The sequence below is a fragment of the Thermolongibacillus altinsuensis genome, from assembly GCF_004341205.1.
In the GTDB taxonomy this organism is placed as follows: domain Bacteria; phylum Bacillota; class Bacilli; order Bacillales; family Anoxybacillaceae; genus Thermolongibacillus; species Thermolongibacillus altinsuensis.
In genome coordinates this window covers 115,344-171,393 of the sequence record NZ_SLUL01000001.1, presented here as the reverse complement: position 1 = coordinate 171,393, position 56,050 = coordinate 115,344, and the positions used below count along the sequence as shown (strand labels likewise).

The 56,050-nt window shown below is 45.0% G+C and carries 66 protein-coding genes (2 of these 66 only partly in view); 11 read left to right on the top strand and 55 right to left on the bottom strand.

All coding sequences use genetic code 11. The features are described 5' to 3' along the window. The 34 genes from EDD69_RS00950 to EDD69_RS00785 form a co-directional block, all read right to left on the bottom strand. Positions 1-189 carry the 5' portion of a Rieske (2Fe-2S) protein gene (locus tag EDD69_RS00950; RefSeq protein ID WP_132947095.1) on the bottom strand. Its footprint begins 321 nt before the window's first position, so 189 of the gene's 510 nt are visible here — the first part of the coding sequence; it begins with the start codon at positions 187-189; the stop codon falls past the left edge of the window. A gap of 127 nt (positions 190-316) precedes the next feature. Then, a complete protein-coding gene (locus EDD69_RS00945) occupies positions 317-760 on the bottom strand; it encodes a YpiF family protein (RefSeq protein ID WP_132947094.1) in 444 nt (147 codons plus the stop codon). Positions 761-927: 167 nt separating this feature from the next. Then, on the bottom strand, positions 928-1,674 hold the full coding sequence (locus EDD69_RS00940; protein ID WP_132947220.1) for an SDR family NAD(P)-dependent oxidoreductase: 747 nt from the start codon (positions 1,672-1,674) through the stop codon (positions 928-930). Between the two features lie 122 nt (positions 1,675-1,796). Then, a complete protein-coding gene (locus EDD69_RS00935) occupies positions 1,797-2,981 on the bottom strand; it encodes an MFS transporter (RefSeq protein WP_207893228.1) in 1,185 nt (394 codons plus the stop codon). A 116-nt stretch (positions 2,982-3,097) separates the two neighbouring features. Beyond that, positions 3,098-3,631: a ReoY family proteolytic degradation factor gene (locus EDD69_RS00930; protein ID WP_424565315.1), complete on the bottom strand. Its 534-nt coding sequence runs from the start codon at positions 3,629-3,631 to the stop codon at positions 3,098-3,100. Between the two features lie 55 nt (positions 3,632-3,686). Next, positions 3,687-4,943: a tetratricopeptide repeat protein gene (locus EDD69_RS00925; protein ID WP_132947091.1), complete on the bottom strand. Its 1,257-nt coding sequence runs from the start codon at positions 4,941-4,943 to the stop codon at positions 3,687-3,689. Between the two features lie 93 nt (positions 4,944-5,036). After that, positions 5,037-6,326, bottom strand: coding sequence for a 3-phosphoshikimate 1-carboxyvinyltransferase (gene aroA, locus EDD69_RS00920; protein ID WP_132947090.1), 1,290 nt, complete (start codon positions 6,324-6,326; stop codon positions 5,037-5,039). Positions 6,327-6,339: 13 nt separating this feature from the next. Then, the gene (locus EDD69_RS00915; RefSeq protein WP_132947089.1) at positions 6,340-7,443 is read right to left on the bottom strand and encodes a prephenate dehydrogenase; all 1,104 of its coding nucleotides are present in this window, start codon (positions 7,441-7,443) and stop codon (positions 6,340-6,342) included. After that, complete coding sequence (gene hisC, locus EDD69_RS00910; RefSeq protein WP_132947088.1) at positions 7,425-8,540, bottom strand: histidinol-phosphate transaminase; 1,116 nt, start codon at positions 8,538-8,540, stop codon at positions 7,425-7,427. The genes EDD69_RS00915 and hisC overlap by 19 nt, the downstream gene beginning before the upstream one ends. Next, complete coding sequence (gene trpA / locus EDD69_RS00905; RefSeq protein ID WP_132947087.1) at positions 8,482-9,321, bottom strand: tryptophan synthase subunit alpha; 840 nt, start codon at positions 9,319-9,321, stop codon at positions 8,482-8,484. Before trpA ends, hisC begins: the two co-directional genes overlap by 59 nt. After that, positions 9,318-10,514, bottom strand: coding sequence for a tryptophan synthase subunit beta (gene trpB / locus EDD69_RS00900; RefSeq protein ID WP_132947086.1), 1,197 nt, complete (start codon positions 10,512-10,514; stop codon positions 9,318-9,320). Before trpB ends, trpA begins: the two co-directional genes overlap by 4 nt. Next, positions 10,508-11,143: a phosphoribosylanthranilate isomerase gene (locus EDD69_RS00895; RefSeq protein WP_132947085.1), complete on the bottom strand. Its 636-nt coding sequence runs from the start codon at positions 11,141-11,143 to the stop codon at positions 10,508-10,510. Before EDD69_RS00895 ends, trpB begins: the two co-directional genes overlap by 7 nt. A 4-nt stretch (positions 11,144-11,147) precedes the next feature. Then, complete coding sequence (trpC, locus tag EDD69_RS00890; protein WP_132947084.1) at positions 11,148-11,906, bottom strand: indole-3-glycerol phosphate synthase TrpC; 759 nt, start codon at positions 11,904-11,906, stop codon at positions 11,148-11,150. After that, positions 11,888-12,910 (bottom strand): anthranilate phosphoribosyltransferase, encoded by a 1,023-nt coding sequence (gene trpD / locus EDD69_RS00885; protein ID WP_132947083.1) that lies wholly within the window; start codon positions 12,908-12,910, stop codon positions 11,888-11,890. Before trpD ends, trpC begins: the two co-directional genes overlap by 19 nt. Continuing rightward, the gene (gene trpE / locus EDD69_RS00880) at positions 12,903-14,408 is read right to left on the bottom strand and encodes an anthranilate synthase component I (protein WP_132947082.1); all 1,506 of its coding nucleotides are present in this window, start codon (positions 14,406-14,408) and stop codon (positions 12,903-12,905) included. Before trpE ends, trpD begins: the two co-directional genes overlap by 8 nt. Before the next feature lie 180 nt (positions 14,409-14,588). Then, entirely contained in the window at positions 14,589-14,969 is a 381-nt protein-coding gene (aroH, locus tag EDD69_RS00875; RefSeq protein WP_132947081.1) for a chorismate mutase, read from the bottom strand. After that, entirely contained in the window at positions 14,929-16,065 is a 1,137-nt protein-coding gene (aroB, locus tag EDD69_RS00870) for a 3-dehydroquinate synthase (RefSeq protein WP_165871693.1), read from the bottom strand. The genes aroH and aroB overlap by 41 nt, the downstream gene beginning before the upstream one ends. Positions 16,066-16,067: 2 nt before the next feature. After that, the gene (gene aroC, locus EDD69_RS00865; protein ID WP_132947079.1) at positions 16,068-17,237 is read right to left on the bottom strand and encodes a chorismate synthase; all 1,170 of its coding nucleotides are present in this window, start codon (positions 17,235-17,237) and stop codon (positions 16,068-16,070) included. A 152-nt stretch (positions 17,238-17,389) separates the two neighbouring features. After that, the gene (locus EDD69_RS00860; RefSeq protein ID WP_132947078.1) at positions 17,390-18,160 is read right to left on the bottom strand and encodes a CheR family methyltransferase; all 771 of its coding nucleotides are present in this window, start codon (positions 18,158-18,160) and stop codon (positions 17,390-17,392) included. Between the two features lie 105 nt (positions 18,161-18,265). After that, positions 18,266-18,712 carry a nucleoside-diphosphate kinase gene (ndk, locus tag EDD69_RS00855; RefSeq protein WP_132947077.1) on the bottom strand — a complete coding sequence of 149 codons (447 nt, stop codon included), beginning with the start codon at positions 18,710-18,712 and terminating at the stop codon, positions 18,266-18,268. Positions 18,713-18,798: 86 nt separating this feature from the next. After that, complete coding sequence (gene hepT, locus EDD69_RS00850; protein ID WP_132947076.1) at positions 18,799-19,761, bottom strand: heptaprenyl diphosphate synthase component II; 963 nt, start codon at positions 19,759-19,761, stop codon at positions 18,799-18,801. An 11-nt stretch (positions 19,762-19,772) separates the two neighbouring features. Continuing rightward, positions 19,773-20,486: a demethylmenaquinone methyltransferase gene (locus EDD69_RS00845; protein WP_132947075.1), complete on the bottom strand. Its 714-nt coding sequence runs from the start codon at positions 20,484-20,486 to the stop codon at positions 19,773-19,775. Between the two features lie 21 nt (positions 20,487-20,507). Continuing rightward, positions 20,508-21,179, bottom strand: coding sequence for a heptaprenyl diphosphate synthase component 1 (locus tag EDD69_RS00840; RefSeq protein ID WP_132947074.1), 672 nt, complete (start codon positions 21,177-21,179; stop codon positions 20,508-20,510). Between the two features lie 62 nt (positions 21,180-21,241). After that, positions 21,242-21,472 (bottom strand): trp RNA-binding attenuation protein MtrB, encoded by a 231-nt coding sequence (gene mtrB, locus EDD69_RS00835; protein WP_132947073.1) that lies wholly within the window; start codon positions 21,470-21,472, stop codon positions 21,242-21,244. A 15-nt stretch (positions 21,473-21,487) separates the two neighbouring features. Then, a complete protein-coding gene (folE, locus tag EDD69_RS00830) occupies positions 21,488-22,051 on the bottom strand; it encodes a GTP cyclohydrolase I FolE (protein ID WP_132947072.1) in 564 nt (187 codons plus the stop codon). Between the two features lie 119 nt (positions 22,052-22,170). Beyond that, positions 22,171-22,443, bottom strand: coding sequence for an HU family DNA-binding protein (locus EDD69_RS00825; RefSeq protein WP_165871692.1), 273 nt, complete (start codon positions 22,441-22,443; stop codon positions 22,171-22,173). A gap of 369 nt (positions 22,444-22,812) precedes the next feature. Next, positions 22,813-24,291, bottom strand: coding sequence for a stage IV sporulation protein A (spoIVA, locus tag EDD69_RS00820; protein WP_132947070.1), 1,479 nt, complete (start codon positions 24,289-24,291; stop codon positions 22,813-22,815). Positions 24,292-24,416: 125 nt separating this feature from the next. Continuing rightward, positions 24,417-25,139 carry a hypothetical protein gene (locus EDD69_RS00815; protein WP_132947219.1) on the bottom strand — a complete coding sequence of 241 codons (723 nt, stop codon included), beginning with the start codon at positions 25,137-25,139 and terminating at the stop codon, positions 24,417-24,419. Positions 25,140-25,156: 17 nt separating this feature from the next. Then, positions 25,157-25,360: a DUF2768 domain-containing protein gene (locus EDD69_RS00810; RefSeq protein ID WP_132947069.1), complete on the bottom strand. Its 204-nt coding sequence runs from the start codon at positions 25,358-25,360 to the stop codon at positions 25,157-25,159. 316 nt (positions 25,361-25,676) lie between these two features. Beyond that, positions 25,677-26,705 carry an NAD(P)H-dependent glycerol-3-phosphate dehydrogenase gene (locus EDD69_RS00805; RefSeq protein WP_132947068.1) on the bottom strand — a complete coding sequence of 343 codons (1,029 nt, stop codon included), beginning with the start codon at positions 26,703-26,705 and terminating at the stop codon, positions 25,677-25,679. 18 nt (positions 26,706-26,723) lie between these two features. Continuing rightward, the gene (der, locus tag EDD69_RS00800) at positions 26,724-28,034 is read right to left on the bottom strand and encodes a ribosome biogenesis GTPase Der (protein WP_132947067.1); all 1,311 of its coding nucleotides are present in this window, start codon (positions 28,032-28,034) and stop codon (positions 26,724-26,726) included. A gap of 94 nt (positions 28,035-28,128) precedes the next feature. After that, positions 28,129-28,314, bottom strand: coding sequence for a capping complex subunit for YIEGIA (locus EDD69_RS00795; RefSeq protein ID WP_132947066.1), 186 nt, complete (start codon positions 28,312-28,314; stop codon positions 28,129-28,131). After that, on the bottom strand, positions 28,311-29,207 hold the full coding sequence (locus tag EDD69_RS00790) for a YIEGIA family protein (RefSeq protein ID WP_132947065.1): 897 nt from the start codon (positions 29,205-29,207) through the stop codon (positions 28,311-28,313). The genes EDD69_RS00795 and EDD69_RS00790 overlap by 4 nt, the downstream gene beginning before the upstream one ends. Next, on the bottom strand, positions 29,204-29,803 hold the full coding sequence (locus EDD69_RS00785; RefSeq protein WP_132947064.1) for a YphA family membrane protein: 600 nt from the start codon (positions 29,801-29,803) through the stop codon (positions 29,204-29,206). Before EDD69_RS00785 ends, EDD69_RS00790 begins: the two co-directional genes overlap by 4 nt. A 102-nt stretch (positions 29,804-29,905) precedes the next feature. On the opposite strand from EDD69_RS00785, the gene EDD69_RS00780 reads away from it, so the two are divergent. Continuing rightward, complete coding sequence (locus tag EDD69_RS00780) at positions 29,906-30,010, top strand: YpzI family protein (protein ID WP_132947063.1); 105 nt, start codon at positions 29,906-29,908, stop codon at positions 30,008-30,010. 23 nt (positions 30,011-30,033) lie between these two features. Here EDD69_RS00780 and fni read toward each other — a convergent pair whose 3' ends face one another. From fni to EDD69_RS00745, 7 genes are all read right to left on the bottom strand, one after another. Next, a complete protein-coding gene (gene fni, locus EDD69_RS00775; protein ID WP_132947062.1) occupies positions 30,034-31,083 on the bottom strand; it encodes a type 2 isopentenyl-diphosphate Delta-isomerase in 1,050 nt (349 codons plus the stop codon). A gap of 13 nt (positions 31,084-31,096) precedes the next feature. Beyond that, positions 31,097-32,236, bottom strand: a complete 1,140-nt coding sequence (rpsA, locus tag EDD69_RS00770; RefSeq protein WP_132947061.1) for a 30S ribosomal protein S1 — start codon at positions 32,234-32,236, stop codon at positions 31,097-31,099. A gap of 151 nt (positions 32,237-32,387) precedes the next feature. Next, complete coding sequence (locus tag EDD69_RS00765) at positions 32,388-32,969, bottom strand: lysophospholipid acyltransferase family protein (RefSeq protein WP_132947060.1); 582 nt, start codon at positions 32,967-32,969, stop codon at positions 32,388-32,390. Further along, positions 32,966-33,646, bottom strand: coding sequence for a (d)CMP kinase (cmk, locus tag EDD69_RS00760; protein WP_132947059.1), 681 nt, complete (start codon positions 33,644-33,646; stop codon positions 32,966-32,968). Before cmk ends, EDD69_RS00765 begins: the two co-directional genes overlap by 4 nt. A gap of 76 nt (positions 33,647-33,722) precedes the next feature. Then, entirely contained in the window at positions 33,723-33,902 is a 180-nt protein-coding gene (locus EDD69_RS00755; RefSeq protein WP_132947058.1) for a YpfB family protein, read from the bottom strand. Between the two features lie 55 nt (positions 33,903-33,957). Then, positions 33,958-34,620 carry a flagellar brake protein gene (locus EDD69_RS00750; protein ID WP_132947057.1) on the bottom strand — a complete coding sequence of 221 codons (663 nt, stop codon included), beginning with the start codon at positions 34,618-34,620 and terminating at the stop codon, positions 33,958-33,960. Between the two features lie 50 nt (positions 34,621-34,670). Beyond that, complete coding sequence (locus tag EDD69_RS00745) at positions 34,671-35,639, bottom strand: asparaginase (protein ID WP_132947056.1); 969 nt, start codon at positions 35,637-35,639, stop codon at positions 34,671-34,673. A 98-nt stretch (positions 35,640-35,737) separates the two neighbouring features. Here EDD69_RS00745 and prsW point away from each other — a divergent pair, with 98 nt between their 5' ends. The 3 genes from prsW to ypeB all read left to right on the top strand — a co-directional run bounded on the left by prsW (position 35,738) and on the right by ypeB (position 38,654). Continuing rightward, entirely contained in the window at positions 35,738-36,421 is a 684-nt protein-coding gene (gene prsW / locus EDD69_RS00740) for a glutamic-type intramembrane protease PrsW (RefSeq protein WP_132947055.1), read from the top strand. An 88-nt stretch (positions 36,422-36,509) separates the two neighbouring features. Further along, complete coding sequence (gene sleB, locus EDD69_RS00735) at positions 36,510-37,301, top strand: spore cortex-lytic enzyme (protein WP_132947054.1); 792 nt, start codon at positions 36,510-36,512, stop codon at positions 37,299-37,301. A gap of 12 nt (positions 37,302-37,313) precedes the next feature. Next, positions 37,314-38,654 (top strand): germination protein YpeB, encoded by a 1,341-nt coding sequence (gene ypeB / locus EDD69_RS00730; protein WP_132947053.1) that lies wholly within the window; start codon positions 37,314-37,316, stop codon positions 38,652-38,654. A 45-nt stretch (positions 38,655-38,699) separates the two neighbouring features. Here ypeB and bioA read toward each other — a convergent pair whose 3' ends face one another. From bioA to EDD69_RS00710, 4 genes are all read right to left on the bottom strand, one after another. After that, a complete protein-coding gene (gene bioA, locus EDD69_RS00725) occupies positions 38,700-40,061 on the bottom strand; it encodes an adenosylmethionine--8-amino-7-oxononanoate transaminase (protein ID WP_132947052.1) in 1,362 nt (453 codons plus the stop codon). Continuing rightward, positions 40,037-40,711 (bottom strand): dethiobiotin synthase, encoded by a 675-nt coding sequence (bioD, locus tag EDD69_RS00720; RefSeq protein WP_132947051.1) that lies wholly within the window; start codon positions 40,709-40,711, stop codon positions 40,037-40,039. Before bioD ends, bioA begins: the two co-directional genes overlap by 25 nt. A gap of 78 nt (positions 40,712-40,789) precedes the next feature. Further along, positions 40,790-41,770, bottom strand: coding sequence for a YpdA family putative bacillithiol disulfide reductase (locus EDD69_RS00715; protein ID WP_132947050.1), 981 nt, complete (start codon positions 41,768-41,770; stop codon positions 40,790-40,792). Between the two features lie 70 nt (positions 41,771-41,840). Next, positions 41,841-43,118, bottom strand: a complete 1,278-nt coding sequence (locus EDD69_RS00710) for a Glu/Leu/Phe/Val family dehydrogenase (protein ID WP_132947049.1) — start codon at positions 43,116-43,118, stop codon at positions 41,841-41,843. Positions 43,119-43,300: 182 nt separating this feature from the next. Between EDD69_RS00710 and EDD69_RS00705 the strand changes: the two genes are divergently transcribed. Further along, positions 43,301-43,999: a PIG-L deacetylase family protein gene (locus tag EDD69_RS00705; protein ID WP_132947048.1), complete on the top strand. Its 699-nt coding sequence runs from the start codon at positions 43,301-43,303 to the stop codon at positions 43,997-43,999. Positions 44,000-44,120: 121 nt separating this feature from the next. Here EDD69_RS00705 and EDD69_RS00700 read toward each other — a convergent pair whose 3' ends face one another. From EDD69_RS00700 to EDD69_RS00690, 3 genes are all read right to left on the bottom strand, one after another. Then, complete coding sequence (locus tag EDD69_RS00700) at positions 44,121-44,711, bottom strand: genetic competence negative regulator (RefSeq protein WP_132947047.1); 591 nt, start codon at positions 44,709-44,711, stop codon at positions 44,121-44,123. 218 nt (positions 44,712-44,929) lie between these two features. Next, positions 44,930-45,691: a metallophosphoesterase gene (locus EDD69_RS00695; RefSeq protein WP_132947046.1), complete on the bottom strand. Its 762-nt coding sequence runs from the start codon at positions 45,689-45,691 to the stop codon at positions 44,930-44,932. An 8-nt stretch (positions 45,692-45,699) separates the two neighbouring features. Next, positions 45,700-46,083 carry a hypothetical protein gene (locus EDD69_RS00690; RefSeq protein ID WP_132947045.1) on the bottom strand — a complete coding sequence of 128 codons (384 nt, stop codon included), beginning with the start codon at positions 46,081-46,083 and terminating at the stop codon, positions 45,700-45,702. A 120-nt stretch (positions 46,084-46,203) separates the two neighbouring features. On the opposite strand from EDD69_RS00690, the gene EDD69_RS00685 reads away from it, so the two are divergent. The 3 genes from EDD69_RS00685 to EDD69_RS00675 are packed head-to-tail and all read left to right on the top strand — an operon-like array spanning position 46,204 to position 47,281. After that, positions 46,204-46,434 (top strand): spore coat associated protein CotJA, encoded by a 231-nt coding sequence (locus tag EDD69_RS00685; protein WP_132947044.1) that lies wholly within the window; start codon positions 46,204-46,206, stop codon positions 46,432-46,434. Next, entirely contained in the window at positions 46,431-46,691 is a 261-nt protein-coding gene (locus EDD69_RS00680; protein ID WP_132947043.1) for a spore coat protein CotJB, read from the top strand. The genes EDD69_RS00685 and EDD69_RS00680 overlap by 4 nt, the downstream gene beginning before the upstream one ends. A gap of 20 nt (positions 46,692-46,711) precedes the next feature. Next, the gene (locus tag EDD69_RS00675; RefSeq protein ID WP_132947042.1) at positions 46,712-47,281 is read left to right on the top strand and encodes a manganese catalase family protein; all 570 of its coding nucleotides are present in this window, start codon (positions 46,712-46,714) and stop codon (positions 47,279-47,281) included. A gap of 1 nt (position 47,282) precedes the next feature. On the opposite strand, the gene EDD69_RS00670 is transcribed toward EDD69_RS00675, so the two are convergent. From EDD69_RS00670 to EDD69_RS00650, 5 genes are all read right to left on the bottom strand, one after another. Beyond that, positions 47,283-47,732 (bottom strand): YpbF family protein, encoded by a 450-nt coding sequence (locus tag EDD69_RS00670; protein WP_243643002.1) that lies wholly within the window; start codon positions 47,730-47,732, stop codon positions 47,283-47,285. Positions 47,733-47,812: 80 nt separating this feature from the next. After that, positions 47,813-48,391: a LysM peptidoglycan-binding domain-containing protein gene (locus EDD69_RS00665; protein WP_132947041.1), complete on the bottom strand. Its 579-nt coding sequence runs from the start codon at positions 48,389-48,391 to the stop codon at positions 47,813-47,815. Next, positions 48,378-48,983, bottom strand: coding sequence for a CPBP family intramembrane glutamic endopeptidase (locus EDD69_RS00660; RefSeq protein WP_132947040.1), 606 nt, complete (start codon positions 48,981-48,983; stop codon positions 48,378-48,380). The genes EDD69_RS00665 and EDD69_RS00660 overlap by 14 nt, the downstream gene beginning before the upstream one ends. Continuing rightward, entirely contained in the window at positions 48,980-50,437 is a 1,458-nt protein-coding gene (locus EDD69_RS00655) for a RecQ family ATP-dependent DNA helicase (RefSeq protein ID WP_132947039.1), read from the bottom strand. The genes EDD69_RS00660 and EDD69_RS00655 overlap by 4 nt, the downstream gene beginning before the upstream one ends. Beyond that, positions 50,424-51,470: a YpbB family protein gene (locus EDD69_RS00650; protein ID WP_132947038.1), complete on the bottom strand. Its 1,047-nt coding sequence runs from the start codon at positions 51,468-51,470 to the stop codon at positions 50,424-50,426. Before EDD69_RS00650 ends, EDD69_RS00655 begins: the two co-directional genes overlap by 14 nt. 217 nt (positions 51,471-51,687) lie before the next feature. On the opposite strand from EDD69_RS00650, the gene EDD69_RS00645 reads away from it, so the two are divergent. The 3 genes from EDD69_RS00645 to serA all read left to right on the top strand — a co-directional run bounded on the left by EDD69_RS00645 (position 51,688) and on the right by serA (position 54,305). Beyond that, entirely contained in the window at positions 51,688-51,936 is a 249-nt protein-coding gene (locus EDD69_RS00645; protein WP_003394452.1) for a ferredoxin, read from the top strand. A gap of 119 nt (positions 51,937-52,055) precedes the next feature. Further along, the gene (locus tag EDD69_RS00640; RefSeq protein ID WP_132947037.1) at positions 52,056-52,556 is read left to right on the top strand and encodes an inorganic diphosphatase; all 501 of its coding nucleotides are present in this window, start codon (positions 52,056-52,058) and stop codon (positions 52,554-52,556) included. A gap of 174 nt (positions 52,557-52,730) precedes the next feature. Continuing rightward, complete coding sequence (gene serA, locus EDD69_RS00635; RefSeq protein WP_132947036.1) at positions 52,731-54,305, top strand: phosphoglycerate dehydrogenase; 1,575 nt, start codon at positions 52,731-52,733, stop codon at positions 54,303-54,305. An 89-nt stretch (positions 54,306-54,394) separates the two neighbouring features. Here serA and EDD69_RS00630 read toward each other — a convergent pair whose 3' ends face one another. Together EDD69_RS00630 and EDD69_RS00625 are read right to left on the bottom strand one after the other, a co-directional pair. After that, positions 54,395-55,207, bottom strand: a complete 813-nt coding sequence (locus EDD69_RS00630; protein ID WP_132947035.1) for a histidinol-phosphatase — start codon at positions 55,205-55,207, stop codon at positions 54,395-54,397. Positions 55,208-55,427: 220 nt separating this feature from the next. Beyond that, positions 55,428-56,050 carry the 3' portion of an AIR synthase related protein gene (locus EDD69_RS00625; RefSeq protein ID WP_132947034.1) on the bottom strand. Its footprint extends 79 nt past the window's final position, so 623 of the gene's 702 nt are visible here — the last part of the coding sequence; its start codon lies off the right edge, out of view — the gene reads right to left on this strand; its stop codon occupies positions 55,428-55,430.

Sequence of the window (56,050 nt, the reverse complement as noted above, 5' to 3'; positions counted from 1 at the left end):
CGGCTCGTTCGTGATATCTTTCACTTGGGCGACCGCCACCATTTCTTGTCCCGTTTCATCCTTTAAGATCGGGTCTAAAGCGAAGCGCACCATCGGCGATAAAATGCCTGCTGCCATAAATCCGCCCACACCTGTTAACGTGTAGTTTAAAAACTGCCGTCTTGATACCCGATGTTTCTTCTCGCTCATCATTTTCCCCCCTCTATACGAAGTTAAGTCCATCCGGACGAATTGTTATAACACATATAAAACTAGGACAACCTAATGATATATCATGTTTCCACTAAGGTCAATATAATCATAGTGTAAACGCTATCTAATTTTTCTCAGTCCATTTGCTAATGAACGTTTCCATTGCTTGTTCGACTTGCTTGCTTACAAGCTTTTGTTTGTAATGATCATCGACATGTTCAAGCGGAAGCGGCGGCAAATAAACAAACCCATCTTCCGTCCAGTCAGCGTGAGCCGTTAAACAAAAAATGTGGCGAAATCCGTTTTGTCCCAACTTTTCCTTCCAACGATGAAGCCGCTCCCTAAGCGCATTTTTTTCTTCGTCTACCCAATACGTAAACGGCGGAATCAACATCACCCTCCCTTTAAATTGACGCTCGATTTCGTTTGCGATGAGCAACACATGCTCGCCCATTTCGGCAAACGCTTTCACATTCGCACACGCAAGCGGCACGAGCGGCACGAGCGCCGTATCAACATATTCCTTTGCTTGCATATACGCATCGACATCTTTCACTGTCCATTTCATGCAAATCTCTCCTCACATTTCCATCTTACACGAAAATCACCAATTATTTTTTGAACATTTTGTGACGGTGACATCTTATCACATTTCATCAGAACGCGCCAACGTTTCTAATTGCGGTCAAGTAGAAGAGGGGGAACCCCCCCTCTTTCTTTCAACCCCTGATTCTTTCATTCTTCATAAATCATCTTTCTCGTCATGCCGCCATCAACGACTAAATGGATGCCCGTGACAAAATCATTTTTTGGATCCGTAAGATATAAACAAGCTCTTGCGATATCTTCCGGCTTTCCGACCCTTCCTGAAGGGTGTTGCAGATGATCCTCGGGCCGAAGTTGACTGTAGTCCCCTGTTTCAATCCAGCCAGGACAAATGGCATTAACGGTGATTCGGTCTGGCCCTAATGAAACAGCAAGCGCATGAGTGAGTGAAAGAATTCCTCCTTTTGAAGCGGCGTAAGCTTCTGAATGAGGCTCGGACATAAGAGCGCGCGTCGAAGAAATATTCACAATCGCTCCTCCGCCATGGGTTCTCATGATTTTTGCCGCTTCTCTTGAACAAAGGAACGTCGCTCGCAAATTCGTGTTGATGACATAATCCCATTCTTCTACGGTTAAATCATAAGGAGATTTAAATATTCCAAGCCCCGCATTATTAATCAAAATATCGATTCGCCCGAGCGTTTCTCCCACTTCCTTCATCACGTTCTCAATCTCTGTTGGATTGGTTAAGTCAAAAACGTATGAGTACGCGTCATACCCAGCCGATTGCAAACGTTCACGAGTTTTTTGCAACCCATTTTCATCTTTATCCATGATGACCACTTTCGCTCCTTGTTCAGCATAAGCCATCGCAAGAGTTCGTCCAATCCCGCCTCCTGCTCCTGTTATAACGGCAACTTTTCCTTTATACGTCAACATGATGTATCCTCCTTTTTATCCTTTTTATGTACCACTCAACAACGATATTGCTCGATTATACCATGTTCGTATCGATTTTTTGCAGAAATCATGACAGTGCTTTAAGAATTTTTAATTGTTTAGCTGATTCTCTTTTTTTGGGGGAATAAAACCAGTAAATATCCAAAGATTAATAGAAAAAAGATTAACGAAATAACGCCAATCCAATGAAAGTGCGACCAGAAATAACCGCCAAACGATCCGACAAAGCTTGAACCAAGATAATAAAAAAGCAGGTAAAGAGAAGAAGCCTGTACTTTATAATTTTCTGCACATTCTCCAACCCAAGCACTAGCAATGGAGTGGCTGGCAAAGAAGCCAAATGTGAAGATAGCGATCCCTATGATTTTTCCGATTAGTGAAGGAATCAGCGTTAGGAATGCCCCGCTCATCATGATTCCAATTGAAATTTTTAAAATGAAGGAATACCCATATTGGTCTGCCTTGTTTCCCATATAGATGGAGCTAAACGTCCCAAATATATACACGATAAAAATAAATCCAATGATCGTTTGGCTTAACTCATAAGGCGGTTCTACTAGAAGAAAGCCTATATAATTATAAAGTGTAACAAAACTTCCCATTAGCAAAAATGAAAGCATTACCAGAGCCATCAAATTTTTATTAACGATATGTACTTTATAAGCTCCCCATGCAGATCTCCAGTCTAACGCCTTTTTCACTGAGTTACGAGGGACGGGTAGAGTAAGCGAAAACACGATACTCAAAATCAGTGCTAACATTCCGATCGTGATTAAAGCTATTCTCCAATTAAACAAGTCTGTAAGTACACTCGTTATGATTCTTCCGGCCATTCCTCCTATGCTTGTCCCGCTTATATACAGTCCCATAACCTTTCCGAGCCCATCTGGATGGAATTCTTCCGCAACATAAGCCATGGCAATCGAAGGGACTCCTGCAATAAAAAATCCTAATAAGAACCTAACGATGACAAGAGTAATAAAATTTGGACTGAGTGCCGTAATCAAACTAAGAGCAGCCGTGAAAAACATTGAAATAACCATGATCTGTTTTTTTCCCACCTTATCAGATAAAGCAGCCGCAAATAACATAAAAAACGCCAATACTCCTGTAGATACAGATAAACTTAAACTGGCTGCCGTGGCTGATACATGAAATTCTTTAGAAAAAATCGGCATCAATGGTTGTGTTGTATAAAGGATCGCAAACGTCAAAAAACCTCCGAGAAATAATGAAAAGCTTGCCTGTCGATATTCTTTCGTCCCTTTTTGAATGAAAGCCACAATCTCCCCCCTTTTTCTTTCACAACCATTATAGCGAATATTCATTTTGAATGTTTACCGTCTATCGGACATAAACAACAAATGAGGGCTCAGAGCTATCGTCTGAACCCTCTTGCTTAACGCAAAGCTTTTAGCTGTTCCGTCAGCCGACGAAATGTTTCTTCATCTTGCCGATCTAACGCTTCATCGATTAAACGCAGCAATTTCTCTTTTTGAAAATGATGAAGCGCTTCATTTAACACACGTTCTGCCATCTGTTCATCTTGCTCGTTCGCTTTTTTCGGCATGTATGGATTTTCTTCTAATACCGCAACATATTGAGGCGAATGGAAGGCGCCGCGGAAATTAAGTTGAATATAAATGTCTTCATCGCGATTGAGGCGAATATCATGAAACGACTTTTCTGCATCCGTTGTTACAACATTTTCTTTATAAAAGCGAAAAGGTACATCATCCACACAGTGAGTTGACATCATCATTCCGCGCGGACAATACTCCGCATGCTCAACGAAATGAACCTTTTCCATTAATGAATCATGACTGAGCAAATAATTTAAAATCCAAACACATTCGCGCCTCTTTAATTGATAATGATTTAAAAACCAACGAATAAACTCTTTTTTCTCACGGACGGATACGTTTGTCGCCACTCGCTTCCCCCCTTTATCGCTTGTATAACTGATGCGTATGCTTGTCATAAGCATACTATTCTTCAAACTGCAATAAAAGATCGGCAATTTCATCATTTGTCGGATCAAGGCGCAACAGTTGCTCAAACTGCGCCTTTGCTTCCTCTCTTTTTCCTTCTTCTAACAAGAAATAACCGTAATCGTACAAAAAGTCTGGATCATTCTTAAAGAAAGTATATGCCTCTTCATAATGATTTAATGCCTCATCATATTTTTCTAGCTTTTGTTTTGCTTTCGCTAAATCCCACTCAAGCTGCGGATCATATTCACCGCTGTTCATCGCTTGCGTAATCCATTCCACCACTTCTTCGTAGCGCTCTTCATGCAACAGCCATTTTGTCAATGTCAACAGCGCTTCTAAATAGCCCGGATCGATCTCCACCGCTTTTTTCAAATACGTCTCCGCCTCGTCCGTTTTCCCTAGCTTTAACGCCATTTTGCCCGCATATAAAAGCAATTCCTTATTTAAATCATCGATTGTTAATCCTTCTTTTGCCGTATCATAGCTTTTAGCAAGATCGCCTTCTTGTTCGTATGCTTTCGCTAAATATAAATAAAGCGGAACATATTCGCGGTCAAGCACTTTTAACTCGTTCAATTTTTCAATCGCCGTTTTGTACGCTCCCGCTTGATACGCCGTAAAGCCGTAACGGAAAAGCGTATGAACATCAAGGCGGTCGTTCAACGCTTCTTCATAATACGGCAACGCTTGCTCAAACTCGCCGAGCAAGCTGAGCGCTTCCGCTAATCGCTCCTTAATGGCCACGCCAGCAATCGTCTTTTCTTTTTGCAGCACTTGTTCATAAAAACGCACGCTTTTTTGATATTCGCCGCGCGTAAAATAAAATTCAGCCAACGCAAATTGCACAATCGGCTCATCTGGCAGTTGTTCATACGCACGGAGCAATTTTTGTTCGCTCACTTCATCAAGCCCTTGCATTTGATAAAGATCCGCTGCTAATAAACAAGCGCGGACGTAGTACGGATCATTTTCATCAATTTCCGTTAAAATGTCTAGCGCTTCCTCTTCTTTTTCAAGTTCTGTATACACTTCCGCCAGAAAAAGGCGAATATCTCCATCATCGGGATAGCGCTCCATCAGTTGTTTCAACAACGCTTCGGCTTCTTCTAACCATCCCCATGAAAAAAAGTGTTCCGCTAATATGTATTTTTCTTCATCGCTTCCTTCGCGTTTCAATTGTTCGGCAAGCTCCATTCCTTTTTCGACTTCACCGTTTTCAACCAATTGAACAATTTGATCGATTCGATTCATAGCCTTCACCCTTTTTGTTGGATTCATTCGAACAAGTTTTATCATAACAGCAACTTTCATCGCTTGCAAAAAAGAAGGTTGATCCCATTGGAATCAACCTTGTTGAAGTGCGTGTAAATGCGCAAAAAATGATGGATACGAAACGGCGATCGCTTCAGGGCGTTGAAGCGTCACTTCCCCTTCGGTCACACAAGCGGCAATGGCCAACATCATGCCGATGCGATGATCGCCGAAGCTGTCAACCACCGCGTGGTTCGCGCGCAATTTCGTTTTGCCGCGAATGATCATGCCGTCATCGGTCGCTTCAATATCGGCGCCAAGCTTGCGCAATTCAGAAACGACTGTCGCGATGCGATCCGTTTCTTTCACTTTCAATTCGCTTGCATCTTTAATGATCGTCGTTCCTTCCGCCTGCGTCGCTAACAGCGCGATAATTGGAATTTCATCAATCAAGCGCGGAATGAGTTCTCCGCCGATTTCGGTCGCTTTTAATTCCGATGTGCGCACGGTTATATCGGCAAGCGGTTCGCTTTCTTCGTTGCGAATGTTTTCGATCGAGACGTTTGCCCCCATCTGCGCAAGTACATCCAGAATGCCTGTACGCGTCGGGTTTACCCCAACGTTTTTCAGCGTAATTTCGCTGTTTGGAACGATCGCGCCTGCAACGAGGAAAAACGCCGCCGAGGAAATATCGCCGGGAACATAAATGTCTGCCGCATGCAACCGTTGTTTTCCAGTGACAGAAACGGTTAAGCCATCGACGTGAACGTCGGCGCCAAACGCTTTTAACATTCGCTCCGTATGATCGCGCGATTTATGCGGTTCAGTGACCGTGGTCGTTCCGTCTGCATGCAACCCTGCCAGCAAAAGCGCGGATTTCACTTGCGCGCTGGCCACAGGAGAAACATACTCAATCGGCTGCAATGCCCCGCCGCGAATCGCAAGCGGCGTATAGCGGCCGTTCATGCGCCCGTCAATATGCGCTCCCATTTGGCGAAGCGGTTTTGTCACTCGATCCATCGGCCGCTTCGCAATCGAATCATCGCCTATTAAACAAGCATGAAACGGGCACGCCGCTAAAATCCCAAGCAAAAGGCGCGTTGTCGTACCGGAATTGCCGACGTTTAATACTTCTGTCGGCTCGCTTAATCCGGCTATTCCCTTTCCTTCAACGATGACTTCCGTATCGTTTTGTTCAATGCGCACGCCCATTTTGCGAAAGCAATCAATCGTGCTTAAACAATCTTCCCCCGTTAAAAAGTTCGTAATGTGCGTCGTTCCTTCAGCGATCGCACCAAACATGACGGCGCGATGGGAAATCGATTTATCGCCAGGAACGTAAATTTCCCCTTTTAATGAATTCACATTCGTTCGTAATTGCAACGTTCACACCTCTTTATCCAACATGCGTTTCATAGTTCGTATGCGTCTCAATGCATCGTTTCGCCCGCTGGCGATCTTCTTCCGTTTGGAAGCTAAGGCGAAGCACGCCGTAAATATCTTCACGCGTTTCGATAATGCGAATGTTTGTAATGCTGATGCGCTCTTTCGCTAAATAGCCCGTAATTTCCGAAATGACGCCCGGATAGTCAGGAACATCGACATACAGATCGTAAAACGACGGAATCGCTCCTTTCGTGCGAACAGGGAGCCCATCGCGAAATTGTTTTGCTTCTTGAAAATAACGATAAATTTGTTCGCTATCTCCCGCCGCCACATACGCGCGAATTTTTTCCATTTCCGCTAGCCACCGATCAAACAGCTGCAACAATTCTTCTTTATTATGTATGAAAATATCGCGCCACATTTCTGGATTGCTCGAAGCGATGCGCGTAATATCGCGAAATCCACCCGCGGCAAGCCGACTGACAAGCTCATCCTCGCGCTCGTATTGCTGTGCCTGATGAACGAGGCTGGCAGCAATAATGTGCGGAAAATGGCTAATGACCCCTACAATCCGATCATGTTCTTTCGGCGTAAGTGTAACGAAATGCGCTTTTGTTCCTTCCAGCCACCGCTTGAGTGAGGAGACCGTTTCAGGTGAAACGTGCTCCGTCGGGGTTAAAATATAAAACGCATTTTCGAATAAATGTGCCCTTGCTGCCGCAACGCCGCTTTTATGTGAACCAGCCATCGGATGTCCGCCAATAAACGCCACCCCTTTTTCTAAAAGTGGCCGCGCTTTCGCCACAATCCGTTCCTTCGTGCTGCCGACATCGGTCACAATGACGTGCTCTTTTAGAGGCACGCTTTCAAGCTCGCATAAAAGCTTTTCCGTCTGGACAACAGGTGCAGCAAGGACGATGAGGTCCGCTGTCTCCGCCGCTTCAGCAAGCGATGAAGCGATCTCATCAATGACGCCAAGCGAACGAGCAAGGCGAAGCTGCTCGTTCGCAACGTCATAGCCAATGATCCATGCTTCTGGATGCGCCCGCTTAATCGCGAGCGCAATCGATCCGCCGATCAAACCGAGACCAGCGATTAAGACGTTTCCTTGCAACGATGTCCCCTTCTTTCTTTCAGCATTTCCGTTAACGCATGGATGATTGCTTCATTTTGTTGTTGAGAACCGACGGTAATACGCACCGCGGTTGGAAAGCCGAGCGCACAGCCTGAACGGACGATGATGCCGCGTTTGAGCAAATATTGAAACACTTCATCGCCGCTGAAACCGAAGTCTATTAAAATGAAATTTCCTTCCGAACGGTAATAGGCGAGCTGCTGCTCCTCGCAAAAGCGATAAAATTGCTCAAGACCTTGCTTGTTCCGCTCCGCGCAGTCGCGAATGAACACTTGGTCGGAAAGGGCAGCAAGCGCGGCTGCTTGCGCAAGGCGCGACGTATTAAACGGTTCGCGCGCCGGCTCGATCGAGCGAATGATGTTCTCATGTGCGATGCCATAACCGATGCGAAGCGCAGCAAGACCGTACGCTTTCGAAAACGTGCGCAAAATCATGATGTTTTCGTATTCGTTTAAAAACGAAACGGTTTCTGGATAGTCGTCCGCTTGCACATATTCATAATACGCCTCATCGATGACGACGAGCACATGTTTCGGCACGCGCGCTAAAAATGAACGGAGCGCGGTTTCGTTTACGTATGTGCCAGTCGGGTTGTTCGGGCTGCAAATCCAAACGACGCGCGTCGCTTCATCGATTGCGGCAAGCATCGCTTCTAAATCGTGATGCCCGTTAACAAGCGGAACTTCGCGAATTTCCGCTCCCTCGATGACCGCATTATGGCGATATTGCGGAAACGTCGGCGCCGCCATAACGGTGTTCGTTCCTTTTTCAAGAAACGCGCGGCAAATGATTTGCACCACTTCATCCGAACCGTTGCCGAAAATCAGTTGCTCTTCTTTTACGTTTAAATGAGCCGCAAGCGCCTCGCGCAAGGCGCGGGCATATCCATCCGGGTAAATGGCCAATTGTCCCAATTCTTCAGCGATCGCCTTTTTCGCCTTTTCAGAACAGCCGTACGGATTTTCGTTTGATGCAAGCTTAATGACCGTTTCAAGTCCGTATTCCCGTTTGACTTCTTCAATCGGCTTGCCTGGTTGATATGGTTTTAGATGTTGCAATTGCACCTTCACTTTCATTTCGATCCACCTTCTTTAATGGTTCAATGAGCGAAGCAGCGTACTCCTCAAACTCCTCGATCGCTTCTTCTCGCATCCGTTCATTCAATAAACGCTCGCCTAATTGCTCAATTTTTAAAACGAGCGCACTGCCGATCACCACGCCGTCACAAACCTCTTTTAACCTATCAACTTGTGCGGCAGTGGAAATGCCGAAGCCGACGACGACAGGAACGCGGCTATGTTGCTTGACTTGATGTAAAAATTGATGCAAATCGGCCGGAAGCGAATCGCGCATCCCCGTCACTCCTAAAGAGGAAACGCAATATAAAAACGACTGTGCGGAAGAAGCAATTTTGGCTATTCGTTCATTGGATGTCGGCGCGACGAGCGAAATGTACGCCATGCCATGCGCCTCGCTTAACGCGCGCATTTGTCCGCTTTCTTCCAATGGCAAATCAGGAATCAACACGCCGCTTGCGCCATTTTTTTGCGCTAAAGTAAAAAAGCGTTCTTCTCCTAATTGTAACACAGGATTGTAATACGTAAAGACAATTATCGGAATTTTTACACCTTTTTTTCTCATTTGACCGATGAGATCAAGCGCGCGAACAAGCGTCATTCCTTGCTTTAACGCCCGGCTTGCAGCGCGCTGAATGATCGGACCGTCGGCAAGCGGATCGGAATACGGAACGCCAAGCTCTAACATCGTCGCCCCGATGCGCTCAAGGGCAAGCGCCAATTCAATCGTTGCCTCTTCATTTGGATCGCCCGCAACGATAAATGGAATAAAATGTTTCATGCTCGTTCACCTTCTTCCAAGTAAGCCATCACCGTTTGAACATCTTTATCGCCTCGCCCTGATAAGCAAACGAGAACGGTTTGTTCACGGGAGCATTCAGCGGCAATTTGAAACGCTTTGGCGAGCGCATGAGCCGATTCAATCGCCGGAATAATACCTTCCGTCTCAGCCGTTATTTGCAGCGCCCGAATCGCTTCTTCATCGGTGACGCTTTCGTAACGAACGCGGCCGATGCTCGCTAAATATGCATGTTCCGGTCCGACGCCTGGATAGTCTAAACCAGCTGAAATCGAATACGGTTCGATGATTTGGCCGTTCTCATCTTGCAATAAATACGTAAGCGAGCCGTGAATAACCCCTTTTGTTCCTTTTGTGATTGTCGCCGCATGTTCAGACGTATCCAACCCTTTTCCCGCCGCTTCAACGCCGACTAGTTGAACATCGTCATGTAAAAATGAATAAAACATGCCGATCGCGTTGCTTCCGCCGCCGACGCAAGCGACAACCACATCAGGAAGCTTTCCTTCTTCTTTTAAAAATTGCAGGCGCGCTTCTTCGCCAATGATGCGCTGAAATTCGCGCACCATCCACGGATACGGATGCGGTCCAACGACCGAACCGATCATGTAAAAATGATCATCGCAATGTTGCACCCAGTAGCGAATCGCCTCGTTTGTTGCATCCTTCAATGTTCGATTTCCGCTTGTCACCGGGATGACTTCCGCTCCTAGCAATTTCATTCGAAACACGTTCAACGCTTGCCGGCGAATATCTTCTTCACCCATAAACACTTTGCATTCCATGCCGAAGCGTGCCGCAACCGTCGCCGCCGCCACGCCATGTTGGCCTGCGCCCGTTTCGGCGATGATTTTTTTCTTGCCCATTCGCTTTGCTAGCAGCGCTTGGCCAATGGCGTTGTTAATTTTATGCGCGCCTGTATGATTCAAGTCTTCACGTTTGAAATAAATTTTCGCCCCGCCATATCGTTCTGTCAAGTTATGCGCGTACGTCAGCGCGGTTGGCCGTCCGCTATATTCGCGCAAATGCTTCATATATTCCTCTCGAAACGACGGATCTGCCAATGCGTTTTTTAATTCATGCTCAATTTCTTCGAGCGGGCTCATTAACGTTTCCGGTACAAACTTTCCGCCAAACAATCCGAAACGCCCTTGCTCATTTGGCATTTTTAACATGTTCTCACCTTCTGTTCGATCATTTTGATTTTTTCTTCGCTTTTTTGTTCGTTTTCTTCGATGCCGCTGCTTATGTCGATGCCAATCGGTTGATAGCGCAACAAATCGGCAATGTTATGCGGAGAAATGCCGCCAGCGATAAAGCAAGGAACACCTTGCCGCTTCGCTTCTTCCATATAAAGCGGAACGAAGCGCCAATCAAACGATTTTCCCGTTCCGCCCCACGCTCCTTTTTGGCCGCTGTCGATCACAAAACCATCGGCAACGCCGGCAAATGCCCGCATGTCCGCCAACGCGCCTTCGCGATGATGAATCGCTTTCCATACAGGCAGCTGAAACGCTTCTTTCAATGCGCGAACGTCATCGACCGTTTCCGCTCCGTGACATTGAATGATCGAAAGAGGAATGTGCGCCGCAACGCGAGCGATGTCAGCGGCAGAGGCATGAACGAACACGCCAACGATTTGTTTCGTTCCGATGTCAACATAGCGAAGCCAATCAGCAACGTGTTCAGGGTGAACGTTCCGTTTGCTTTCCGCAAAAACGAACCCTATATAATGAGCGTTGCTTGCGGCTGTCAGCTGTACATCCCGAAGCGATCGGTTTCCGCAATATTTGATGAGCGTCATCGCCTTACACCTCGCCAAATAAACGGCGAATCGCAAGCGCCACATCTTCTTCTCTCATGAGCGCCTCGCCGACAAGCATCGCCTGAGCGCCTGCGCGTTTGACCGTTTGCACGTCATCATATGTGAAAATGCCGCTTTCACTCACCAATAATGATCCGTTCGGTATAAGTGAAGCGAGCGTTTCCGTCACAACAAGAGATGTATGAAACGTCGTTAAATCGCGATTGTTAATCCCGATGATCGTTGGCGTAAAACGGCGTAAGATCGCCTCGAGCGTTTTGGCCGAATGAACTTCGACTAAACATTCTAAACCGGCAGCATACGCTTGTTCATATAGCTCATGAAGCGCTTCCGGCTCGAGCGCCTCACCGATTAACAAAATCGCATCCGCTCCGATGTGCACGCTCTCGGTGATTTGTTTTGCATCGATAATAAAATCTTTGCGCAACACAGGGACGTCCACCGTTTGCTTGACCGCTGTCAAATACGAGCGATGTCCTTGGAAATAACGTTCATCCGTCAAAACAGAAATGGCGTCTGCTCCCGATTTTTCGTACGCACGTGCAATTTCTCTCGGGGAAACGTGCGGACGAATCATTCCTTTCGATGGCGATGCTTTTTTTACTTCGGCAATCAGCCCGATCGTTCGTCTCGGCCGCTTCAACGCTTCATAAAGCGAACGGCGCGGAAAAGATGAAGCCGGTTCGGTCAAATGAATTTGTTTAATCTCCTCGCGCTTTGTTTTTAAAATTTGTTCAAGCATACACGTTCACCTCGCAATTGTTGTAAATGGGCGAGCGCTCGCTTCGAATCAAGCGCTTCTTTCGCCAGCGCCACACCAGCAGCTGCATCGCTGACGATCCCTGCAACATAGAGCGCCACTCCCGCATTGAAAAGCACGATATTCGTCGCGCTTTCATTCGCCTCACCTGCAAAAATTTGTTCGATTAGACGAGCGCTTTCTTCGGCGCTATTGACGCGCAAATGGGTAAGTAGGCCGCGGCGAAGTCCGACATCTTCCGGCGCCAACGTATATTGCAAAATGCGCCCTTCCTTCAGCTCAACAACATCCGTTTCCGCCGCAATGCTGCATTCGTCAAGTCCGTCCCGGCTCGTCACAAAAACGACATGGATGGAATGAAGCCGCTTGAGCGTTTCCGCCATTTTTTTCGCATAATCGAGCGAATGCACACCGATCAGTTGCCGCTTTGGCCGCACTGGATTCACAAGCGGTCCGAGCACGTTGAAAACGGTGCGAAATCGAAGATCTCTTCGCGTCTTGGCAACATATTTCATCGCCTCGTGATAAAGCGGCGCAAACAAAAAGGTGAGCCCGTTCGTCCGAAGCGCCTCCTTCGCCTCCAGAGCGGTCGTTTGAATCGGAACGCCGAGATGTTCAAATACATCGGCGCTTCCGCTCTTCGATGAAACGGCTCGATTGCCGTGTTTCGCGACCTTCACTCCAAGCGAGGACACGACGAGAGCAACCGCCGTCGAAATGTTGAACGTACCGCTTCCATCGCCGCCCGTTCCGCACGTATCGATCACCTCTTCGTCGACATCAAGAGCCAGCATTTTTTCACGCATCGCCCGAACAAATCCGACCATCTCATCGACCGTTTCACCGCGAAAGCGAAGAATCGTCAAAAATGAAGCAATTTGACTGTCGTTCACCGTTCCTGTCATCAACTCCATCATCGCCCGATACGCTTCTTCTTCCGTTAATGTTTCGTGCATCAGGCATTTTTCAAGAATTTGTTCAAACATGATGCACTCCCCCTTTAAATAGCTGTTCGGCTGATTGAATCGCATGAACGAGCGCGCTCGCTTTATTGCGCGTTTCCTTCCACTCCAATTCAGGAACGGAATCAGCAACGATGCCGGCGCCTGCTTGAACGTAGGCGATGCCGTCCTTCACAACTGCTGTGCGAATGGCAATGCACGAATCGATGTTGCCATCAAAGCCGATGTAAGCAATCGCGCCCGCATATACGTTGCGAGCGGTCGGCTCGAGCTCTTGAATAATTTGCATCGCGCGAATTTTCGGTGCGCCGCTCACCGTTCCAGCTGGAAATGCAGCAATCAGCGCATCGAGCGGATGAACGTCCGCACGCAGCTTGCCCGTCACTTTCGAAATGAGATGGATCACATGCGAAAATTTGCCGATTTGCATGAGCTGAGGCGTTCGCACCGTTCCATACTCAGCCACGCGCCCGACGTCGTTGCGCGCCAAATCAACAAGCATATAATGCTCAGCGCGCTCTTTCGGGTCGTTCAACAACTCGTCGACTAAACGAGCATCTTCTGCTTCGTTTTTTCCGCGGCGCCGCGTGCCCGCAATCGGGTCAATTTCGATGCGGCGTCCGCGCACTTGAATTAATTTTTCAGGTGAACTACCGGCGATTTCGTAATCGTCCAAACGCATATAAAACAAATAAGGCGATGGATTTAAATGGCGCAATAACCGATAAATTTGCAATCCGTCGGCGGCCGTTTCCAACGAAAAACGTTGCGATAACACCGCTTGGAAAATGTCGCCGCTCGCAATATACTCCTTCACTTTTTCGACTGCTTCGCAAAACGCTCGTTTTTCATAATTCGAGCGAACATTCGCAAATGACACGGTTCGCTCAGCATCGATCATCGGCCAAACGCTCTCTTGTTTGCCGCTTGTTATTTTTTGAGCCAACTCGTCGATGCGGCGCAAAGCCGCTTCGTATTTTTCGATTTTTTGCCGGCGCGTATCTTGCTTGCGCAAGCGAACGTAATGAAGCAATATCAACTCTTTCTTTGCATGGTCAAACGCAAACAACGATTCGCAAATGACGAAATAAGCTGTTTTCATGTGTAAGTCATCATGTACATGCCGGGGAATTTTTTCAATGGAAGAGACAAAATCATAACTTAAAAAGCCGACCGCACCGCCGCTAAACGGAATGTCAAGCGTAAGCGGCTGCACGTTCAAATGCGCCTGCACCGCTAAAAAAGCCGTTTTCAACGAAGAAGCACTCGCCACTTCTCGCTCTTCTTCTCGGATCGAAAACCGTTCGCCACGATCGCTCTCAATCGTTAAAAATGGACGAATGCCGATAAACGAATAACGCGACCAAGGAGAGGATTCATCTTTGCTTTCAAGCAAAAAAACGGCTTCATCACGCAGTGCGGTAAACAATTGAATCGGCTGAAACGCATCGGCGAAAAATCGCCGCACAAGTGGAATCGTTTCATAATGCTCAGCTGCTTGCAAAAATGTGGAATGGTTCATGCATCGTTCTCCTTTCTGGAGAATGAGCATGAGAGGGTGAATGGGAGGAATAAAAAAAGCCTAAAGACGAGCGGTCTTTAGGCTTGAATATCCAACGTCCTTTTCTCCACTCCGCTCTCTCTCATTCTCATCTCAATCTCTGCTCAACTACTCAACTAAACTAACTTATTGTTAATCTTATTACATTTCGCTTTTTTCTGTCAATGATAAATCTGGTCGAAGCTGAATCGCTTTGCGTAAATAGACATGGCGCACGTCTCGCTGAGACGCTTCCGTATGAACCGTCATCATGACTCGAATGCACTTTGGCAGCGAATTCGGGACGTTTATTTCTCTCATGCACATAACCGGGACATACGTCCAGCCGGCGATGTTGCGTAACGCTTTGGCAGGAAAGGTCGCGTTTAAATCTTCCGTCGCTGAAATGAGCACAGAAACCACGTCTTCCGCTTGCACATCGTTTTGGCGAATCATTTCTTTCAACAATTGCTCCGTTTCAGCGATAATTTCTTGTTCATCGTTATTCTCGACCGTCGTTGCCCCGCGAATCGCACGAATCATTAGGACGCCCCCCCTCTTCACGCGAAAATTGTTGCAAAAAGTCAAGGAGTTGATCATCGCTGATTTGTTCTACGCGCACTTTTCCGATTTCCTCCATCAACACCATGCGCACCGTATTTCCTTTTGCTTTTTTATCTCCTTTCATCTTCAAAAGCAGTTTTTCTGCCGATACATGTGCAGGGATCGCCGTCGGAAATCCGTAATGATCGAACAAATGATAAAACGAAGAATAAAAGAGTGGACGCTGATAGAAGCGCTCGCTCACAAAGATGGCAAACAGCATGCCGAGCGCCACCGCATCGCCATGTGTGATTGTACCATAGCCTAGCTCGCTTTCAAGCGCATGACCGAGCGTATGACCGAAGTTTAAATGGGCGCGAATGCCTGCCTCTTTTTCATCTTGCGCAACGATCGCAGCTTTAATTTCAATTCCTTTTTTCAGCGCATATTGCAAATTTTCGCCGCGCAAATCGCTAAGCGTATGAATTTTCGCCTGCAGCCACCCGAAAAAAGCGCGATCATAAATGAGCGCATGTTTGATTACTTCGGCAAAGCCAGAGCGCATCTCTCGTTCAGGAAGCGAGTTTAGTAGAGAAACATCGTAAAAAACGGCCTCCGGTTGATAAAACGCACCAATCATATTTTTGCCAAGCGGATGGTTAATCGCCGTTTTGCCGCCGACCGCGCTATCGTGCGCTAAAAGCGTCGTCGGCACTTGAATGAAGCGAATGCCGCGCATATACGTCGCCGCGACAAAGCCGGCTAAATCACCAACCACTCCCCCGCCTAAGGCGACGATGAGCGCATCGCGATCGAGCCCGTACGTTAACGCCGCCGTATGACAGGCATAAAATTGTTCGAACGACTTTGATTCCTCTCCGCTTGGAATGATGTGCGTATATACTCGGTACGTTCGCTCAAAAACGGAACGAACGCGTTCTAAATAAAGAGAAGCAACCGTTTCATCGGTAATGATCAACACGGCGGATACGTTCTCACACGTTCGTTGCACGATGCTTCCAATCGAATGAATGATTCCGTCTCCAATATAAACGTCATATTGTTTAGATGGCGTTTCGACGCGAATGCGATTCATGATTAAAACTCCTTTGCGTATTGACGCATTTTTTCAACATTTTCAGCAATTAAATCCATGCGATCTTGTCCGAATTGCGAAACGATCGCTGCAGCAATTTCCCAAGCAACAACCGCTTCCGCGACGACGCTCGCCGCTGGCACCGCGCAGCTGTCAGAACGTTCAATGCTTGCAGCAAACGGCTCTTTCGTTTCAATGTCCACGCTCATAAGCGGCTTATACAGCGTAGGGATCGGCTTCATCACGCCGCGGACGACGATCGGCATCCCCGTTGTCATTCCTCCTTCAAAACCGCCTAATCGATTCGTTTTGCGCGTATACCCTGTTTCCTTGCTCCAAATGATCTCATCGTGCACTTCGCTTCCAAAACGGCGCGCAGCCTCAAAACCAATGCCAAACTCAACGCCTTTAAACGCGTTAATGCTGACGATGGCCGCCGCAATTTTCGCATCTAATTTCCGATCGTAATGAACGTAACTTCCGACTCCTGCTGGAACGCCTTCAACAACCACTTCGACGATGCCGCCGATCGAATCGCCTTTTTGTTTCGCCATATCGATCGCTTCGATCATTTTCTTTTCCGCTACCGGATCAAAGCAACGCACAGGCGATTGTTCCGTCACTTCTTGCAGCTCTTTCAGCGATGCGTAATCAAGCTTTTCTGCTTTCACTCCGCCGATTTCAACAACGTGGCTCGCAACCTGAATGCCGAGCTCCGCTAAAATTCGTTTCGCTACCGCCCCTGCCGCTACGCGCACCGTCGTTTCACGAGCAGAGGAACGCTCAAGCACGTTGCGCATATCGCGATGCCCATATTTGATCGCTCCATTTAAGTCGGCATGACCCGGGCGCGGGCGAGTCACCTTTCGTTTCACTTCTTCCGTTTCGTCTTCTAGCGGTTCAATTCCCATAATGTTTGTCCAATGCTTCCAATCGCGATTTTCAACAACGAGCGTAATCGGTGAACCGAGTGTTTTGCCGTGGCGCACGCCGCTTAAAATTTTCACTTCGTCCTTTTCAATTTGCATGCGACGACCGCGTCCATATCCTTTTTGGCGGCGTGCTAAGTCGATGTTAATATGCTCCGCTAAAAGCGTCAGCCCCGCGGGCACCCCTTCTAAAATCGTCGTTAATTGCGGGCCGTGTGACTCTCCAGCTGTTAAGTACCGCACGTCTCTCTCTCCCTTCATCTCTTTAAAGCGATTATGTATGAATATAGCACATTTTTCCTTTGGAAGTAACCCCCTATTGAAAGGAAGGCGACCGAATTGCGACGGTCGCCATATATTCTTTCGGGTCAAGCGACCGAATTGTGACGGTCGCCTTATATTTTCCGATAAAAAAACGTATCTTCGATTTCAAATCCGTACACGTTCGGATTGAAAATTTGCTCGGTGCTGCCGACAAAAAAAATGCCGCCTGGCCGCAATGCTTTATTAAATTTGAAATACAATTCATGTTTCGCTTCTTCCGTAAAATAAATAAGGACGTTGCGACAAACGATTAAATCAAAATTTGTATCAAACGGATCAGCCAGTAAATTATGTTTTTTAAACGTGACCGCTCTCTTTATTTCTTCACTAATTTTATAGTGCATTCCTTCTTTCGTAAAAAACTTTTTTTTCACATCTTCCGGCACTTCTTGCAGCGAACGCTCAACGTAAACACCTAGTTTGGCGCGAGCAATCGCATTTTCATCGATGTCGGTCGCAAGGACAGACACTTGGGATAGCGGCATAAATTTCGATAAAATGATCGCAAGCGTATACGGTTCTTCCCCGGTGGAACATGCCGCGCTCCACACTTTTAGGCGCTTGTTTTTCTCAAGCAGCTTCGGAATGATCTTTTTTTCAAGCACTTCCCATCGTTTGGCGTTGCGGAAAAATTCAGATACATTGATCGTCATCCGATCTAAAAATTCATGAAAAAGCGATTGGTCATGATTCATCGCTTTAAAAAACTCATCGAAGTTTTTAAATCCCTTTTTTTCATACAAGGATGTCAAACGCCGTTTCATTTGCGCTTCTTTATAAAGAGCTAAATCGATCCCCGTTTTCTTTTTAACATTCGCAATAAATTGTTGATAATCGCTCATCTTCACGAAACTCCTCTTCCCTTTTCCTTCATGAATATAGTATAGCGCAAATGTGAAAAAACGGAAATGACAAATAAAAAACGGATCGCTCATCGCGACCCATTTTTAGTAAATCCATTCGTTCATTAACTTGCTGTAAGAAACAAGCTCTTCTTCTTTGAAAAACAGTTGAATTTCTCGCTCAGCGCTTTCTTTTGAATCGGAACCGTGAATGATATTCTTGCCAACCGTTAAGCCAAAATCGCCGCGAATCGTTCCAGGCAATGCTTCTTGCGGATTGGTTTTCCCCATCATTTGGCGGGCAACAGCGATGACGTTATCGCCTTCCCATACCATCGCGAAGACAGGGCCTGACGTAATAAAATCGACAAGTTCACCGAAAAACGGACGCTCTTTATGTTCAGCGTAATGCTTCTCCGCTAACTCGCGTGAAACTTGCATCAATTTCGCTCCGACAAGTTGAAAGCCTTTTCTCTCAAAACGTGCGACGATTTCACCGATCACACCGCGCTGCACCCCATCTGGTTTGACCATTAAAAATGTTCTTTCCATGACGAATTCCCCACCCCTGCTACGTTATGTATTAGGAATATTTCCCGAAGACCATCATACCATCATCTTTAAAAATTAGCAATATTTTAATATTTTCGCTTGCCGATGTATTTGGCAATGTTGTAAAGCGCATTCCAAGCGCGATTGCGCGGCAACGACTGCAAAATCGACAGCGCTTTTTGCAAATAACGTTCACCAAGCTCATACGACTTTTCAATCGCATCCGTTTGTTTAATGCGTTCAATGAGCTCCTTCATTTCGCTGGCGGTGGTCGCCTCGTTCACTTGCATAATGCTTTGCCTTAACGCTTCTTCCTCCATCGCATACAGCACAGGGAGGGTCACATTGCCTTGCGAAAGATCGCTTCCTGCTGGTTTGCCGAGCTCTTTTTCCGTGCCGATGAAATCGAGAATATCATCCGTAATTTGAAACGACATGCCCACATAATAGCCAAACCAATATAATTTGCGATGAATCGACTCAGGCGCACCTGCCACAACGGCGCCTAACTGACAGCTTGCAGCAATTAAAAGCGCGGTTTTTCGCTTAATGCGCTGCAAATAGCGGCGTAAATTTTGATCAAAACGATATTTGTCGCTTATTTGTTCAATCTCACCGCGGCATACTTCCACAATCGTGTCAGCTAAGATTTGATGAGCAAGCGGGTTTTTAATGTTCGCCATCAACTCGAGCGAACGAGCAAAAATATAGTCCCCAACATACATAGCAAAACGGTTGCCCCATTTTGATTGAATCGTCTCCTTCCCGCGCCGCAACTTCGCGTTATCAATGACATCATCGTGCACGAGAGAAGCCATATGAATGAATTCAAGAGCAACCGCCACATGCTTTATACATTCGAAGTCATATGTGCCAAATTGGCCGCCAAGCAGAACAAATACGGGACGAATGCGCTTTCCGCCCGCTTGCAATAAATGAAGAGATGCCTGATTTAACAGAGGATCATCCGCTTGAATCGATGCTTCTAGTTCTCGTTCAATTTTATTTAAATCCGCATTCAAAAACGAATACATCGCTTTTAACTTCATCATGGTTCACCTTAACGTTGATTAGGTTTATATCCGAGATGCATCGCCGCCACTCCAAACGTATATGGCTTCACTTCAATATTGACGAATCCCGCTTCTCGAAACATTTGTGCTAGCTCATCCATTCCCGGAAAATCGCGCGCTGATTCTTGCAACCAAGAATATTCCTCATAGCTTTTCGCGAAAATTTTTCCAAACAAAGGCATAATGTAGCGGAAATAAAAGTAATATAACTGCCGAAAACCGATAAGTGTCGGCTGTGATGTTTCTAAACAAACGACTTTCCCGCCCGGCTTGACAACGCGATACATTTCTTTTAACACCGTCATATAATCCGGAACGTTGCGCAATCCAAAGCCGATCGTCACGTAATCAAACGTATTATCGGCAAACGGCAAGTCCATCGCATTGCCGTGCACAAGCGTCACATTGCCAAGCTTGTGCGCCTTTACTTTCTCTTCGCCAACTTTCAACATATTTTGGCTAAAATCAAGCCCATATACTTCCCCTTCAGGCCCGACCGCTTCCGCTAAGGCGATCGTCCAATCCGCCGTACCGCAGCACACATCGAGCGCTTTTGCTCCTTTTTGCACATTCATGCGCTTCATTGTATCTTTCCGCCATGCTAAATGACGTTTAAAGCTAATGACGGAATTCATTTGATCATAATGCGCATAAATTTTTTCAAACACTCGATGAACCCGTTCTTCTTTCGATTGTTGCATCTGTTTCCCCTTCTTCCTTTTTCACGTTGATTGGTCGAGGAGATGGTAAAGTCGCCCTTTCATGTCCTCATGCATCGGTTGCGAATGAAGAAGGTCATTCAGTTTGCGCTTGCAATGCTCCACATAATCCGCAACCGCTTTCTCTTTTTTGTTTTCGTCGCTTAAGCGCTTGAGCGAGAAAAAATAGTAAGCAAACTCGCTCCAATTTTCCGCGTTCACATATTGTGCTAATTTGCAAATAAGCGCTGATTCGATCGTTCCAAGGCAACGGAAGCGTTCAATCGCATCAACATTTCCTCGTTGCAAACGGATTTTTTGCACGTTTATTTCTTTAATCGCCTCCGCAAAGAGACGGATGAGCGCCATCCCGTGGTTGTTTGCTAAAAACTGATAATACAAACCGCTATATAAATCCCCAGCCAACACCGTTAGCTGGCGGAGATGCATCGCTTCGTGTTCATCAACTTCATCATGGGTATCAAGGGCGATTTGAATTAACATCATCGTAAACACATAATCTTCTGCTATATTCCTATCAATGTTAGCCGCATCGAGCATCGAAAGAGAGAAAGCGATTCGATCCTCATCGATCATTCGCGGATTCATATATCGGCATAAATAAGGATGCGTAATCGCTTGTTCGATGCGCTCCTTTACCGCTTCAATTCGTTTTTGCAATTGTTCCAACACCATCACCCTTGCTTCCCGAAAACTAAAGTTCAACAAAATTCATTATATCATAAACCATGCAATCGTTAACGATGATTTTTTGTCTCTGACTGAATTTCACCGTGGCGTGTTTGAATAAGCGCTTTGCCACGCACTTTGATCGCTGACGTATGCTCAGTAAACTGCGCAATTAGCACTTCTCCTTGGTCAAGCTTTTCGGAATGATGAAAACGTGTATCCGAACCGCGCGTCAGCCCGATGACGTTTACACCATCTTCCAACGCTTTAATAACAACATAGTCGCTGTTAATTTGCATGCGTTCTTTCCCTCCTTATGATTTAATAAGTGCTAATATTTCTGCGCGCGCTTCCGCATCTGTTTCCAATACGCCGCGCACGGCTGTTGTCACCGTTTTGGCTCCAGGTTTTTTCACGCCGCGCATCGTCATGCACATATGCTCCGCCTCGACAACGACCATCACTCCGTGCGGATCAAGCGCCTCAACGATCGCATCAGCCACCGTTGCCGTAATTCGCTCTTGCAATTGCGGGCGTCGCGCAACCGCTTCGACCGTTCTCGCTAATTTACTTAACCCTGTTACTTTTCCGCCGCGCGGAATATATGCGACATGGGCGACTCCAAAAAATGGGACAAGGTGATGTTCACACATTGAATAAAACGGAATATCTTTTACAAGCACAAGTTCTTCATGCTCTTCGCTAAAAACGGTTTGTAAATGTTGCTTCGGATCTTCGTTTAATCCCGCAAACACTTCCGCGTACATTTTTGCAACGCGTTTTGGTGTATCGAGCAAGCCCTCACGATTTGGATCTTCTCCAATCGCTTCTAAAATAAGGCGAACGGCTTGTTCAATTTGTTCATGATTGATTGACATAAAAATCCCCCTAGCATTGAACTTCACGTAATCCGATTCTAGCATAGAAAGATTACAAAAAGCAAAAAAGAAGAGGTTGCCGCGCAACCGGCCACCTCTCCTTATATGCTGTATGTAGATTACTTCACAGCATCTTTTAACGCTTTCCCTGGTTTGAAAGCAGGAACTTTGCTTGCTGCAATTTCGATTTCTTCGCCTGTTTGCGGGTTGCGTCCTTTACGTGCCGCACGCTCGCGCACTTCGAAGTTGCCAAAACCGATCAATTGCACTTTCTCGCCGTTTTTAAGCGCTTCTGTGATTGCGTCAAAAACAGCATCAACAGCTTTAGACGCATCCTTTTTTGAAAGGCCGCTTGTTTCAGCTACTTTAGTGATTAATTCCGTTTTGTTCATGCCATTCACCTCCTCCCAAAGTTTGAAACCTATGCGAATGGGTTATTTTCATTTGTTTACACTTTCTAGTTTTTCTATACATCAAAAAACTAGAATTTATTAACACGCCTAATATTAACCGATTCATTCGCATAATTCAACATTTTTTCAGCAAAACCATGCAAAATTCCTATCATTCTCCAACAAATCCAACGATTTCTGAATAAAGAGTATCATATGACGATTTCCGACCGCAAGAGCAAATTTCTATATAAATTCAAATTAAGCCTCTGATATATTTGATCATGAAATAAAAGACCGCTTTTTTTCCGTACGATATCAATATACCTTAAAAAAACATAGAAAAAAAGACTCCTCATTCGGAGCCTTTTACAAAATAATTGCGATTAAACCGCCAGAGCCTTCGTTAATGATCCGCTCAAGCGTTTCTTTTAATTTGTAGCGAGCATTTTCCGGCATGAGCGCTAATTTTGCCTGAATGCCTTCGCGAACAATCGAGCTGAGCGAACGGCCGAAAATATCAGAATTCCAAATCGATAGCGGATCATCCTCAAAGTCTTGCATTAAATAACGAACAAGTTCCTCGCTTTGCTTTTCCGTGCCAATAATCGGCGCAAATTCCGACTCCACATCGACTTTAATCATATGAATCGACGGGGCAACCGCCTTTAACCGAACGCCAAAGCGTGAACCTTGACGAATGATTTCCGGCTCATCTAAACTCATGTCAGCAAGTGCCGGAGCGGCGATGCCGTATCCGGTTTGTTTCACCATTTTTAACGCATCTGCAATTTGATCGTATTCCGCCTTCGCATAAGCGAAATCTTGCATCAATTGCAACAAATGATCTTTGCCTCGTATTTCGACGCCGACCACTTCTTTTAAAATTTGATCATATAATTCATCTGGCGCATATAAATCAATTTCAGCAACTCCTTGCCCCATTTCAATGCCCGCAAGCCGCGCATCATCGATAAAGTCGTATTCGCCAAATTGCTGAACAACGCGATCCACATCACGCAACCGTTTAATATCTTTCACCGTATCTTTGACTGCTTCTTGGTAGCTTTCCCGCAGCCAATGATTTTCTCGCAATACCATGACCCAGCTCGGCAAATTGACATTCACTTCAAGCACTGGGAATTCATATAATGCTTCACGTAACACACTATACACATCCGACTCACGCATTCCTTCAACGCTCATCGCCAACACCGGAATGTCGTACTTTTCGCTTAACTCCTTTCTGAGCGCCTCGGTTTCTGGATGTTGCGGGCGCACCGTATTCACAATCATAATAAACGGCTTACCGACTTCTTTTAACTCGTTCACGACGCGTTCTTCTGCTTCGACGTAATTTTGGCGAGGAATTTCGCCAATCGTTCCGTCCGTCGTAATGACGACGCCAATCGTCGAATGCTCTTGAATGACTTTGCGCGTCCCTATTTCCGCCGCTTCTTGAAACGGAATAGGCTCTTCGTACCACGGCGTATGAATCATGCGAGGGCCGTTTTCATCCTCGTATCCTTTCGCTCCTGCAACAGCGTATCCTACGCAATCAACGAGACGAATATTCACCTCAAGCCCTTCGTCCACTTTCACTTTCACCGCTTGATTCGGCACAAACTTCGGCTCTGTCGTCATAATCGTTTTTCCAGCGGCGCTTTGCGGCAATTCGTCTTGTGCTCGCGCTTTATCCGCTTCATTTTGAATATTTGGAATGACGACCAATTCCATAAACTTTTTAATAAATGTTGATTTTCCCGTCCGTACAGCGCCGACAACCCCTAAATAAATATCACCACCGGTACGCTCGGCAATATCTTTAAAAAGATCAACCTTTTCCAACTGCCTTCCCTCCCTTATCTACCTTCATCCTATGAGGACACTATATGAATATGTTGTTGTCCCATTCATTTATGACTAAAAAAATCCCTTCTCTAGAATGTATTCACTAGAGAAGGGATCATGACTCATTTCACAAGAAAAATCGGTTCATTTTTGTTTGGATCGACCGTATAGGGCAACGAATAGGCTGGAACAAATAGCGAGTCATCAACAAGCAAATCGCGAATATCTTCGCCATATTGATACGAATGATTCGTTTTTTGCAAACGTTCGTACAAATCGATTCGATAATCAACATAAATTTCACCGTTTGCATCAATGATGAGCGGAAGGTTTTTCCCCGAATACGGACTGACCACATACGGCGGTTCTTTTAAGCCGAGCTTTTTGTAATCGAGCGTAAAAATTCCTTTCGCCAACATCTCTTTAAACGGAGGATAACCATGCGTATCGCGATACATATTGATTCGTAATTTCAAATCGCGAATCGCCTCAGCCATGCGCAAATCGAGCAATTTCACCGTCGGATTCGTTTCAACATCGACGAGAACATACTGATAGACGCCTCCGCTTTCAAACGCGTTTCCCGGCGGCTCCGCCATATAACGCGGCGTCAATAAATTAAAATCGATCGGATATTTTTGATAAATCGGCGTCGTCATATCGCGCGTTTTAATCGGCAATAATCCGCCCGTTGCTTCTCGATATTGGTCGACCGCGGCTTGTACACTTTGCACTTGATCTTTATACGGAATTTGATTTTGCACCAGCCGCTCCTCTGGATATAAACACCCCGATAATGCCAGCATGACGATCGTTGCGAAAATTGTTTGCATCCATTTCTTCATCATCGCATCCGCCCTCTTTATTCTTGTACTGGTCCGCTAAAGACGACAAGCACTATAATGAATCCCGCTACGATCATACATATATACGCAATAATCGCAAGAATCGCTTTGAAAAATTTATTTTTTAATTTATAACGGCTGAAATAAATGGAAAAGACCGCAATAAACATGAGCGCCATTCCTGTCAGCGCAACCCACATTTTCACAAGTCCCGGTGACATCGACATCCCCCTTTGTTTCCTGTTTAAGAAAGTATATGCGATCCATGTTGGAGCCAAGTTTATTCATGTTTCATCTCAAGCGAGCATCCCTCTGCTTTCTATGTTTCAAGCCGAAAGCTTTAGCCGAATGTTTTCTTTCTTTATCATCGGTCCCATTATAGCATATTTCGACACAAAAAAGCTGAAGTAAAGCGGGGCTTCTTTACTTCAGTCTACGACTAAACACGCTCCACCCATTCAAGCCTGCGAATGGTTTCATAGCATTGTATGCATGTGCGCGATTTCCGCCATCTTCACATGCCTATTTCCCGAAAAATTACAAAGAAATATTCACTAAATCTTCCAGTTCTGATGTTTTTCCGCGCGCCATTAATGAATCAACTGCGCTTTTGACATCTTTTCCGTTAAACAACACGTCATAAAGCACATTTGTAATCGGCATTTCCACCTGCATTTTTTGCGCAAGTTGATAAGCGGCTTTTGTCGTACGCACCCCTTCGACAACCATGCCCATATTCGCAAGAACTTCGTCTAAACAATGACCTTTTCCAAGCAAGTTTCCCGCGCGCCAGTTTCGTGAATGAACACTTGTACACGTTACAATTAAGTCGCCGATCCCCGTAAGCCCCGCAAACGTGAGCGGATTGGCGCCGAGCTTGCTTCCTAATCGCGCCATTTCTGCCAAACCGCGCGTCATCAATGCCGCTTTTGCATTATCTCCGTATCCTAACCCATCTGTAATTCCCGCTGCGAGCGCAATAATATTTTTCAGCGCTCCGCCAATTTCCACGCCGATCAAATCTGGGTTTGTGTAGACGCGAAAATACTGATGATTCATGAATAAATCTTGAATTTTCTCGGCTGCTTCCATATTTTTTGAAGAGACTGTCACCGTCGTCGGATGGCGCAAACTCACTTCTTCCGCATGACTTGGCCCAGACAACACGACGACATCTTTTAACAGATGTGCCGGCATCTCTTCTTCAATAATTTCCGAAATGCGCTTATTCGTATCCGGTTCAATCCCTTTGCTGACCGAGACGATCGTAAGCGGCTCCTTTGCGCATTGGCGCACTTTTTGCAACACTTCGCGAATCGCCTTCGTCGGAACGGCTAAAACGACCACCTCTACGCCTTCAAGCGCCTTTTGTAAATCAAAAAAACCGACGATCGCTTCAGGCAATTGAATGCCCGGCAAATATTGCTCATTTGTATGCTTTTCATTAATTTCGTCGATTTGTTCTTTTCGATGCCCCCATAATCGAACCGCATGGCCGTTATCCGCAAGAACGATCGACAAGGCCGTTCCCCAACTGCCCGCTCCTAACACCGCAACTTGCTCCATCTTCGCATTTCCCCCTTGTTATTTTCTAGGTCTAGCGATCAACTTAATCGGCGTTCCTTCAAAACCGAACGTTTCGCGAATGCGATTTTCTAAAAAGCGTTCGTACGAAAAATGCATCAATTCTGGATCGTTCACAAACACAACGAACGTTGGCGGCTTTACAGCCACTTGAGTCATGTAATAAATTTTCAAACGTTTACCGTTATGCGTCGGCGTCGGATTCATCGCAATCGCATCCATCAACACTTCATTCAATACGTTCGTTTGCACGCGCATGGCGTGATTTTCGCTCACCGTATTAATGATTGGCAGAAGTTTGTGCAAGCGTTGCTTCGTTTTCGCCGAAACAAAGACGATCGGCGCATAATCGAGAAATTGGAAATGGTCGCGAATCTTTTTCTCAAATTGCTGCATCGTCTTGTCGTCCTTTTCAATCGCATCCCATTTGTTAACGACAATGACGACCGCACGCCCTGCCTCATGGGCATAACCGGCAATTTTTTTATCTTGCTCAATAATCCCCTCTTCCGCATTTAACACAACAAGCACGACATCAGAACGTTCAATCGCTTTTAGTGCACGCAATACGCTATATTTTTCTGTGCTTTCATACACTTTTCCGCGCTTGCGCATTCCTGCTGTATCGATGATCACATACTCTTGCCCATCTCGCTTGAAATGCGTATCAATCGCATCGCGCGTCGTGCCGGCAATGTCGCTCACGATCACGCGCTCCTCGCCTAAAATCGCGTTCACAAGTGACGATTTACCGACATTTGGACGGCCGATTAAACAAAACTTAATGACATCTGGATCATATTCTTTCTCTTCTCGCTTCGGAAAATGAGCGACAACCGCATCTAATAAATCACCGATGCCTAATCCGTGCGTTCCTGAGATTGGAATCGGCTCGCCGAAACCGAGCGTATAAAAATCGTAAATTTGCTCGCGCATCTCCGGATTATCAATTTTGTTAACCGCCAGTACAACCGGCTTATTGGAACGATATAAAATTTTAGCAACCTCTTCGTCAGCTGCTGTTACGCCATCCCGTCCATTCGTCATAAAAATGATGACGTCCGCTTCATCAATCGCGATTTCTGCTTGTTGGCGAATTTGCGCTAACAGCGGCTCATCGCCAATTTCAATTCCCCCTGTATCAATGATGTTGAACGAAGTATTCAACCATTCCGCACTGCTATAAATACGATCGCGCGTCACGCCAGGCACGTCTTCAACAATCGAAATACGTTCTCCGACAATTCGGTTAAAAATGGTTGACTTCCCGACATTTGGACGACCCACAATCGCTACAACTGGTTTTGCCATCTTCATTTATACCTCCTTTAGCTTATATTCGAAGGCCGAACAAAAAAGAAGCCCTTCTTCTGAAGGGTCTAGCTTTCCCATTTTATCAAAAAAATCAATGTTTCACAATAATAAGCAAATCTTCGCTTAACGCATGCGCAATTCCATCTAAAATCGCTTCTAAATTAGCCGCCACACGCTGCATTTCTTCATCTGTTTGGCACACAAACGTCGGAGCTCCTCCTGCCACTTTATGCGGCGAAGTCGTAATGATCGCTAAAATCACTTTTTCAACCGTCATCGCAATGGTCTCCCTTCCTTATTTGCTTCCGCTTTCGTCGGCATCCGAATGGCGTTTTCCAGCGTCGGCACGTTGCGAATAATCGCTTTGGCTTTTTCAATATCTTTCTCTTGCGGCAAAATAAAAATTCCGACCCGTCCATCATCTAAATCGCGCTTTGCGAGCGGCACAAGCGCAGGCGTTCCCGAATCCCGATACACGCCAAGCGCCGTCGATACGTCGTGCAAAATTGCTTGACGCTGGCCGAGGTTCGCAATCGTTGAACGCGCGTTAAAATTTTTCGGTTTTAAAATAAAGCCCATGCCGTAACGTAAAATCTCTTCTTGGCGCGCCTTTAAGCCGATGTTCATAATATAAATGTTGTCGACATACAACCCCGCCCCTTCAAAATGCGGCTCGACATATTCAATATCGACAATATCGCCAAGTCGACTGCCAGACATAAATTTGCGCGCAACCACAAATGAAATAATCGCTGCCACTAAACCCGTCCATATGTTTCCGACTAAATACGCAAACGTCGACACGAACGAAGCAAAAATGACCAAATAGTTTCTCCCTTCAAACACGATGGCAATTCCTTCAATATATGTTTTTCCGCGCCGCACCAATTCGTATTGATCGAGTTCATTAAGCGTGTTGCGCTCCATGTTGCGCACATCGCGAAATTGTGATGCGGCTAATGCTAAAAACGTAATCGCGGTAAATTCTTTTTCCATAATCGCTGGAACGGCAACCGTCCCAAGCCCTGACGCAATAAAGCCAAGCGCAATATGAATAATTTTGCCGTGCAAATAGGTCGGGTATTGACGGTAATCCGTTTTTAATAAATAAAGCCGAGTCAACAATCCGACCGTCATACCGAATAAAATCGGGTACGTATACTCATTCATGTTTTCATCTCCTTCATCCGTCTTTGGAATAACGAATCGACGTACGTTGGAAGTTGTTCAAAAAAGCGCCAAGCAAATAAAAACGAAACGGACAACATCCATCCATCGAAAAAGAAAAGCGAACCGATCAGATTGTGAAACGAAAATTGCCGCAAAATGAACGAATATAAAAATTCCCCTTGACAACAACCAACGGTCAATAGTAACAATCGCGAAAAAAACGGACGATACAGCGCAAACGTCACACAAACTAGCATGCATGCAAGCATCCACGTTTCATTCATAAATATCCAAACAGGATCAAACAACGCAAGCAAATGAAAACTGACATACGTAATCGTCACAATCGCACTTGCAAAAGCGAAATAAATAAACGCACGACCTCTCCGTTTCATCACAAATTGATACGCGACAGCGAGCAAAAACAAATAGGCAAACGAAAACTGAAACGGCCCAATCGTCATTTCATGGGCGGATAAAATGATTAACAAAAGCAAATGACTGCAAACAAATAAACGAAACCGATCTTTGCGCATGAAAAACGTATAAATGATCCAAATCAACCAAGAAAGCCAATAAAAATAAATCCCTTCCACCTAAGCACCTCCATTCTCCATTATGGCTTATTTTCCAAAAATTAATCGATGCATACAAAAAAAGAACCATTGCCATAGTAAAAAGGAGAAGGAGGGAAAGAGATGGGAAAAGATCGCCAAGAAAAGAAATTAAAGGAGTCTCGTCGCGTTGAATCCGATCGCGATCCCGCAAACAATTACAAAGGAGCAACAAAAACAGAAAAATAGGAGACGGATCTGTCCGTCTCCTTTTATCTTCGGCTATAGCGCGTCGTATCAATTCCGCGTTCATGCAGCCAGTGATGCGTTTCACCGCGAATGACAAGAGGCACCCGTTGCAGCTTCGCAATGGTTTTCGCCCCAAGCGCTGTCATGATCAACGTTAAATCTTCATGAAGAAGCGTTATTTCTTCCATGAGTTTCTCTATCCCTTCTTCTACTAACAAACGCAATACATATCCAGCCATCCCAACAGCGGATGCGCCAAGTGCAATTGCTTTCGCAACATCAAGCGCATTTTGAATGCCGCCGCTGCCAATAATCGAAACGTTCGGAACCGTTTGGGCAATCTCGGCAATCGAGACGGTCGTCGACATTCCCCAACGCTCGAAATAAGCCAGGCGTCTCGCCCTTCGTTCATTTTCAATGCGCGCAAAATTGGTGCCGCCGAACCCTCCGACGTCAACAGCTATCACACCGACGTTTGCTAGCTTTGCCGCCGTTTCTTTGCTCATGCCGAAGCCGACTTCTTTGACGATGACAGGGACTTCAACTCCGCGAACGATTTGCTCAATGCGTCGCAACGCTTTGCTAAAATCACGATCTCCTTCGGGCATGACTAGCTCTTGAACGACATTTAAATGAATTTGCAACGCATTTGCTTCAATCATGTCGATCGCTCGTTTCGCCTGTTCAACCGTCGCTTCACTCCCCAAATTAGCAAAAATGATCCCATCGCGATTGACTTGGCGAATGACGGCAAAAGAAGCCCGTTCGCGTTCGTCATTTAACGCAGCCATTTGCGAGCCGACCGCCATTGCCAAGCCACACTGTTTAGCAACATATGCTAATTGCTCATTAATTTTTAGCGTCGCTTCGCCACCACCACCCGTCATCGCATTGATAAAAATCGGCGAACTTAGTGAAAGTTCGCCGATTTGTGTCGCGAGATTGATTTGAGTGGTGGAAACGTCAGGTAAACTATTATGCACGAACACGATGTCATCAAAACCGTGCAAGCGGCTTTGACCAGTTGCGAGCGCATATTCGATATGCTCTAATTTTCGTTTTGCTCGTTCCACCGTTGCATCACCATTATTTTAATTTTTTCAATTGCTCCCCAATCACTTCGCCGAGCTGAAATCCCGTTGACTCCACTGTATTTGTATATTCGCGATAATCTTCTTCTGCCGCCGTTTCTTCTAAAAGCTCACGGATGCTTAATGACAGCCGTCGTTCCTGTTCATTGACTGAAAGCACTTTCACTTTGACTTGCTCGCCTTCTTTTAACACTTCATGCGGCGTGCCGATATGTTTCGTTGAAATTTGGGAAATGTGTACGAGTCCTTCCACACCCGGAAACACTTCAACGAACGCACCGAACGGAACAAGACGCTTTACCGTTCCTTCAACGACATCGCCTTCCTTTATTTTTTGCTCAATGCCTTCCCACGGACCAGGCAATGCTTCTTTAATCGACAATGAAATGCGCCCATTGTCGCGGTCAACCGAAAGCACTTTGACTTTCACCTTTTGCCCTTTCTCAACAACATCAGATGGATGTTCTACGCGCGTATGTGCCAATTGCGAAATATGTACAAGCCCATCGACGCCGCCGATATTGACAAACACGCCAAAGTCAGTAATGCGCTCCACCGTGCCTTCAAGCACTTGACCTGCTTCAAGCGATTGTAATAGCGCTTTCTTTTTCGCCGCTTCCTCTTCTTCAACAACCGCTCGATGAGACAAAATGACGCGATTTTTCTCACGATCAAGTTCAACGACTTTCACGGTAAGCGAACGGTCTTTGTAATCTGAAAAATCTTCAACGAAGTTTGTTTCTACAAGCGAAGCTGGGATGAAGCCGCGAACGCCAACATCTGCGACAAGTCCACCTTTTACGATGTCTTTCACAACAACGGTAAACGTCTCACCAGCTGCAAATTTTTGTTCGAGATCCTCCCATGCTTTTTCCGCATCGGCTGCTTTTTTTGATAAGATGAGCGCCTCGTCTTCCACTTTTTTCACTTTCGCAACGACTTCATCGCCAACGGAAAGCGCATCGCTCGCTTTTTCGATATGAAGGCCAGAAATTTCGCTAATCGGGATGATGCCCATTAGCTTGCTTCCTTCAACATCAACGAATACTTGTTTGTCCTCCACCTTTGTTACTTGTCCCTTTACGGTGTCGCCAACTTCATAGGCGCGCACCTCGACTTGATTCATTTCTTCCATCCTAATACCCTCCTTACACTCCACACCTGCTCGACGACAGAAATATATGTTCAATGGGCAAAGCAACCATTTGCTCGTCCCATTTGACACACAAGAAAAAAATTCCTTTTTTACTAATCTCTAATAAAACGAACATTTTGTCAAGTTTGAATTACTGATGCGCCTCAAGAAGCTGACGAATATGTTCCATAATGAGCGCTGTCGCCTCATCGGCGCTCGCCTTTCTTTCGCGCAACGGTGCAAAATCAATCGGTGGACCGTAAACAACTTTGACGCGGTGAAACAGCCGGTACGGACCGATAATGGCGCACGGAACAACCGCAGCCTCGCTCCGCAAAGCGAAAAAACCGGCACCTGCCAATCCTTTTCCAAGCTTTCCATCTCTGCTGCGCGTTCCTTCCGGGAACAATCCGAGCACCTTCTTCTCTTTTAACAGCGCAAGGCCCGTTCGCAACGCTTCTCGGTCCCCCATTCCGCGCCGCACCGGAAACGCGTGCAGATGTTGAACGATCTGCTTTAAGAGCGGAACGCGAAACAGTTCCGCTTTTGCCATAAAGTGTACAGGGCGCGGGCACGTAATTCCGATCATCGGTGGGTCGAAGTTGCTAATATGGTTTGCGCAAATTAATACGCTACCTTCTTTTGGAATATGCTCCACTCCGATTGTTTCCACGCGATAAAGCGGCGCAAGCACGCTTTTAACAACTGCGCGAGCAAACGTGTAAAAGCTCACTCTCGCCCAACCCTTTCTTCAACAATTTTCATAATTTCCGAAACGACATCATCAATCGATAATGACGTCGTATCAATTTCGATCGCATCCTCTGCTTTTTTAAGCGGAGCGACTGCGCGCTCAGAATCAATTTTGTCACGACGCGCGATTTCTTCTTTGAGCTGCTCTAAATCGGAAGGAAAGCCGCGAGCAATATTTTCGGCATGACGTCTCTTTGCCCGCTCTTCTACAGATGCCAATAAGAAAATTTTTACTTCAGCATTCGGAAGCACATGCGTGCCGATATCACGCCCGTCCATCACGACGCCGCCATCCTTGGCAAACTCTCGCTGGCGTTTCACCATTTCTTCACGTACTGCTGGATGTTTGGCAACATAGGAAACAGAATTCGTCACATCGCTCTTGCGAATGAGCTCTGTTACATCTTCCCCGTTGACAAACACAAGTTGTCCACGCTCAGATGGCTTTAATTCAATATATGTATCATTCAGTACATTCATTAATCCTTTTTCATCGTTCACATCAACGCCACGCTTCAAAGCGCAGTACGTTAACGCGCGATACATCGCACCTGTGTCAATATAAAGATAAGATAATGTTTCCGCCAATCGTTTGGCAACCGTACTTTTTCCAGCCGCAGCTGGTCCATCAATGGCAATTGAAATTTTCTTTTCCATAAACCCTCCTACCACACTTCATCGTTTTCAGCAAAAAAGCAGGAATGACCCTGCTCTTTCTATTTTAACATATAGGCTATGGTCGGTCGAATGTTTCAACCGCTTTTGTCATAGAATTTTTCGTTACTCCTTCATATTGCACCACTTTTACAACATATGGAGCAAAAGGGGTATACAAAAGAAGAAATTGGGCAAGCAATAAAAAAATAAACTGAATAAGGACTAGTTTCCATAAAATTCGTTCGATCGTTTTCATGTCCGCTCTCCCTTTATTCACACTTTGTTTTTATTATGGGAGAAACGGGCGCGATTTATTCTTTCAGCCATTCTTCTTTCTTCTTTGCTTCTAATTGCTTTTCAAAGCTGTAACGAATGAGCAATAACCGCTCTGCATCGCTCACTTCCATAAATTGTAATGACGCCTTTGGTACGCTATCGTTAAAAATGCGTACGACTTTTGCTAAAAGGCGCAAATAATGATAGTCGCCTGAACGCATATGAAGAACAAACCACGTTTCGATCATCATTCCCGCTTTGAGTCCTGCTATTTCATTCGGCAAGACAATCGCTGCCCCGCCTGCGCTAATATCGCTTGTCACCGTTGTAAACGGCTCAAATTCACCGTTTAGAGGATGAATGGCAACATCGACGATCGCATCGACGCGCACAAATTGCCGCCGTTGTACGCGCACCAGTTGCTCATCACCGGGATACGCTAAAATGAGCATTGGAATGTTCTTCTTTACTCTTCCTAACACTTCTGTATCAAACGAATAAAACGATTCATCCTCTCCGACAAAACCCGCTTTCAACTGCATGCCATCCAGTAAAAAAACGGTTCGGTTCGTCTTTACATTGAACGGATAATCGACATATACTTTTCCATCTTCTAATTCCACAACTTTGCACTTATATGTCTCCACTTTCTCGCTATATTTCGGTTCGAGCGTAAGCACATGGCCGATTTTAATCAATGATTTTCCCCCCGATTTGCTGCTTTTTTCTATTATTTTTGCTTCTCCCTTTATTCTAAAAAGATTTGTTGCAATTGCTCAAAATCGTTTGTCTGCTCTAAGGCAACAAGCAGCTTTATGCGCGCTTTTTGTCCGTTTAACCCATTTGAAAAGATCACACCCATCTCTTTTAGCTGTTTGCCACCTCCTTCATAGCCGTAAATATCTTGAACAATTCCGTTAAAACAACGCGAAACAAGCACGACAGGAGTGCCGTCATCAAGCAGCGTTTTGACCCCTTTAGCGGCTTTTGGCGGCAAGTTTCCTTGACCAAGCGCTTCAATGACAACACCGTCCGGCTTAAGCGTTCGCACCGCATGAAAAATAGCATCATCCATTCCCGCATATGCCTTCAGCAACAACACATTTTTACTTAATGAAGAAATGGGATACGTCGTTCGTTTCGTCGGCGCATGATGAAAAAAGACCCCGCGCTTCGTCACGATTCCAATCGGTCCGTATTGCGGGCTTTGAAAAGTCGCTACGTTGCTCGTATGCGTCTTTGTCACGTTTTTTGCTGTATGAATTTCGTCGTTTAAAACGACTAATACCCCTTTGCCGCGCGCCTCTTCACTCGCGGCCACTTTCACTGAGGAAATTAAATTATACAACCCGTCTGCACCGATTTCGTTGCTTGAGCGCATCGCCCCTGTTACGACAATCGGCACATCGCATTGCACCGTCAAATCTAAAAAATAGGCGGTTTCCTCAAGCGTATCCGTTCCATGCGTAATAACAACACCATCAAACTGTTTCTCTCGTACTTTTTGTTGAATATAATTGCGGAGTTTCAACATATGTTCAGGCGTCATATGAGGTGAAGGTAAATGAAACAATTGCTCGACATCAATGTCGGCAAGACTCGAAACGGACGGCAATGCATCATGCAACGGATGCGTTTCATCGGGCTTGACTGCCCCCGATTCATCTTCTTTCATCGAAATCGTTCCGCCGGTATGAACAATGAAGATTCTTTTCATTCAACCCTCTCCTAAACTACATAATTCATCATTTTCAACATGACAATAACATGATACCATTAAAATGAAAAGAAAAGAAATGGAAACGAGGATGAAGTATGTGGGCCATTATTTCTGCGGGCATTGCGCCAGGACTCGCATTGCTCAGCTATTTTTATTTAAAAGATGAATATGAAACAGAACCTTTATCACTTGTTTTCCGCATGTTTTTATACGGGGCATTTTTAGTGTTTCCGCTTATGTTTATTCAATACGTATTAAAAGTGGAGCATATCGTCACAACGAACTTTTTCGAAGCTTTTCTTGCAACAGGTTTGTTAGAGGAGTTTTTTAAATGGTTTATTTTCTACTACGCCATTTATGATCACCGTGAATTTAATGAACCATATGATGGAATCGTTTATGGCGTGAGCGTTTCCCTCGGCTTTGCGACGCTTGAAAACATTTTATACTTGTTTGCCAACGGCGTCGAATTTGCGATTGCGCGCGCTCTCTTGCCTGTTTCAAGCCACGCGTTATTTGGCGTCATCATGGGCTTTTATTTAGGAAAAGCAAAGTTTGGCGCCGCAGCCAAAACAAAGCGTTATCTTTTTCTCTCCTTTTTGCTTCCGTTTTTCTTTCACGGCACGTATGATTACATTTTGCTGACGCAAGAAAAATGGATGTATTATATGCTCCCATTCATGATTTTTTTATGGTGGCTTTCGCTCAAAAAGGTGAAGCTCGCCAAAGGAATGTCCGCCATTCATCTCATTGAACAATCTGCCAAAAGCCAAGCGTAATGCTTGGTTTTTTTTTACGCATAAAATTGCCGTTTTTACAAAAAATAGTGCTAAAAGGCATGGTTTACACATTAAGGGAGGTCCAGCAATGCGAAAAGTGCTTATTTGCTTTCTACTTCTTTTCACCTTTAGTCATGCGCCAAACGCTCAGGCATTTTCAAATCAAATCATTCAACGAGGAGCATCAGGCGATGACGTTATCGAACTGCAATCTCGATTACAATATCTCGGCTTTTACAAAGGAAAAATTGACGGCGTATTCGGATGGAGCACGTATTGGGCCGTTCGTAACTTTCAGTACAAATTCGGCTTGCCGATTGACGGCCTCGTCGGTCAAACAACAAAGCAAAAGCTTGTACGAAACTCAAAATATTACAAATCATTCGTTTACGAACAATTGCGAAAAGGAAATTCGTTCACCCATTATGGCGGCGTTCCGCTCAGTCAGCAAGTGAAAGCGCGTAAAACGAACACAACACAGGCAAAAAAAACAGCGAATACATCAGCCAACGTGCCAAACGGTTTTTCCCAAAACGACATTCGCCTGATGGCCAATGCGGTGCATGGTGAAGCGCGCGGCGAACCGTACATCGGCCAAGTGGCAGTCGCAGCAGTCATTTTAAACCGCGTCGAAAGTCCCTCATTCCCAAACACAGTCGCAGGCGTCATTTTTGAACCGGGGGCGTTTACTGCCGTATCTGACGGTCAAATTTGGCTCACTCCAAACGAAACCGCGCGAAAAGCGGTGCTTGATGCTTTAAATGGCTGGGACCCATCAGGAGGAGCGCTCTACTATTTTAATCCGAGCACAGCAACGAACGGATGGATTTGGAGCCGTCCGCAAATTAAACGAATCGGCAAACATATTTTTTGCAAATAGGAGGGGAGCACGTTGTTAAGAATATTGCTCATCGCTGTACTATCAATCGGCGTTGCTGGAACAGCTTACTGGGGCTATCGCGAGCATCAACAAAAAAACGCGGTGCTTATTCACGCTGAAAACAACTACCAGCGCGCATTTCATGATTTAACATATCAAATCGATTTACTTCATGATCAAATCGGGACAACGCTGGCCATGAATTCGCGGCAATCGCTCTCGCCAGCGCTTGCTGAAGTGTGGCGCCTTTCATCCGAAGCGCATGCGACGGTTGGACAACTCCCGCTTTCTCTCTTACCGTTCAATAAAACGGAAGAATTTTTAGCGAACATCGGCACGTTTAGTTATCGAACAGCTATTCGTGACTTAGAAAAGGAACCGTTAAACAAAGAAGAATATGCAACCCTGCAACAGCTTTATAAAAAGGCGGCAGACATTCAACAAGAATTGCGCAACGTTCAACATTTAGTATTGCAAAATAACTTGCGCTGGATGGATGTAGAACTGGCCCTTGCGACGAATCAAAAGCCGAATGACAATACGATTATTGACGGCTTTAAAACCGTTGAAAAAAATGTCCAATCGTATAAGGAAACCGATTTTGGTCCAACGTTTACAAGCGCTGAAAAAGGACAAAAGGGCTTTGCGCATTTAGAAGGAAAAAATATTACCGAAAAAGAAGCGAAACAAATCGCCAAAACGTTTCTCGGCTTAAAAGGAAATGAACGAATAAGCGTTGTTCATAGCGGCAAAGGCGCAAGCGACGGCTTTTATAGCGTCACCGTTCAAAATCCAAAAACAAAAAGTGAAACCTATATGGACATAACCAAAAAAGGCGGGTATCCCATTTGGGTCATTGAAAACCGCCCCGTCAAAAAGCAAAATATAAGTTTAAACGAAGCAACGATGCGCGGTCTTGACTTTTTGAAAAAACATAAGTTTAAAAACTTAGAGCTTTATGAAAGCACACAATATGACAATATCGGCGTTTTGACGTTCGTCACAAACGAAAACGGAATTCGTATCTATCCAGAAGCGATTAAAATGAAAATCGCGTTAGATGATGGCACGATCATCGGTTTCTCAGCTCGCGATTATTTATCTTCGCCTACGAAGCGCCAAGTCGTGAAACCAACGTTATCCGCCGCCGAGGCGCGCGCCAAAATCAATCCGAGCGTTCAAATTATGGAGGAACGAAAAGCGATCATCCTCAACAACTTAAACAAAGAAGTGCTGTGCTATGAGTTTTTAGGCACGCTAGGGGATGATACGTACCGCATTTTCATTAACGCGGAAAACGGCATAGAAGAAAAAGTGGAAAAACTACAAAACCCTGAACCCGTTTATGGATAAATTTAACGAGAAGGCTGTCCCCAAAAAAAGGACAGCCTTCTTTGTTTACCGTTCCGTCGTCGCTACAATCGCTTCTCGCATGATTGAGATCATCGCCTCTAAATCAGCGATTGCGCTCGTAAGCGGGGGCATAAACACGATTACATCACCAAGCGGACGCGTAAGCATACCAAGCTCGCGCATTTTTAACGTTGTTTGATAGCCGATGCGCTCTGTCCACGGATATGGTTCGTTCGTCTCGCGGTCGCGCACCAATTCAATTCCGCACATCAGCCCAAGCTGACGCACATCACCAACGTGTTTTAATTCGGTAAATGTCGCAAGCTGCTCCGCGACAAACGCCGCTTTTTCTTCGACTTGTTCAATCAACCGCTCCTTTTCAAACAAGGCAATATTCGCAAGCGCCGCTGCACACCCTAGCTGATTGCCCGTATACGAATGACCGTGAAAAAACGTCTTCAGTTCACAGTAATCGCCGTAAAACGCCTCGTAAATCGCTTCCGTCGTCAACGTTGCCGCAATCGGCAAATAGCCTCCGGTAATGCCTTTTGCCACCGTCATAATGTCTGGCGAAACGTTCTCGTGCTCAACAGCAAAGCGTTTTCCAGTCCGTCCAAATCCAGTCGCCACTTCATCAACAATGAGAAGAATGTTATATTTTCGGCAAAGCTGCTCGACACCTTTTAAATATCCTTTCGGCATGATGTGCATACCGCCTGCTCCTTGAACGATCGCCTCGACAATCATTGCGGCAATTTCTTCATGATGTTGTTCAAACAACGCTTCTAATTGTGCGAGCGCTTCATCGCGAACGACATTTGGGTCGTTGCTTGGATGGCGATACACCATTGGAAATGGCGCTTTATAGCTTGTAAACATAAGCGGATGATACACCGTATGGAAAATGTCGATCGATCCGACGCTAATCGCTCCGACCGTATCTCCATGATAACCGTTTGTTAACGTCACAAATTTTTGTTTTTGTGTTTCGCCGAGATTGTGCCAATATTGAAACGCCATCTTTAAAGCGATTTCGACCGACTCTGCTCCGCTATCCGAATAAAAAACGCGCGTCAAATTAGGCGGCGTCCATTCGATTAATTTTTCCGCTAACTCAATCGCTGGAATGTTCGCTGCCCCTAACAGCGTCGAATGGGCGATGCGCTCTAACTGCTTGCGAATCGCTTCATCCATTTCTTTTTTCCGATGGCCGTGCACGTTCAGCCAAAGCGATGAATACCCGTCATAATACGTTTTTCCGCTTATATCTTTTAGAAAAATGCCTTCTCCGCTTTCAATGACGAGCGGATTTTCTTCATAATCTTTCATTTGCGTAAACGGAAGCCATAAATATTTTTTGCTTTTTTCGAGCCATTGTTCGCTCATCGCCACCATTCCCCTTTCCATATTCCGTTCACTTCATCAAACCGGATCGGATTCATGTATGGAATCATTCCGATAACAGGAATGCCTGTCATTTTTTCAATCATTCGCACATTGTCCATTTCTACGTCCGTCGGCGGCTCCGAAAATCCGTTCATTACGATCCCCGCTAATGAAAGACCGCGCTTTTTCGCATACTCTATCGTTAATACCGTATGATTAATCGTTCCTACTCCTGTACGCGCGACGATAATGACAGGAAGCTGTAAATCCGCTGCCAAATCAGCGATCATATACGCATCATCAACAAGCGGTACCGCGATGCCACCTGCTCCTTCGACGAGGACGCATTCGTATGTTTCTTGCAATAAGCGGACGTGAGAAACAATCTCCTTCGGATCGATCGTTACCCCGTCCAACTTTGCCGCCAAATGAGGGGAACATGGCGTTTTTAACAAATATGTACAACATTCTTCCTCATTCACATGAGCAACGCGCCGATACATTTCAACATCGGGAGCCACCCACTTTTCATCCTTCCACTCCGCTCCGCTTTGCACAGGCTTATAAGCGATGGAGGAAACTCCGTTTTGCTGAAGCGTATGCAACAACAGAGTCGTCACAATCGTTTTTCCAACATCGGTATCTGTTCCTGTAATGAAAAATCCTTTCATTTCCTCTCCCCCTTTATTTTGTTAACTTATATTTTATAATAGTTAACAATTTTTCACAACAAAAAAAAGGTGCCCTTCTTATTCGGACACCTTTTTTTCCCTCTCAGCAATGCATGCCGCAATTTGTTCGCCATGAAAGCGACCGTTTTCAATAAAAATTTCATTCGCATTGTTTCCAGCAGCAATGACGCCAGCGATAAAAATGCCTTCAACGTTCGTTTCCATCGTTTCTGGGTTGTAAAGCGGACGTCCTGTTTCTTCATCAATGCCGACGCCCATTTTCTTTAAAAATTCATGATCCGGATGATACCCGGTCATCGCAAAGACGAAATCGTTTTTAATTTTCTTTTCCTCCCCGTTCACCGTATAAATGACCGCATCTTCAGTAATTTCTTTTACATGGGCATTGAACTCCATCTTAATGACGCCTTGGCGAACGAGCGAATCAAACTCTGGCAAAATCCACGGCTTAATGCTTGGAGAATATTCAGAGCCGCGATAAAGAACAGTGACGCGCGCACCTGCCTTGACAAGCTCTAACGCCGCATCAACGCTTGAGTTTTTCCCGCCGATGACCACGCAGTCCGTATTGTAGTAAGGGTGCGCTTCTTTGAAATAGTGCGTCACTTTTGGCAAATCTTCACCGGGAACGTTCATATAATTTGGATTGTCATAATATCCTGTCGCAATGACAACGTACTTAGCTTCATACACATCTTTCGTCGTTGTGACCGTGAACATTCCGTTCGTTTCTTTGACGACTGACTCAACTTTTTCAAACGCATGGACGCGAATGTTTTTGCGCGTCACTACTTCGCGGTAATAGGCGAGCGCTTGGTTGCGCTTCGGTTTGCGATTTTCTGTAATAAACGGCACCCCGCCAATTTCTAACCGATCGCTTGAGCTGAAAAACGTTTGGTGAGTCGGGTAATGATATAGCGAGTTGACGATATTTCCTTTTTCGATCACAAGCGGAGAAAAGCCAACGTCTTGCAAAGCAATCGCCGCAGCTAATCCGCACGGACCGCCGCCAACAATAATGATTTGTTCTTTTTGCAACTGATTTCACCTCGTGAAAAAAAATCTCCTATCATACAATGATAGGAGATTTTTAGCACTTGTGCAAATATTAAATCCAACCGCGGAATCGGCACGCTTCGGCCATTTTTCGTACGCCAACCATATAAGCCGCTAAACGCATATCCACGCCGCGCGTTTGTGCCGTTTCATAAACATTATTGAACGCTTTGACCATTACTTTTTCTAATTTCTCTTCAACCTCTTCTTCTGTCCAATAATATCCTTGGTTGTTTTGCACCCACTCAAAGTATGACACCGTCACGCCGCCAGCGCTAGCAAGCACGTCTGGAACGATCAAGATACCTCGCTCCGTTAAAATTTCCGTCGCCTCAAGCGTCGTTGGACCGTTTGCCGCTTCGACAACAATTTTCGCTTTAATGTTATGCGCATTTTCTTCTGTAATTTGGTTTTCAATCGCAGCTGGAACTAAAATGTCGCAGTCGAGCTCAAGCAACTCTTTATTGGTGATTGTATTTTTAAACAGCTTCGTCACCGTTCCGAAACTATCACGGCGATCAAGCAAGTAGTCGATATCCAAGCCGTTTGGATCGTACAATCCGCCGTATGCATCGGAAATACCGATTACTTTCGCCCCTGCATCATGCATAAATTTCGCTAAGTAGCTGCCCGCGTTTCCAAATCCTTGCACAACCACGCGTGCACCTTTTAAATCAATGCCGCATTTTTTCGCCGCTTCACGAATGCAAATCGTAACACCTTTTGCCGTTGCCGTTTCACGGCCGTGTGATCCACCTAGAACAAGCGGCTTTCCTGTAATAAATCCAGGCGAGTTAAACTCGTCGATTCGGCTATATTCATCCATCATCCACGCCATAATTTGTGAGTTTGTAAACACATCTGGCGCTGGAATATCTTTTGTCGGACCGACGATTTGGCTAATCGCACGAACATAGCCGCGGCTTAATCTCTCTAGCTCGCGGAACGACATCGTGCGCGGATCGCAAACGATGCCGCCTTTTCCACCGCCATAAGGCAAGTCAACAATGCCGCATTTTAAACTCATCCAAATTGAAAGTGCTTTCACTTCACGTTCTGTTACGTTTGGGTGAAAGCGAATCCCCCCCTTTGTTGGACCGACCGCATCATTATGTTGTGCACGGTAGCCAGTAAAAATTTTCACCGAGCCATCATCCATGCGCACCGGAATTTTCACCGTTAGCATGCGAATTGGCTCTTTTAATAGCTCATACACTTCCTCAGGATATCCGAGTTTTTCGAGCGCTCTATGTATGACGATTTGTGTCGCGCGGAGAATATCGTGTTTGTCTTCGTGTTTTTCTTCGTTGGTATGCTTTTCGGCTACCATTTGTAAACCTCCCATGACCATTTGTAAAATATTGTCCACCTTTCATGTCATAGTATACACCTTAAGCGCTTTTATGCAAAGAAGTTTTTATCGCTTTTTTGCAATCGCTTTCAAAAAATTAGAGCATTCACATGATTTTATAAGAACGATATAATGGAAGCAAAGAAAGGAGCCGAAAACTGATGAAAAAACGCATTTTATTTTGTTTTGCTCATCCCGATGATGAAACATTTACGGTTGGTGGATTGCTAGCTTCGCTGGCAAAGCGCGATGACGTGGAGACGATCGTTTATTCAGCAACGCTTGGCGATGCTGGCAAATGCGGAAATCCGCCTGTTTGCACAAAAGAGGAACTGCCGCATGTGCGCAAAAAAGAGCTCGAACAAGCAGCGGCCATCTTAGGAGTCGACCATCTCGTCACCGATACATATCCCGATGGAAAATTGCCTGAACATGAAGATGCTCTTGTCACTTCCGTTCGCCGCCTTATTGACGAATATCAGCCTAAAATCGTTGTGACGTTTCCGCCGCATGGCATTTCGGGACACCGCGATCACCAAGCCATTCAGCGCGCAACCTATCGCGCCGTTGCCGAGGCAAAAGAAACGCCTGTTGAACAATTGTACTACGTCACCGTTGTTGGCAGACCTTCCTCCCGCTACGGCGACTCGATCGAAAAGATCGATGTTATCTTTTCATTTGGGAAAGAAGAGGCGAAAAAAGTCCAACAAGCTTTGCTTGCCCATCGCACGCAACATTTATCGGTCGAACGCGTCTTTCCATCCGTTCATAGCGATTCGTTCCATAAATTCCAAAATCGCGAATATTTCATGCTAGCTTGGTCAAAAAATGGGGAAAAACCGAGCAATCCGTTCGCGTAAGGAAAACCGAAAACAGTTTGGGGTTGGACATCGAAACAATCCGAAAGAGCCACTCTTATCGCTTAATTTTTTTAACATTTTTAGTTGGCTAGTAAAAATAAACCTTCGCATAAAGCGAAGGTTATTTTTTTACAAAATATTGATAAATTTGTGCAATCGCTTGATCTTCCATTAATTTTTTTCCGTATTCTTGAACGCGATGGATCGTTAATGTTGATGGGCTTCCATATTCGGCTAAAATCGCGACAAAATCATCGGTATCGATCGTCGGCTCTTCGAAGTACAAGTAAAAGCGACCTTCGTAGCTATATAGCGAGCCACCGTGACAACCAAGCGCATAAAGACGTTCTGCCAATTGAATAACATCTTCCAATGTGCGAAATTCAAAAAATATATCATCGCTTTCATCAAGCGTTACTTGCATTTCAATATAATCATCGCTAAACTCGTCGTCTTCCTCATCCGTCATCTCGCCTTCGCTCGTTACAATGACAACCATGCCCTGTGCCGGTAAAGAGTACACTTCAACAGCGACCGATCCATTAATTTCAAATCCAAGTTCCTCGCTTGCCTCATCAATCATGTCGCGAAATAGTTGATGCACTTTAAACGTATCTTTCCAAAGATCTTCCTTCGTTAAACCGCGTTCGACTAAGTCGTCAAATGTGAGGAATATTTTAATTTTGTTATAGTTTAAGCGTTCAAGCCGCATAAACATCCCTCCTTACCTACACAGACTTTACTATTAGCATATGAAGAACAAATCAAAACGTTCTTCTATTGTTTACTAATGAGTTTACATCGTTTTATGGCTGTTAGACAAGTATTTTTCACTGCTTTTTAACCATTCTTTCAAATACTGCGTTGACATACAAAATCCCCCAGTAACAAAGTATTCCCGTCCATGATCGCGAACCAAACATCTTTTGTCTAATCTTTTTCAGAATGAAGAGAAAGAAGATGAACTTCCGCTGGGGCACCGAATCGAAGAGGAAGAGCAGTCGTTCCGTAGCCGTTGCTCACAAGCACCTTCATGCCGTTGATTTCTTTAACGCCGCCTTTTTCATAAAGACCAAACTTCCAAAAACGAATTTGTCCGCCATGCGTATGACCGCTCAAGACGAGATGAATATCATCTTCTTTTTTAATTTTTTGAACGATGCGCGGATCATGGCTAACAAGAATGCGAAAAACGGACCGTGGCACATCGCTTAGCGCAAAATCGAGGCGATCTCGCCGTCCGTTTACATCATCCACCCCGATCAACGCCACTCTCTCCCCTTCTTCAGACTCAAACATGACAGCCGTATTATCTAAAATTTTCACGCCGCAATCGAGCAAAAGCGCATCTAACTCATGAAAATCGACTTCATAATCATTATTTCCCCAAACAAAATAAACAGGACCCAGTTGCCTTAACAACAGAATATTTTCCTTTACCCGCGCAAATGGCACCCCTTTTTCTGTCAAATCGCCGCCGATAACAACAAGATCGACGTCCCCTTTTAACCGCTCAATCAACTTTGGCGAAACGCGGCGCCGATGAATATCGGAAATAAAAAAGAGATGAAAACGGCGAAAGCTTTTCGGAAACGAAGAAAAAGAAAAATGATGTCGCACGATCCGATTTCGATGCGCTTCCATCCACATATAAAAAATAAAACAAATGATCACAACGAAAAAAATCCACATAATTCCTCCTACCGCTTTCTTTCAATAAAAATGTCCATCGTCATCATACCATAGATGAACGAAAAGAGAAAAAAAACAAACGTTTTTTCTGCATTCATCGTCGATAAAGCATAAAAACTTGCAAACGCGCTATAAGAGAAAACCAGTTCGCCGATCCGTACTCCTTTTCTCTTCCACAAACAAATGGTTTGCCGAATAGCCGAACGAATTAACAATGCATTCGCCACAAAGCCGATCAAAAAACAAACAAGCGCCAAAAAGGTTTTAAGCGGATTAAAAATGAGTTCCGTGATAAACGTTCCGAATACAAACGGTACCGTTAACGGTGTCCATGCAATCATCAAATATCCTGAAACAAAGCCGACAATGAGACAAAAAAAGAGTCGCAACATAAAAAAACCTCCTCTTTTTCAACGTATGAAAGAAAGAGGAGGAATCATTCGCAAAAAAGGAATGAGGACATGAGCGAATTCATATACATCCATTGACAATCTTTGAGGGAGGATTTTTTTATGTTTACAACACGAAAAACATACCAACCGTATAGAAGCCCTTTCGATCCTTGTCCACCGCTAACCCCAAAAACATATGTAACCGCACCAAATCTTTACATCGGGTTTCAGCCGCCGCGTTTGCCGCAATACGCTCCATACGAGGCATTAAGAAAAGGGACAACGTGGAAAATTTTTTATGATCCGTACTGCGGCCCGTACGAACAAATGAAAAGGAATGAACGCACATGAAGCAAATGCCTAAAGAATATTACGATCTCCTTCATCAGCTCCAAGCCATCGATTTTGTTCTTATTGATTTAACCTTATATTTAGACACGCATCCACACGATTACGAAGCCATTCAACAGTTTAATGAGTTAGCGCAAGAACGAAAAAAATTAAAAAAACAATATGAAACGCAATTCGGCCCACTTCAACAATATGGAAATAGCTACTCCCATTATCCTTGGGATTGGTCAAAAACCCCTTGGCCGTGGCAAGTTTAAAACCGAAAGGAGCTTATCCGATGTGGATTTATGAAAAAAAGCTGCAATATCCTGTGCGGGTCAGCAGTTGTAATCCGAAACTAGCCAAATATTTAATTGAACAATATGGCGGGGCAGATGGAGAACTAGCAGCAGCTCTCCGTTATTTAAACCAACGTTACACCATTCCTGATAAAGTGGTTGGTCTATTAACCGATATCGGCACAGAAGAATTTGCGCATTTAGAAATGATTGCGACCATGGTTTACAAATTAACAAAAGATGCAACGCCTGAACAATTAAAAGAAGCGGGATTAGGTGAGCATTATGTAAACCACGGTCCAGCGCTATTTTACCATAATGCTGCAGGCTCTCCGTGGACAGCGACCTACATTCAAGCAAAAGGAGATCCGATTGCTGATTTATACGAAGATATTGCCGCAGAAGAAAAAGCGAGAGCCACTTATCAATGGATTATTAATATGAGCGACGATCCAGATTTAAACGACGGTTTGCGCTTCTTACGCGAACGAGAAATTATTCATGCCCAACGTTTCCGTGAAGCAGTGGAATTATTAAAAGAAGAACGCGATCAGAAGAAAATCTTCTAAACTACTTATTTTCATAATATAAATTAATATCATGTTCGTTCTTCATCCAAGCAAAAAGGAGATGACGTGCGTTCCAAGCGTCTTCCGTTCGAAATAAATCAGCACTTTTTTGAATCATTTCGCAGCGGAGCGCATGAAATTCTTGCTCCGCTTTTTCACATTTCTTTTTGTAAAACGACGAACCCCAATAAATAGAAAACACGAACATCAACATATAAAGATGAAAGGAGTTATCCAAAAATAAGGAGATCATTCGATCGATCGTCCCTTGACTTGGACGAATAATGGCAACGTACAAATAAGAGGCAAATGCAACAAACACCAATATTGCGCACCACTTCATCCATTTCTGCTTTGTCTCAAGCTCGTCCCATTCCTTCTTTCGTTCAATTAAATGCAACAGCATTTGCTTCGTTACTTCATCGATCTCAATCGGAAAAATCGTAACCACCTCTGCCGATTTTCTTTATTCCAACACTATGTCCAAGCTTTATCGTTTAGAACAAAAAACTGGCGAAAAATCGCCAGTTTTTATTTTTCCCCGTCGATGATCGGGATTTTTAACACTTGTCCTTTATGCAGCTTTGCGCTTTTTAAATTGTTCCATTCTTTAATTAAATCCATCCCTTTTGTGTTTTCATAATATTTCATCGCGATGCTATACAATGTTTCGTTTTCTTGAACGGTATGATAAATAAACGATGGCTCCACAGGCTCATCCGCATTTTCGCCAATGTCTTCACTTTTGTTTTCATTCTGTTCACCCGATGGCAACGAAGGCGTCGTTTTCGTTTCTTCCGTCCTTTTTTTCTCAATATCGACCGTTTCATAGCTACCGCTTCGATCGATCGTCACAATTTGAGCAGGGCGCTTGTCAGACAAATAATAAATACTTAAAATAGAAATCGGAAGTAAAATGAAAAATAACGCTAACAAACGCACAAGCGGATGTTTAATCTTCCACTTTGTTTTCTTCTTTTTATGCACTTCGCTTCGCGGCGGTAACGCCATCTCTTCTTCTCGACGATCGTCCCCTTGCTTGTCTATGTCGATTCCTTCCATTTGCTTTCGCAACTGTTCTGCTTGATCTACATGTTCACGACGATTCATCACTCATCACCTCAGCCGACCGAACATAATCGTAACGAATTTTCAGCGCCAAAACAAAATCAATAAGAAAGTGCGCGAAAATCGTCACCCATAAATTGCTCGTCCATTCATACACCCAACCAATCCAAAAACTTAAACTAACGACCGCTAAAAATAACAACCGTTTTTGTAAATAACGAATGTGCAATAACGCGAAAATGGTGCTTGCCACCACTAATCCTGCATGCGTTTGAATGACGCCGCGAAATAGCAATTCTTCACAAAACGCGATAAGTGCCGTTAAAACGAAAATATGAGGAACGGAACGAGTCCGAAATAGCTTCTCATTTATTCCGCCGTCATCATACCAATGTTCAGGCGCATAGCGCATGATGAGAAAATCAACCGCTAGCACAACGAGTGCACATCCGCCGCCATACCACAGTATTTCTCTTACATCCCACTGCCAAATTGCTTGGAAAGAAGACCAAGTAAAGAGAAAGCTACCAATGACAATCGCCAAGCCTAACAAAATTGCTTGCGTCGCATACAAATGATAAAGAAGCTCGCGATCGCTCATCATTTTGACCGCATCAAGCTGTTGCTTGATCATCGTTTCCCCACCTTTGCTAAAAACATGCGTCGAAGTTCCTCTTGCCACGCTTTAAGCGGAATAGAGGACATTCGTTCATTTTTTTCTTCATAAACTGCCAATTCTAATGAACAGCGATCACAACATCGCTCATGCCGATGCGGTAACGACTCATGAAAATAAGCAAGAAGCGCTTGGCGACGACAACGCTCTTCCATCATCCATCGCAACATAAAGGAAAGCTTTGCTTCTTTCATGCGTCGCCGCTTCTCTACATGTGCATGCATTTGCTTAGCGATCGCTTCGATAGAATCCGCTTCTTCTATTTGCTCTAACCAATAAAAAATAAGCCGTTCTTGCACTTCCGTCAACCCGATATGCTCGTTTCCATGTTTGATCGATTGAATCGCGTAAACGATTTGTTCCAATGAAGGAAACTCTGCTTCGATCATCGTTTTTGCGATTTGCTCGTCGCCCGGCGCATAAAGCAAAATGGCGATGCTTTCCTTTCCGTCGCGCCCAGCTCGTCCGACTTCTTGCCAATACGCCTCTGGCTGAGCGGGTAAATGAAAATGAATGACAAAGCGCACATTCGGCTTGTTTACTCCCATGCCAAACGCATTCGTACAACAAATGACATCGAGTTGATCATAAACAAATTGCTGTTGAATGAGCAGGCGTTGTTCCGCTTCCATTCCACCGTGATAAAAAGCGGTTCGATGCCCGCGCTCACGCAAACATTCAGCCAATTTCTCCGCCCATTGCCGGCTCGATACGTACACAATTCCCGGTTTCTTAACGGCATCTACAATATGTATCAATCGTTCGATTTTTTCTTCTAACGTAGCCACATGTTCAACGCATAAAGCAATATTTGGGCGATCAATCGAGTAAAGATGCTTTTTCACATTTGTCAGTTCCAACGTCGCCACAATATCGTCGATCACTTCGCGAGTCGCCGTTGCCGTCAGCGCCAAACAAGGAGGAGAACCAAGCTGTTTACGAAGACGGCCAAGCTTTAAAAAATCGGGGCGAAAATCGTGTCCCCATTGCGAAATGCAATGCGCTTCATCGACGACAAATAATGAAATGGGCACCGTTTGCAAAGCGGAAAGAAGCGATGGCGACTGTAAGATTTCCGGCGATGCGTAAATAAACCGATAATGAGCTAAACGGCGCAACACTTCCTGCTTTTCGGCATGCGGCAAAAAACTGTTGAGCGCAATGACCCGTTTTTCGCCAAAATTGCGCAGCTGCTGCACTTGATCTTCCATGAGCGAAACGAGCGGCGAAATGATGAGCACGCTTCCTTCAAGCACATATCCCGGAAGCTGATAACAAAGCGATTTCCCCCCGCCTGTTGGAAGCATCGCAACGCAATCAAAACCATTTAACACATCTTCAATAATTTCACGCTGTCCCGTCCGGAACGAGTCGTAGCCGAATTTTTCTTTCAATACACTAACGATCTCCATCCCCATCTCCTCGCTTTGCAAGCGCTAACCGAATTTGAAAATAAGAAACATCTTCAAGCGCTTCTTTAATCATTCTCAGCTTCTTTGTTCGCAACTTCTCTGCCACCCTCATAATTTGCTGACGCTTTTCCTCAGACAAAAACGGAGCGATCGAAAAATGAGGGATATTGGCGGCAATTTCAACGATATGATCTTCAATCGTGCTTCGCTTTAAGCGGCGAATGCGCGCAATTTCATCAAGCGTTCTTCCTTGCTGCAACAGTTCATACGTTTTTTTCGTTGAACTTGTCAGCGGAATGGTTTCATACAAATCAGCGCGCAGCGAAAAAAGAAGCGGAAAACGGTGCGATTCTTTTTCCGTCGTTTTGAGAAAAAAATGGAGCACATGCTGAAAGAGCAGCTGCGTATAGGCTGGATCTTCCTGCAAAACAAGCGCCACTTGCTCATTCGTCAAACCGATTCGCTCATAACTTGTCAAACGCCAAACGAACACGTTCGCTTCTTTTTCATCCAAACGCGACAATAAACGATGCAGCTCTTCATACAGCGACTGCGCAAGCGCGGCTGCATTTCGCCGCGAAAGCAGCCATCGCTTGACAAATAAAAGCGTTTCTTCATCGCGCTGAATCGGCTCAAACGTCGTTTCATGCACGAGATTCGAAATGGTTTGTACAAGCAATGAAAGCCGCCGCCAAAAAGCTTCTGTTTCATTCACATAACGAAGCCCATTTAAATAAGCTGGAAAAGAAAATTGCGCAAGCGCCGCTTCCCCTTTTTCCGTCACCTTATATGTATCATTATCGATGCGTTCAATCAATCGCTCATGTTCCAACCTATTCGCTATATGCAAAATCTCGCTCTTTTGCACCGCTAACGTTCCGAATAAAAAATCGAGATGATACCATTTGCTATCTTGCAACGTCTGTGCCGATTTTTTTCCATTTAACAGATGATAAATGGCTGCAAGCGAACGTTCTCCGTTCAATCGGCTTAAACAAAATAAAACCACTTTGGCTAAATACGAAGGCATCATTCATCCTTTCACTCCATTTCATCCTTCATTTTAACAGATTACGAAGAGAAACGTGAGGAAAAACTAAACGGAAAGAGGCGTTGATAAACATTTTCATTGGACTTTTTTATTGAAAAGTTTGACGAAGAGATTTATTATAATGCTATGAGGAATGCGTTTCCAACCTTACATAAGCAATCAATTGGGTTGCTTTTATATTACAAGGAGGGTTCATTTTATGCCAAAGTACACAATCGTTGACAAAGAAACCTGTATCGCCTGCGGTGCCTGTGGTGCAGCAGCGCCAGACATTTACGACTATGATGATGAAGGAATCGCGTACGTTACATTAGACGACAACCAAGGAATCGTTGAAGTGCCAGACGTATTAATCGATGATATGATGGATGCGTTCGAAGGCTGTCCGACAGATTCCATTAAAGTAGCGGACGAGCCGTTTGACGGCGATCCAAATAAATTCGAATAAGATTTGGAAAGGGCAAACTCGGCAACGAGCTTGCCTTTTTGTTTTTTCGAAACGATTGTCACTCTTTGTCCAATCTACTATAATAAAAAGGTATACATAAGAAAAAGGAGGAAAATGGAATGGCGTTTGAAAACAAAGTAGTGGAAGCATTTATTGAAATCCCTACAGGCAGCCAAAACAAATACGAATTCGATAAAGAACGCGGCGTCTTCAAACTCGATCGCGTCTTGTATTCACCGATGTTTTATCCAGCAGAGTACGGCTATTTAGAAAATACACTCGCATTAGATGGTGACCCGCTTGACATTTTAGTCATCGTCACAAATCCAACATTCCCAGGTTGCGTCATTGACACACGCGTGATCGGTTACTTAAAAATGGTTGATAGCGGCGAAGAAGACGCAAAACTCATCGGCGTGCCAGTTGACGATCCTCGCTTTGACGATGTACGCAGCATCGAAGATCTTCCACAACATAAACTAAAAGAAATTGCACACTTCTTTGAACGCTATAAAGACTTAGAAGGCAAGAAAACAGAAATCGGCACTTGGGAAGGCCCAGAAGCCGCAGCAAAACTCATTGACGAGTGCATCGCGCGCTATAATGAGCAGAAAAGATAACGAAAAAAGCTGGCTATCCGCCAGCTTTTTTTATTAAATTTGTCTTTTTTCCGAACATTTTAAATAAAAACGCTTTCATTTGTATGACCTTTCTGCAATTCATTGACACGTTTTGGCGAGTATGTTAAATTATCAGAAATTTAAAATTTTCTATCATGAAAGGAGCGAATATTCGTGTTTCGGATTTTAGTTTCTGACGCGATCAGCGAGGAAGGTCTTGCTCCGCTTCTTGCCGCAAAAGACATCGAAGTCGTTCAAAAAAAGGTAAGCGAAGTGGCCGATGAGCTTGATCAGTTTGACGCCTTACTCGTCCGCAGCGCCACAAAAGTAACGGAAGAGTTGCTTGAGAAAATGCCAAAGCTAAAAATTATCGGCCGCGCGGGTGTCGGTGTCGATAACATTGACGTCGAAGCAGCAACCAAACATGGAGTTGTTGTGATTAACGCGCCAAACGGCAATACGATTTCGACGGCGGAACATACATTTGCGATGATGGCGTCATTAGTGCGTCGCATTCCACAAGCGCACATTTCCGTCAAATCACGCGAATGGAATCGTTCCGCCTTTGTTGGTGTCGAACTTTTCGGCAAACATTTAGGAATTATTGGATTTGGAAGAATCGGCTCTGAAGTCGCCAAACGCGCACGCGCCTTTGGAATGCATGTTCACGTATATGATCCATTTTTAACGAAAGCACGTGCGGAAAAAATCGGCGTGGATGCTTGTTCGCTCGACGAATTGCTTGCCGCATCTGACATCATTACCGTACATACGCCGCTAACAAAAGAAACGAAAGGATTGCTCGGACCGAAAAATTTAGCAAAAACGAAAAAAGGAGTCTATCTCATCAACTGCGCGCGCGGCGGCATCATTGACGAACAAGCGCTCATTCCGTTTTTAGAAAACGGACATGTTGCCGGCGTTGCCTTAGACGTTTTTGAGCAAGAACCGCCTGGGGATCATCCGCTGCTTTCGTTTGACAACGTCATCGTTACACCGCATCTAGGCGCATCAACCGTGGAAGCGCAGTTAAACGTCGCAACTCAAGTTGCCGAAGAAGTGTTGCATTTCCTTGAAGGCAAACCGGTTACATCATCCATCAACTTGCCGACATTATCAAAAGACGTATACGAAAAAATTCAAGCATTCTATACGCTTGCCCGCAAAATGGGCTCGCTTGCTTCTCAATATATGACCGAGCCTGTCCATGAAATTGCGGTAACGTATTGTGGTTCTGTCGCAGATTTAGAAACAACGTTTATTACGCGCAGCTTGCTTGCCGGCTTTTTAAAACCGCGCGTCGCCTCCACTGTTAACGAAGTGAATGCAGCAATGATTGCGAAAGAACGCGGCATCGCCTTTAGCGAAAAGTTTTCAGCCAACGGGAACGATTACAACAACAGCATCACATTAACGGTATACGGAGAAACGCAAACCTTTACCATTAAAGGAACCCATATCGCTCATTACGGCGATCGCATCGTTCATTTTAACGGCTTTGCGATTGATTTTGCTCCAGAAGGCCATCTATTGTACATTCAACATCTCGACAAACCGGGTATGATTGGCAAAGTCGGTCAAATTTTAGGCGATCATCAAGTCAACATCGCCACGATGCAAGTGGGACGCCAAGAAGCAGGCGGAAAAGCGATCATGATGCTTTCTCTCGACAAGCCGCTCGAGGAAGAATTGCTTGAAAAGCTTGAACAAGTGAGCGATATCGACACGGTCAAAAAATTGGAATTGTAAAAAACTGAAAGAAGTCCTTGGGACGAAAAACAAGAGGATGCTCGTTTCAAGACATGTAAAAAGGTTCAGACCATGGTCTGAACCTTTTTTTATCCGAGCGGAACAGCTTTTCGTTCTCCTTTGGAAAACGTCATAATTTCCGTATAACCCACGCTTTTCGCAAGCGCGATCGCTTTGTCATAATCCGCGCCAACATCTTCAGGCACATGCGCATCAGACGACAATACAATCGGAATGCCTTTATCGTAACACATTTGCAATAAGCGCGGATCCGGATATAGTTCCCCGACCGGTTTGCGCAAGCCGGCGGTGCTAATTTCGACGCACGTTTTTGAATTGGCAAGCGCATCGGTTGCCCGTTCATATTGCTCAAGCAAAAACTCTTCATCTTCCGGAACGTATTTAAAAATTTTTACCAAGTCCAAATGACCGATAATATCAAACAAATTCGATTGCGCCAGCGTCACGACTTGATCAAAATATTTGCGATATGTATCGTACAAATCGCGCCGATCCCACTCCTTGCGAAACTCCGCTAAATCAATGCCGAAGTCATCGACCCAATGAATCGAACCGATGACATAATCGAAATCGTAAGCGCGAATAAATTGTGCCATTTCTTCATGCTTTCCCGGCGTATAGTCCATTTCAATCGACATTTTTACATCGATTCCCGCATCCCATGCTTCGTGAAACAAGCGAACATAATCGCTCATATCATAATAGCGCCTTTCTTCAATCCACGGGTTCGACAAAATGTTTTTCGTTTGATAAAAATGGTACGCATGCTCGGAAATGCCAAAATGAGCAATTCCCTTTTTTTCAGCTTCATCCGTAAATTTTTTTAAATAGTCAAGCGTAAGCGTTCCGCGCTCTAAATGGTTATGATAATCCGTTAACATCTCTCTCCCCCTCTCCCAAGTTGTCCTTATTATATAGCACAACTTTTGATTTTTCTACCCATTTAATCCAACAATAAACAATAAATGAATACACGCCGCCATTCCAACCACAACAAGCAATCGTTTTAAAAGATCTTCCATGGCCATCCCTCCCGTTCATTTTCGACCATATATGTTGTATGCGCAAAAAAGAACGATTAGAACGGCTGCTCATTGAATTTTACAATTTATTTACAATCGGATAAAAAAGCGAAGAAGTAAGCGCGCGCAATTCCTCCTCCTTTTCACCCTCATAGCTTATTAACACACATGTCGCTGGGCCGGCCGAAGCTGTAAGCGGCAAGGAGCATTGAAGCGGCCGATCGCCGTGAACAAGCTGCCACTCGTGTAAAATTCCTTTTGAGCCAATCGGGATCATTTCATACACTCCATCAAACTGTAGCAGGGAACGAAAGAGAGAAAGAGACAACATGCGATCGTTCTTCTCAAGCACCGCCTCGCCAACAAGCGGTTCACCGATGACGGCCCAGCGCGCTGAAGGAGGGGTCACGCCAATGCGCTTTTTCTCCTTTTCTACCGTTCCAATCGCTGTCCATCCAACCGCTGATTGCTTTAGCGGCATATTCGATTCCGTGCTTCCCGTCAGCGGAAGCGAAAGCTGCAATTCATTCATCGCTTGTTTCACTCCGCGAACAAGCTCATTCCATGCTTCATCTTCGACAAAATTTTGCATCACCATCGCTTTCGGAGTCGCCCCGACACTCATCAATTCCATAAGTGCGACTCTAGCTCCGTAATAGCCGACAATGTCGTACGGCACGCGCACGACATCGTCTTCTTTTA

What these genes read in the sequence shown, in the direction of transcription:
- EDD69_RS00945 (WP_132947094.1), bottom strand. Translation starts at nt 760, where the DNA reads ATGAAATGGACAGTGAAAGATGTCGATGCGTATATGCAAGCAAAGGAA.
- EDD69_RS00925 (WP_132947091.1), bottom strand. Translation starts at nt 4,943, where the DNA reads ATGAATCGAATCGATCAAATTGTTCAATTGGTTGAAAACGGTGAAGTC.
- hisC (WP_132947088.1), bottom strand. Translation starts at nt 8,540, where the DNA reads ATGAAAGTGAAGGTGCAATTGCAACATCTAAAACCATATCAACCAGGC.
- trpA (WP_132947087.1), bottom strand. Translation starts at nt 9,321, where the DNA reads ATGAAACATTTTATTCCATTTATCGTTGCGGGCGATCCAAATGAAGAG.
- trpB (WP_132947086.1), bottom strand. Translation starts at nt 10,514, where the DNA reads ATGTTAAAAATGCCAAATGAGCAAGGGCGTTTCGGATTGTTTGGCGGA.
- EDD69_RS00895 (WP_132947085.1), bottom strand. Translation starts at nt 11,143, where the DNA reads ATGACGCTCATCAAATATTGCGGAAACCGATCGCTTCGGGATGTACAG.
- trpC (WP_132947084.1), bottom strand. Translation starts at nt 11,906, where the DNA reads ATGCTTGAACAAATTTTAAAAACAAAGCGCGAGGAGATTAAACAAATT.
- trpD (WP_132947083.1), bottom strand. Translation starts at nt 12,910, where the DNA reads ATGTTTGAACAAATTCTTGAAAAATGCCTGATGCACGAAACATTAACG.
- trpE (WP_132947082.1), bottom strand. Translation starts at nt 14,408, where the DNA reads ATGAACCATTCCACATTTTTGCAAGCAGCTGAGCATTATGAAACGATT.
- aroH (WP_132947081.1), bottom strand. Translation starts at nt 14,969, where the DNA reads ATGATTCGTGCGATTCGCGGGGCAACGACGGTCGAGAATAACGATGAA.
- aroB (WP_165871693.1), bottom strand. Translation starts at nt 16,065, where the DNA reads ATGAATCGCATTCGCGTCGAAACGCCATCTAAACAATATGACGTTTAT.
- EDD69_RS00860 (WP_132947078.1), bottom strand. Translation starts at nt 18,160, where the DNA reads ATGAGCGATTATCAACAATTTATTGCGAATGTTAAAAAGAAAACGGGG.
- ndk (WP_132947077.1), bottom strand. Translation starts at nt 18,712, where the DNA reads ATGGAAAGAACATTTTTAATGGTCAAACCAGATGGGGTGCAGCGCGGT.
- hepT (WP_132947076.1), bottom strand. Translation starts at nt 19,761, where the DNA reads ATGAAGTTAAAAGCGATGTATTCGTTTTTGAATGCGGATTTAAATAAA.
- EDD69_RS00845 (WP_132947075.1), bottom strand. Translation starts at nt 20,486, where the DNA reads ATGCAACAATCGAAAGAAGAACGGGTTCATCGAGTGTTTGAAAAAATT.
- EDD69_RS00840 (WP_132947074.1), bottom strand. Translation starts at nt 21,179, where the DNA reads ATGGTGTTGGAACAATTGCAAAAACGAATTGAAGCGGTAAAGGAGCGC.
- mtrB (WP_132947073.1), bottom strand. Translation starts at nt 21,472, where the DNA reads ATGCAAATTAACAGCGACTATGTTGTTATTAAAGCGTTGGAAGATGGT.
- folE (WP_132947072.1), bottom strand. Translation starts at nt 22,051, where the DNA reads ATGTCAATCAATCATGAACAAATTGAACAAGCCGTTCGCCTTATTTTA.
- EDD69_RS00825 (WP_165871692.1), bottom strand. Translation starts at nt 22,443, where the DNA reads ATGAACAAAACGGAATTAATCACTAAAGTAGCTGAAACAAGCGGCCTT.
- EDD69_RS00815 (WP_132947219.1), bottom strand. Translation starts at nt 25,139, where the DNA reads ATGAAGAAATGGATGCAAACAATTTTCGCAACGATCGTCATGCTGGCA.
- EDD69_RS00810 (WP_132947069.1), bottom strand. Translation starts at nt 25,360, where the DNA reads ATGTCACCGGGACTTGTGAAAATGTGGGTTGCGCTGACAGGAATGGCG.
- EDD69_RS00805 (WP_132947068.1), bottom strand. Translation starts at nt 26,705, where the DNA reads ATGGAGCAAGTTGCGGTGTTAGGAGCGGGCAGTTGGGGAACGGCCTTG.
- der (WP_132947067.1), bottom strand. Translation starts at nt 28,034, where the DNA reads ATGGCAAAACCAGTTGTAGCGATTGTGGGTCGTCCAAATGTCGGGAAG.
- EDD69_RS00795 (WP_132947066.1), bottom strand. Translation starts at nt 28,314, where the DNA reads ATGACGGTTGAAAAAGTGATTTTAGCGATCATTACGACTTCGCCGCAT.
- EDD69_RS00790 (WP_132947065.1), bottom strand. Translation starts at nt 29,207, where the DNA reads ATGAATGAGTATACGTACCCGATTTTATTCGGTATGACGGTCGGATTG.
- EDD69_RS00780 (WP_132947063.1), top strand. Translation starts at nt 29,906, where the DNA reads ATGGGAAAAGATCGCCAAGAAAAGAAATTAAAGGAGTCTCGTCGCGTT.
- rpsA (WP_132947061.1), bottom strand. Translation starts at nt 32,236, where the DNA reads ATGGAAGAAATGAATCAAGTCGAGGTGCGCGCCTATGAAGTTGGCGAC.
- cmk (WP_132947059.1), bottom strand. Translation starts at nt 33,646, where the DNA reads ATGGAAAAGAAAATTTCAATTGCCATTGATGGACCAGCTGCGGCTGGA.
- EDD69_RS00755 (WP_132947058.1), bottom strand. Translation starts at nt 33,902, where the DNA reads ATGAAAACGATCGAACGAATTTTATGGAAACTAGTCCTTATTCAGTTT.
- EDD69_RS00745 (WP_132947056.1), bottom strand. Translation starts at nt 35,639, where the DNA reads ATGAAAAGAATCTTCATTGTTCATACCGGCGGAACGATTTCGATGAAA.
- prsW (WP_132947055.1), top strand. Translation starts at nt 35,738, where the DNA reads ATGTGGGCCATTATTTCTGCGGGCATTGCGCCAGGACTCGCATTGCTC.
- sleB (WP_132947054.1), top strand. Translation starts at nt 36,510, where the DNA reads ATGCGAAAAGTGCTTATTTGCTTTCTACTTCTTTTCACCTTTAGTCAT.
- bioA (WP_132947052.1), bottom strand. Translation starts at nt 40,061, where the DNA reads ATGGAAAGGGGAATGGTGGCGATGAGCGAACAATGGCTCGAAAAAAGC.
- bioD (WP_132947051.1), bottom strand. Translation starts at nt 40,711, where the DNA reads ATGAAAGGATTTTTCATTACAGGAACAGATACCGATGTTGGAAAAACG.
- EDD69_RS00710 (WP_132947049.1), bottom strand. Translation starts at nt 43,118, where the DNA reads ATGGTAGCCGAAAAGCATACCAACGAAGAAAAACACGAAGACAAACAC.
- EDD69_RS00705 (WP_132947048.1), top strand. Translation starts at nt 43,301, where the DNA reads ATGAAAAAACGCATTTTATTTTGTTTTGCTCATCCCGATGATGAAACA.
- EDD69_RS00700 (WP_132947047.1), bottom strand. Translation starts at nt 44,711, where the DNA reads ATGCGGCTTGAACGCTTAAACTATAACAAAATTAAAATATTCCTCACA.
- EDD69_RS00695 (WP_132947046.1), bottom strand. Translation starts at nt 45,691, where the DNA reads ATGTGGATTTTTTTCGTTGTGATCATTTGTTTTATTTTTTATATGTGG.
- EDD69_RS00690 (WP_132947045.1), bottom strand. Translation starts at nt 46,083, where the DNA reads ATGTTGCGACTCTTTTTTTGTCTCATTGTCGGCTTTGTTTCAGGATAT.
- EDD69_RS00685 (WP_132947044.1), top strand. Translation starts at nt 46,204, where the DNA reads ATGTTTACAACACGAAAAACATACCAACCGTATAGAAGCCCTTTCGAT.
- EDD69_RS00680 (WP_132947043.1), top strand. Translation starts at nt 46,431, where the DNA reads ATGAAGCAAATGCCTAAAGAATATTACGATCTCCTTCATCAGCTCCAA.
- EDD69_RS00675 (WP_132947042.1), top strand. Translation starts at nt 46,712, where the DNA reads ATGTGGATTTATGAAAAAAAGCTGCAATATCCTGTGCGGGTCAGCAGT.
- EDD69_RS00665 (WP_132947041.1), bottom strand. Translation starts at nt 48,391, where the DNA reads ATGAATCGTCGTGAACATGTAGATCAAGCAGAACAGTTGCGAAAGCAA.
- EDD69_RS00660 (WP_132947040.1), bottom strand. Translation starts at nt 48,983, where the DNA reads ATGATCAAGCAACAGCTTGATGCGGTCAAAATGATGAGCGATCGCGAG.
- EDD69_RS00655 (WP_132947039.1), bottom strand. Translation starts at nt 50,437, where the DNA reads ATGGAGATCGTTAGTGTATTGAAAGAAAAATTCGGCTACGACTCGTTC.
- EDD69_RS00650 (WP_132947038.1), bottom strand. Translation starts at nt 51,470, where the DNA reads ATGATGCCTTCGTATTTAGCCAAAGTGGTTTTATTTTGTTTAAGCCGA.
- EDD69_RS00645 (WP_003394452.1), top strand. Translation starts at nt 51,688, where the DNA reads ATGCCAAAGTACACAATCGTTGACAAAGAAACCTGTATCGCCTGCGGT.
- EDD69_RS00640 (WP_132947037.1), top strand. Translation starts at nt 52,056, where the DNA reads ATGGCGTTTGAAAACAAAGTAGTGGAAGCATTTATTGAAATCCCTACA.
- EDD69_RS00630 (WP_132947035.1), bottom strand. Translation starts at nt 55,207, where the DNA reads ATGTTAACGGATTATCATAACCATTTAGAGCGCGGAACGCTTACGCTT.